The sequence below is a fragment of the Sphingobacterium shayense genome, from assembly GCF_013179575.1.
In the GTDB taxonomy this organism is placed as follows: domain Bacteria; phylum Bacteroidota; class Bacteroidia; order Sphingobacteriales; family Sphingobacteriaceae; genus Sphingobacterium; species Sphingobacterium shayense.
In genome coordinates, this window is the sequence record NZ_JABMCQ010000004.1 from 1 (window position 1) to 57,671 (window position 57,671).

Here is a 57,671-nt window from a genome sequence, read left to right on the forward strand (position 1 = left end):
AACTACTGATATTATCACCGATAAAACGAACACCTTCGCCTTTGATGAGATAATGAAGTTCAATCTCGGGGTGATAATGCCATACAGTACCAAAACTCGGTAGAACATCGTGCCGTATACTAAAGGCGTTGTCTAGTGGTTTGGGTACATGGTGATATTTTGCTTTCATGGATGCGCTCGTTAATGGTCTCACTAATTTAATAAAAAGTTGCATTGGAAAGGGAAACTATGTCAATATGTTGGACTTTTTGGAAAAATTATGCAGCAAAACGCGTTTTTATCCTTTGCATATTTGTAGTACCGAATATAAATCAAACGACAATGGAAGATAAAACAGCTTACTTGGTATGTAGCGGCGATTTAAGACCTTCAGCAAATATTAGCTGCTGGCCTGCGCAACAAGCTATGGAGGAAAAATTAACGTATGCTTTCGATCGGCAGGGATGGAAGATAGTACGTGCACATGGTGTAGATCCCAACAAAGGGCACGGCTTTATTGACTATCAGCGTTATGGTATTGAGGTTTTTAAGAATATTAATCCTGATGTTCCGTTAATTCTTGCGGAGAGCGTATGGCAATACAGTCACCATGTGCTTGCCGGATTACTTAGTCATCGCGGGCCTATATTACTAGTCGCTAATTGGGACGGAACATACCCTGGTTTAGTCGGCGCGTTAAACTTGGCGGGCTCAATGACCAAAGCTGGTATTGAATATAGCTTTCTATGGAGCGTAGACTTTGAAGATGATTTCTTTAGAAAGGGTCTTCACGAATGGTTGACAACGGGTCATGTTACGCATGATCACTCTCACGTTCGAAATTTCTTAAGGGAAGAAATGTCCGTTGAGGAAGCTAAAGTAGTGTCCGATTTTGTGCATAATATCGCCAGAAACAAGGTTGTAATGGGTGTGTTTGATGAAGGCTGTATGGGAATGTTTAACGCCATTTTTCCAGACCATTTACTTCATCCATTATTCTTTTTTAAGGAACGTCTAAGTCAGTCTACCTTATATGCAAAAATGCTAACGGTTTCTACCGAGGAGGCCGAACAAGTTCTGCAGTGGCTACTCGACCAGGGAATGAAATTCCAATGGGGCGAGAAGGAGGATACAACGCTTACTCGAAGACAGACGTTAGAGCAGTGCAAGATGTATATTGCGGTACTTCGCCTGGCGGATGAATTCGGCTGCAATACTATAGGCATTCAATACCAACAAGGATTAAAAGAGTTGGTCCCAGCCAGTGACCTAGTGGAAGGCTTGTTGAATAATACACAGCGCCCACCGGTATTTGACGAACAGGGAAAAGAACTTTACGCAGGTCAAGCTTTACCACATTTCAACGAAGTGGATGAATGTGCAGGTGTAGATGGATATATTACATACCATCTGTGGAAACAGCTCGGGTTGCAGGGAGATAACACCTTACATGATTTACGGTATGGCGAAGACTATATCGTTGACGGTGTCAAAGAGTTCGTTTGGGTATTTCTAATTTCGGGTGCGGCGCCGGCGTCACATTTTATAGACGGCTACAAGGGCGCTGATAGCTTACGACAGCCGCCAATGTTTTTTCGACAGGGTGGCGGGACCCTTCGGGGTGTGAGTAAACCCGGAAAGATCGTGTGGAGTCGGATATACATTCAGGACGATCAGGTCCACTGTGATTTAGGGACAGGAAAAGTGGTAGAGCTGCCAAGAGCGGAAACCGAGCGAAGATGGCAAATGACCAATCCGGAATGGCCGGTTATGCACGGCGTATTGGATGGCGTTTCTCGCGATCAGATGATGGCTCAACATAAAGCAAATCACATACAGGTCGTGTATGTTGAAGATACATTTGATATTCAATCTGCTTTACGAATCAAAGCGGGCGTGATGTCTGACTTGGGAATCAATGTACACATATGTGGTGAACAAACTGGAAAAGGACGATGAATAAGCTGGTTATAGGAATGGATTTTGGGACCGATTCTGTTCGGGGGCTAGTGGTCGATCCAATAGAAAATGTGGTGCTGGCCAAGAGCGTCGTGCCTTTTAAACGGTGGGCGGAAGGTCTGTACTGTGAGCCGGATAAGGATCAATATCGGCAACATCCTCGAGACTATGTGGAGGCAATTGATGATTTATTAACAGAACTTTTAGTTGATATTGCTGTTGAAGACAGGTCTCGTATAGTGGCTATTGGAACCAATACAACGGGATCCAGTCCTGTAGCAATCGGGAAAGATTGCGTCCCTTTGTCGCTGCAGGAATCATTTCAGGATGATCCGGACGCTATGTTTATACTTTGGAAAGACCATACTTCTGTTGGCGAAGCCGATCGTATAAACGAATTTTCAAAAAAATGGCGAATCAATTTTACAAAATATTGCGGAGAATCATATTCCTCAGAGTGGTTCTGGGCGAAAATATGGCACGTAAACAATCGGAATCGACGTGTTCTTCATGAGGCCTATACCTGGGTGGAACAGTCCGACTGGATTCCGATGTATTTGGCTGGAGTTAATAGTGTGGAGCAGATTAAACGAAACCGTTGTGCGGCGGGGCACAAGGCTATGTGGAACCAGGAACACGGAGGATTGCCCTCGCAGGAATTTCTCTGTTCGCTGGATCCGACATTTTATCATTTAGTTAACAAGATGTATCATGAAACCTATACCTCGGATAAGGTAATGGGACGGATATCGTCATATTTCGTGCAACGGTTCGGTTTGTCCGATGATGTGCTGGTTACCGTGGGAGGAATCGACGCACATCATGGTGCTGTAGGCGCAGGAATTACACCTTACACGTTGGTAAAGGTGATTGGAACGTCAACCTGCGATATGTTGGTACTGCCAAAAGAAAATCAACCACCGTTGGTTAAAGGAATCTGCGGGCAGGTTGATGGCTCCATATTACCTGAAATGATAGGCTATGAAGCAGGGCAATCTGCATTTGGGGATATTTACCGGTGGTTCAGGAATATGATCGTCGATGCTGTGTTAGATGCCAGCCCCTCTATTTCGGAAAGCCAACGGGAGGAGCTGGAAAACAATTTGTTAGTGCACTTATCAGCCAAAGCGGCGAAGCTTCCTGTGTCGGAGGATGATCTTGTTTTTACCGATTATCATAACGGAAGGCGTACGCCAGACGTTGATTTCAGTACCAGGGGAGCAGCCTATGGTTTTAGTCTAGCTACCACGGCAGCCCATATGTTTAAGGCATTGGTCGAGGCAACTGCGTTTGGTTCTCGCGCAATATTAGAGCGTTTTAAAGAGAACGATATTTCTATACAGTCTATAGTTGCTACAGGTGGAATTACTTCTAAATCGTCTTTCGTATTACAGGTACTGGCTGACGTATTACAAGATGAGATTCACATCGTAGACAGCGATCAAACATGCGCGCTGGGAGCAGTGATATTTGCCGCTGTAGCTGCAGGGATATTCCCAGATGTTCTGACGGCGCAACAGCATATTAGCGCTAAGATTAGCCACAGGGTTAAACCTCGTGAAGGATACTTGGATGTATATAATCTGTTATATTTAAAATATCGTAACCTAACTTGTGTAAAACCTTAAATGATGACGAACTTACCCATAATTGATTTAGTAATTATTTTAGCTTATTTGGTAGGAATGGTCTTGGTCGGTGTTTATTTTTCGCGGCGTAATACGTCGGCAGATGAATATACAACGGCTGCCGGGCGCATTCCAGGCTGGGCGATAGGTGTTTCTATATACGCAACCTTTTTAAGTTCAAACACCTTCCTTGGGGTACCGGGGAAAGCGTATGGGGGGGATTGGAACGCTTTTGTGTTTAGTTTGTCAATGCCCTTTGCGGCCTGGATTGCTATAAAGTATTTTGTGCCTTTTTACCGGAGTACAGGTGAAGTGTCGGCTTATACTAATCTGGAAAGGCGGTTTGGAACATGGGCGAGGACTTACGCCGTGGTCTGCTTTCTTTTGACTCAATTGGCCAGGATAGGTTCTATTTTCTTCGGTATTTCACTCACGCTACAGGCTCTGACGGGCTATGGTATGGAAGTCATCATGATTGTGATGGGTATATGTATTGTTATTTATACCGTAATGGGTGGGATAGAGGCTGTTATCTGGACTGAGGTGGTTCAAGGAGTGCTTAAAACATTGGGTGCTATAATCATAATATTTCTAGTTGTTCGAGAAATTCCAGGGGGAATTCCGGAGATTATTACAAAAGCTAGCGAACATAACAAATTTAGCTTGGGAACTTTCAATCTGGATTTCGTTAACTCTAGTTTTTGGGTGGTATTGCTATATGGCTTTTTTATAAACCTCAATAATTTCGGTATGGACCAAAATTATGTCCAACGTTACCACGCTGCAACTTCAGCTAAAGAAGCAAACAAGTCAGTATGGCTCTGTGTCTGGATCTATGTCCCCGTTTCCCTTTTGTTCTTTTTTATCGGGACTTGTCTTTTTGTGTATTATCAAGGGCATCCCGAAATTATAGAGAGTCTGAAAATTCAGGCCGCAGCGGAAAGATTGGGTTTATCGGAATCGAATCCGCAGGTTGTTAGCCTAGCAAGCAAAATGACAACGGCTGATTACGGGGATAAGGTAATGCCAAATTTTATGGTGAACATGATACCGACAGGCCTTTTAGGATTGATTGTTTCAGCAATATTATCCGCTGCAATGAGTACTATCAGTTCTGGAATGAATGCGTCTGCCACGGTATTTACGGTGGATATCTATGAGCGTTATATCAATCCAAAAATAACGGCTAAAAATAGTTTAAAGGTGCTTTACAGTTCAACCGTGTTAGTTGGTATTCTGGGGATGTGTTGCGGCATTGCAATGATCGGCGTGGGAAGCCTGTTGGATATCTGGTGGACCTTGTCGGGAATTTTTGCCGGTGGTATGTTGGGATTGTTTCTACTGGGAATTATATCTAAAAAAGTAACAAACAACGCTGCAGTTCTGGGTGTGATTATAGGGGTGTTTGTCATCTTGTGGATGTCTCTTTCGTCGTTAATACCCGCAGATCTAGCTTATCTCAAATATCCGCTACATGCTAACATGATTATTGTGATAGGAACGTTGACCATTTGCTTGGTTGGTCTAGCGGCAACGCAATTTAGAACGTATAAAACAAAAAAAACTAATTAAATTTAAAATTATAAAATGAAAAACAACAAGAAATTTATTCCAGTGATGCTCATGCCTTTCAGAGAGGATAAATCTATTGATTATGTGGCATTGGACAGTTTGGTTGATTTCTATTTGGAAAGTGGAGCAGGAGGACTTTTTGCAAATTGTTTATCGAGTGAAATGTTCGATTTATCTATTGAGGAGATGCTGCAATCTGTCACGCATATTGTTAAAAGAGTGAATGGTCGGGTTCCGATTGTGGCAACGGGGTCATTTGGCGTGACTTTAGCGGAACAGGCATCGGCTGTACAAAAGATTTATAGCACCGGGGTGTCCGCCGTTATACTGATTACCGGTTTACTTGCAAAGGAGTCGGAAAGCGAAGAAGTTTTCAGAACGAACGTGTTGGAATTGTTAGCTTTGACAGGAGATGTCCCGGTCGGATTTTATGAATGTCCAGTACCGTATAAACGTGTTATTTCTGCGGAGATGCTCGGCGAATTTGTGAAAACAGGTCGCGTCAAGTATCATAAAGATACCTGTTTAGATATTGAGCTCGTGAGTGCTAAAATAGCTGCCACAAGTGATGAACCATCCTTTGGCCTATATGACGCGTATATGGCACATGCTACAGAGTCTCTGAAAGCAGGCTCTGCTGGGCTTTCTTGTATTCAGGGGAATTATTTCCCAGAGCTCGTGGTTTGGCTATGCAACCATTATGACGACGCGCAGTTGTCTTCGAAGATTACCACAGTACAATCGTTCTTTCAAAAGAACATGGATGTGATGCATGCGACGTACCCTGCGAGTGCCAAATATATTTTGCAACAACGGGGGTTAAAAATCGGCTCGACCTGTAGAAACGGAAGTGTTGTGCCGGATCAAACTGCTTTCGCAGAGCTGAATATTTTGCTTGAGCAGGCGGAAAATCTTATTGCGGAATTGTCTTAAAACAATCCCAAAAGATCATAAGTCCTAGTATTAACAGTTGACAAGTTATAAATCCAGAGCTATGAACCTGAAGATCTTAATTTATTGTATGTGTATTTGTATACCTGTAAAGTTATTCTCTCAGGACGTACCTGGCAGCGTGGTGACATATGAAGCGGCCACGAGTAAGAAATATATAGGATCTCCTAGCCTAGCAATTTTGCCCAATGGTGATTATGTGGCTTCGCACGATTTCTTTGGTCCGGGAAGTTCAGAGTGGCAACAAGCGATAACTCGAGTTTTCGTTTCAACGGACAAGGGAAAAAAATGGAAGCTGGTGAGTACCCTCGAGGGGGCTTTTTGGAGTTCGCTGTTTGTGCATAGAGAAGAACTGTATCTATTGGGGCCTGATAGACATCATGGAACGGTCATGATCCGTAAATCAAAAGATGGTGGCGAGACCTGGACACAGCCTACCAATAAAGACAATGGTGTTATCCTCACTGGAGAATTTCATTGTGCTCCTATGCCGGTTGTGGAATATAATGGTCGGTTGTGGCGTCCTATGGAAACCGCTCATGGACCTATTTTGCAATGGGGAAAGAGGTATGGTGCCATGGTAATGAGCGCTGATATTAACGCAAATTTGTTAAAATCGGACTCTTGGCAGGTATCTAGCTCTTTACCTTATGATTCGACCTATTTGAGCGGTAAGTTTGGAGGGTGGCTTGAAGGTAATTTTGTGGTCGATCGAGATCAGCGAATGTGGGATATCTTGCGTGTGGACGATAAGTCGTCGCTGGACGAAAAGGTGGCTTTTGTTGAAATATCGGCCGATGGGAAAAATATGAGTTTTGATAAGGACGCAGGGTTTGTGGATTTTGATGGAGGTAGTAAGAAGTTTGTTATTAAGTATGATAAGACATCGGATTATTACTATTCGTTGGTGAATTCGATTCCTGAGAAATATAGGTTAAAGCACCCTAAAAGAAATCCAGCTTCTTTCCGAAATGTCTTGACACTTCGAAGATCTAAGGATCTAAGACAGTGGGAAGATGTTAAGGTTATCCTGGAGCATGAAGATGTTCTGAACCATGGGTTTCAATATGTCGACTGGTTATTTGAAGGGAATGATATTATTGTCCTATCTCGCACCGCATACTTCGATGGAACTGCTAACGCTCATAATAACCATGATGCAAACTTTTTGACCTTTCATCGAATAGCCGATTTCCGCACGTTAAACAAATAATAATGGCTTTTGCTAGCCAACATAGATTCTCGTTTAGAACACCGCTTAGTGTTGGATGTTCGATTTTATTTTATCTCGTAAGTTGTATGAATAGTAAAACTAATACGTTAAGTGAAGAAACAGTAGTGACATTAACAACCTCCGCGCAGGGACATACTCTGCATCATAACGGTGTTTTTTCGAAAGACGGACGCTGGGTTGTCTTTGACGGACGTAACGACGAGACCAAGATTGGCGAAACCTCGTTAATAGGAATGGTCAACGTGGAAACAGGTGAGGAGCGCGTTTTATATGAAACTTCTAACCCATCGATATATGGTCCGGGTGTAGGCGCCGCCTCATTTAACCCCGTAACGGATCGGGTGGTATTTATCCATGGTCTTTGCGATGCAGACGAATCAAAACCGTATGCTATGACAAGAAGAACCGGTGTGGCGGTTGACCCCGTGAGACCGCAAGAGCCAATTTTTTTAGATGCAAGAGACGTCTCCGTCCCTTATACTGCGGGATCATTGCGTGGAGGCACCCATGGCCATTGTTGGAGCGCCGATGGGCAGATGCTTAGTTATACATATAACGATGAAATGGTGGAACCGGATTTGCGAACGGTCGGGGTGATGCTTCCAAGCAATTCTGTCGTCCGAGTCGGTGCTGGAGAAGGAAATAACGACGGACACATGTATGCTGCTATAATCGCCGAGGTAATGGCTCATCCTGAACCTGGGAGCGATGAAATTAATAAAGCATTTGACGAATGCTGGATTGGAAAAAATGGTTATGTTAACGCTTACGGGGACCGTGTTCCTTACGCAATCGCTTTTCAAGGAAATACGCTCGATGAGGAAGGAAACGTGGTTACCGAAATATTTGTTGTTGATATTGATGCCGGTAAAATAGCAGATGATACCAAGGCGATAGGTAAAGAAGGCGAGCGTCCTCAGGTTCCTACCGGCGTGAAGCCACGTAGATTAACAAAGGGGAAAGGTTTTTCGGATTTGCGATACTGGTTACGCTCTAGTTCGGATGGGAAATATATTTATGCGCTGGCCAAAGATGTGAATCAACGCAATCAAATTGTTCAATGCGATGTTTTAACAGGAGAAGTGACGTTCGTCACTGCTTATAGAATTTCGATTAATTCTCCCTTTAATTTGAATCCGGATGGTACGAAATTCATTTTTGTCGCGGAGAATGATGTGATTATGTACGATCGCGTGAAGAATGAATATCTAAAACTCACTGCCAACGGACCGGATAGTCTAAAGATTGTTGGTACACCATCTTTTTCACCGACAGATGGTTATGTGGTCTTCACTCAATATGTCGAGCATACGAATGGAGGTCAGTATCTTCAGGTGCACAAGCAATCTCTAGATTTAGCATCGAACACCGTTTTTTAGTAATAGAAAACCAATGGGAAAACAACATGATTTATCGCAAAATTCACGTTGTTTTTCCTTAATTATTCCGTCCACGAGGAATGTAGAATACAATCACAGAAATTTTTTCGCTAAAAATTCAGAATCATGAAAGCACAATAATTCAGTTATTATTAACTGTTATGTCTTTGAAAGACTTCAAATGAATTTCTCTCCACCCAATTGTGCTAACTTACCATTCCTAATTTGCCATATAAATGAGAATTTTGCATCGAACTTAAAAAGAGGACAACCCACTTTTTAAATTCCGTTCGTCCACGTAATAATTTCCCTGCGGTAGTTATTTCGAAATCTTCCACCATGAGTAGATCGATCAGATCAGTATTATATGGTGAACTCCATACGTTATCTTAACCATTTGCGATTATAATCCAAGACGATAATGAACACTTGCCATGCCCGATACTGGATTTTGAAGAAATGTTTGGTTTTTCTAGCGTTCTGCCGCCACCATGGTCGTAAAAGTAGTATAGCATTTCTTTTCTTATGGCAAGCCATATAATTTATTATTGTTCTAACTTGCTTATCATTAATAGCTGCCTAGGCGTAGCAAGTTGACAACTATTTTAGTTCAACTAAAATTATATTACTAAATAAATTTAAATAAAATGACAAAGCAAGTTTTTATCAATTTAGCAGTAAAAGACCTTCAAAAATCAATGGATTTTTATACGGCATTAGGTTTTAGTAACAACCCTCAGTTCTCGGATGATACCGGGAAGTGTATGGTTTGGAGTGAAAATATTTTTGTAATGCTTTTGACACACGAAAAGTTTGCAAGCTTTGCTACCAAACCGATAGCGGACACTAAAGGTAGCCTTGCGGGACTGTTTGCATTGTCGTTCGATAATATTGATGAAGTTAATAGTACTGTGGAGAGTGGTCTGAAGGCGGGAGGAATTGAACCAGTCGAAATGAAAGACTATGGTTTTATGCAGCAACGAACGATTGAAGACTATGATGGACATACTTGGGAGATTTTCTGTATGGATATGTCAAAAGTTCCTGCTGAGTAGTCACAATATGAGAATTGGGTAAAGTAAACAATGTGAATGAGCCTTCTGATATAATAAATCTATGTAAGGAGTTTTTTACGTTCAACGCCCGATAACATGAACAGCAATGAAAAAAAATGAAAAATTGAAAATGCACAATGTCGGCATTGTAGTTGAATCCCTCGATGCAGTGATTCCTTTTTTTATAGAGATTGGGCTTAAATTAGAAGGAAGAGCCATTGTTGAAGGTGAATGGGCAGGCCGTGTCACAGGTTTGGGCACTCAACGTGTAGAAATAGCGATGATGGTTACACCAGATGGGCATAGTAGGATAGAACTATCACAGTTTCTCTCCCCTTCTATAAGCTCCGACCATAGAGATGCGCCTGTGAACGCGCTAGGGTATTTGCGTGTTATGTTTACTGTTGAAGACATCGATGAGCTATTAACAAGATTAGATAAATATGGAGCTCAGGTGGTTGGCGAAATCGTTCGGTATGAAGATTCGTACCGGCTTTGTTATGTCCGGGGAGCAGAAGGCATTCTAATTGGATTGGCAGAAGAGCTTGAATAAGAAATAGTGTATTTTGAGTTTAAAAATTGGCATAGGTTGATAAGTAGATACTGTGCCTTTTTTTTTCATTCAAGATAATGACGTTTCGATGTTTTTGCGTATACTAGTTTTTGTGAAAATACTATTGTGTGTTCCGCAGGGGATGCCTATTCAAAAATGAGTGTAACTATGAACTATACGTTTAAACAGGCGAAAATTTCTGATCTGAACGCGATTTGGAAAATTCTTCAGCAGGCTATCATCCGCAGAAAAGAGGAAGGTAGTAGCCAGTGGCAAGATGGTTACCCCAATCCCGATGTTATTGAAAAAGATATCGAGCGTGGCGCTGGGTTTGTGCTGATGGATCAAGATGTTATTGTCGGTTACGTTGCGATACACGTAAATGATGAACCGGCTTATGAAAATATTGAAGGCCAGTGGTTAACTGACGGGGACTTTGTCGTCTTTCATCGCGTAGCTCTTTCACAAGACTATGTTGGAAAGGGCTTAGCACGGAGAATAATGGGCTTCGTGGAGGACTATGCGGTCAAAAACGCGATCAATAGCGTTAAAGCAGATACGAATTTTGACAATATAGCGATGATGAAAACCTTCGAAAAATTAGGATACCTCTACTGTGGTGAGGTGTATTTCAGAGGGAGTCCAAGGCGGGCATATGAAAAAATATTGACGTAAGTACTCTCTTTTTTATCCGGCTTGTCCGAACATGTACATAGCGGCGATCACTATAACTATAATGAAAAGCCATTGAATAGTGGTTTTAATTGTTGGAAGTGAGTCAGATCTCATCATTTTGTTTCCAAGGGGTAAAAAAGCTATGCAAAGTCCGCTTGTAGCAATAATTGATGTGAATGTAGCCCCTTTTAACACACCGAGCATCAATATGGACATTAAACCCAGCGCAATCGATCCTACCAGATTTAGGGTTCGTGAGCGATAAGCCCCAATGGCTAAAATGATCCATCCGAACATTATGGCGGCGGATAACGTTGAAACGATATGGAATGCACCATATGAATCACCGACAGCTTTAGTAGCGGACGCAACATTTTGAACCTTTGTTAATTGGAATGCTAAATGATTTATTCCATAATGGAACGTTCGAGCAAATAGTCCGAGCATGACAAAAGTCCCACCCCAAAGTGCCCATGCTGGCTGACTCTTACCAATTAAATTGGACAAGGCGACAATGGCTGGCCACAGTAAGATATTTCCTGCCAAAAAAAGACTGTACGATGCTGTCAATCGCGTGGGATGATCGATAAACGCCTGTAATTGTTCTGGATAAAAAAACTCGAATTCAATACGTAATATTTCGGATAATAACAGCAATAGGGGTGCTATTAACATGGATATTCCACTGATCCAACGTCCGGGAAACCAAAAGCTAACAGGCTCTGGTGATTCGAGTTTTAACGGCATGATTTACTGTGTTTATTTTGGTTTATTAAAATAAAGATAGCTAATTATGTATTAATTGGCTACCTTAAATTCAAGATATAATTTATCAATAACGCATAGATTAGTGACGATTTAGGAAAAAGGTGAGTGTTGATTCAGTTAATTTAATGAAGAATTTCCGGCGGATGGTAGGTCATAGTAATAACCATTTGCTGTCAAAGTTAATTACAAAATGGACGCCACATTTGATAAGATAGATGTAACACCAAACGTAGTATTAAAATGGAAACTAAACCGAAGAAAGTAAATGACCACCTCGCAAATGAACGCACCTTTTTAGCCTGGATACGGACCAGTATAGCTATAATGGGATTTGGGTTTATCGTTTTTAAATTTTCGCTTTTCGTTAGGCAAATTTCATTGATGATTGGGGAACATACGTCGCTGCCTCCCACGGGATATTCCTCAGCCATCGGTATTGTGCTAGTGATCTTGGGCATGATGGTCACGCTGTTGGCCTTTTTCACTTATCTAAAGACAAAAAAGCAAATAGAAACTGAAGAGTACGATGGCGACAGCACCTCGGTGTTGATCATTACCGTTTTCATCGTTTTAATCAGTGTCGTTTTGATCGGTTATCTTCTAAAAAGCGTATAGTATATCGGCTGCTGCTACTAAAATAAAATTATTGGCTGTGAAGTTTTTTTAATGAAGTATACGAAATGTATGCTTCTTGATTGTAACAGTTTTCTATCATTGTAATCTAGTCGAAACGACTTTCTTTTTTTTTCGTATTTTGGGTATGTTTATAAATCTAGTGTGCCCCAATGTACTCGTATGACCAAAAAAGCAAGACAAAGGTTTGACGGTGAAATGTTCTTTATAGCGTCAAAAGAACCAGATAGTTACTTTGATCTTGTTTTTCACTACTATATCACCGATATAGGATATTTTCCCCGTGCTCGAAACCACTTTCGCAGTCGCAGCAGGGGTTGTGACCAGCATATTTGGATTCACTGTGTGGATGGGCAGGGAACCGTATGGCTAGGAGATACGGAATATAAATTGTGTCGGAACGAATATATCGTTATCCCTATAAATATGCCACACGCCTACCAAGCGGATCCAAATGATCCATGGACGATTTATTGGATGCACTTCAAGGGTCTACAGGCAGATTATATTGTGCCAGATTTGGCGAAACTTGTAGAGCGTACCCAAAATAAAGTCGAATTTACGGAAGAAATGCGATTATTGTTTGAAAAAATGTACCAGGCAATGCAACAGAGTGATGGCTTGGAAACTTACAAAGCAATCGAGGTTATCCTTCCTTATTTTTTTAGCTTCTATCTCTATCGGCAATTTTGGAAAGAGGTCACTTTTTCCGAAGATGACCATGTCGTGGGTGGAACAATTGCGTATCTTCAAAAAAATTTGGAAGGGAAAGTCACGTTGCGGGATTTGGCCTATCGATGCCATCTATCAGTTTCGCATTTCTCTAAACTATTCAAAAGTAAAACGGGTTATTCACCGATTGACTACGCCAATCATATTAAAATTCAAAAAGCGTGTTATTTGTTGCGGTATTCGTCTAGACGGATTAGTGACATAGCCGTCGGATTAGGGTTCACCGACCCATTCTATTTCTCACGGGTGTTTAAAGATCAAATGGGGATGTCACCGACCGAATTTCGGTCGAAAGATATTAGCGATGCAGAATGATCAAACCGATTATTAGTTTGATTGTGGCCGTTAATTTTGTTTATAACCGATAAATAGGAATCGCTAGCGACTCCTATTTATCGGTTATAAACGCCGCGTAGGCTAATAGCAAGTCTTTTTTAAATAGCGGCCTGCCAGACTCGGCGACGCCATTAGTATCGACAAAAAGAAATCATTCACATTCTCGGGGTATTTTCGTTTATGCATAGAGGGAGGCTACACTTTTTTCAGCGTATCCAGCGCTTGCAGTCATACCTTTACCACCGATACCCGTTCGAATGTGAATGCGAGCATCTATATCGTGTTCCACTATATGATGTTTATGCTGCGAGTAGAATCCCGACCAAGTTGTTGCGATTGAATGGCTAGGCAAAGAAAGAATGCGATTGGCTTCTGCTAACATCAATTCGTTTATGAACTGTTGTGACGTAAATCCCAATTCTTCAAAACGATTTGCAGGCGCGTACTCGTGGGAATCACCGATGATGATACTGCCATCCAGTGCCTGTTTAAATAATATATGAATTCCCCATTGTTTTAGTTCGCCGTAATGAGTAGGAGTAGGGATATTGTGGAAAGAGGGACAATATGCCTCAAAGCTCTCGTATCTTCGTATCGTTAACCCGGTTAAGATATTTCCCGGTAAGTTAATTTCCTTCAACGGTATGGTACGGAGCATTTGTAGCTTGCTGATCTCCAGATCGCTATCATTAAATAATTCTCGAAAAAGTATCTTAAACTCGTAGCCGTTACAGATAATTGCCTTTTCCCCCTCGAAGACTTGTTTGTCTGTGGCTGTAACCTTAACGCCTTGCGAAGGCGATTCGCACTCCAGAACAGTGGTATTGTAATGGAGGGTATAGCGCTCAAATTTTTGTTTAAGATAAATGTGCAGTCGATGAATCATCGTCTCCGGTTCCACACTAAGTTCCTGTTTAAATACAATCGATTCCCGTACATAATCGCTTTTTAAATGCGGAAACGCAGATAAAATCTGTTTTTTACCCCACATCTCATGCGAGTATCCTTTCGTGTTATAGTGCGCTGCTAGTTCGTGGATGATCTTAACTTCATCGTCATCGGAGGCGATATAAAAGCTGCCATTGTTCCGTACCGAAATATCGAATTCGGACTGGATAGTATTGTAAATTTCTAATCCGCGTGCGCCATAATCAAACCAATCTCCAGCCATTCCGGAAGGAACAACCTGTCCGAAATTTCGAACGGTTGACCCTGTTGGAAAACAGTCTTTTTCCAACTGTAATACGCTCAAACCTTTCTTTAAAGCATGATAAGCATGGAACGTTCCTAATATTCCACCACCAACAATTATCAGATCATATTTTTTTGTGTGCATGTGTTCGTATGTGTTTTTTATAAAGATGTTTTAATTGAGCATTGTCTATCAGCCATTGCATTGTCAGTCGACCATTGCATTGTATCTGCTAAAGTAGCACGTTTCTTTTTCCAAGTAAAATAATAATAGGACAGTGCGCAGAGTATAGCGCCGATAAAAGATGTCCAGAATACCATTTGGATGAAGTAATCTCCCCAGCTTACCGAATCCGGCAATAGTTCTTTGTTAACTAGGACCATAAAACTTCCTAAATAACCGATAGAGTCTGCGATGTACATGACAAAGCCTATATTACCACGAATCTGAAAAGTCGCGATCATCCGTTCGAAAAAGATTGCATTATACGGAATGTATGCCATATAGAGTCCTAATCCTACCAAAAGCATCCAATTCGTTCCTTCAAGCTTTCCTTGATGGAAGAGGTAGGTCGAAAAACCCGCGATAAGAAAACCTACCATTATTTTCAGATGAATGATTTTAAATGCCTTTTGATTGTCTTTTACAAGGATAAGCAAACCCATACAGATCAAAACGACAACGGAAATTATTCCGTCTACTTTTGCGTAGATGCTAGGCCCGCTGAGGTTTAGCTTTTCCCAGATTTCAATTTCAAAGTTGTCACGAATATCGCGAACGATAGTCAGTAGGGTATAGATTGTTACTGTCAGGACGATGCCGGGAAAAAATTGTTTCAACAGCCTTCTGCGCATTAGTTTGTTCATTGGGACGCGTTCTGTCCGTAATGATTTATCCTCAGAGGTTGGAGGCGGAATTTTTTCCAATATGGCTACGCAAGCGATAAATGGTAAAAAAAATAGAAGACCGGTGCAAAAAGGCATCCAGTATTCGTTTACAGGAAACGAATCCATCAACCAACGACCGACTGTCTTCACTAATCCGGAGGCGAAAATCAGGCTTACAGCCATAACCGCTCCCATGAATTCTGTATATTTTCGGCCTTCTAGGTAGCTAAATACCAATCCCCATATCATGCCTAAAGGAAAGCCATTTATGAGAAGAAAGAAAGCGTTCCAAGGGTGTGGGCAAACAGCGAAGCCGAATAAACCAAGCCAAGAAATAAGAATGAGTGTAACGAGGGATTTGCCGCGTTTGGATTTTTTGATTTCAGCGATGAACCGGATACCATAAAATTTACTCACCATATAGCCTAACATTTGTATGATCACCAAACCGATTTTATAGTCCATGCCGAACAGAATCTGATCATCGAATGGTGCAGCAGTAAATGATTTTCGAAAGGCGTACATACTTGTATAACACATAAACGCCGCAAGAGCCGTTACCAGTACGATCACTTTTTCGCTCCTTTTTGACGCTTTGCTAGTTAAGTTCTTTATATATGGCATAGCTACTTATTGATTCGGGCTCTCACGAGCCACCAATCAAAAGTATAAATTCCATATTACCTATTTACTAAACAAATGTTAAGTATTTGTAAACACACTACCATTATCTTTTGGTTTTGGCTACCTAAAGGTAAACGCAACTACTTAAGGAGCAAGTAGGGGCAAAATCTCTAGTAAATTGTTAGCAATAAATTCGGGCTCTGCCGCTTTTAATTGTTCTCTTGTGTGTGCACCAGTGGTTACACCAATACTTAGGCTACATCCCGCATTTTTACCTTCTTGAATATCAATCGTGGAGTCACCTATTTTTGCAACCTGTGCACCGGACTTGATCCCAAATTGATGCATAGCATGCAAGATCATGTCGGGGTGGGGCCGATTGTTTGGTACATCATCGGCGGTTACCAGTCCATCAATCGTGGTGCCGATTGTCCATCCTAATTTAGCTATTAAAGCCTCTGCGGTGGCACGGTTGTAGCCGGTGTTCAATACCACACGTATTCCTCGCTGTCTTAGATCGGAAAAAAAGTCTTCGGCATTCGGCTGGGCACTGATGTTTGCCGTCCGGTAGGTTTGGTCTAATGAGCCGAGGAAATCTTCAAAAATTGTATCTATTAGATTTTGGGGAGCAGGTTCACCATATGCTGCAATGATCGATTCGATAGCCTGCCTCTTTTCCTTCCCCGCACCTTGCGCCAAAACTTCCTCCAAGCTAAAGTTGTATCCCGCTTTGTTTATTACGTTCTGAAGTGTCTTGTAAACCAGATTGTCCTCTTCAATTGTTGTTCCGGCCATATCACAGACCACCATCTCAATGGTAAATTTGTTTTTTAAGGTTTCCATAAATGAATGCATAAACGCTAAACTTGTCTCGCAAAAATAGACATTAGTTTAGTAATTATAAAACAATGTTCTTTATATTTTTTAAAAAGTGATTTTAAATTCATTTTAAATTACTTTTTAAAAAATATTTGTTTATTTTAGCTAAACATTAAGTAGGCTGTGCAACAGGAACAATGGCGCTAGATCGCAGGGTTTCAGGTAGAGATTTAAAAGACAAATAACAAGAAAATACAGTTTTTTAATCAAATAGTGCATGTAGCTGGGCCGCCTACTGCTTAACTTTGTATAGTAGACCTGCTAGCTGAGATATTTTTAGACCATTATCAAACTATGAAAAGAAAAATATTGGTAATTGTCGTGCTAAGTGTTGTCATCGTTGTTCTAAGTCTATTTCTATTTAGAAAAAGTGAACCGGTAGACTTTAGCGCAGACGTCAAGCCCATCTTAAATAAACATTGTATTACATGCCATGGTGGCGTGAAAAAGAATGGCGGATTTAGTCTTCTTTTTGAAGATGAAGCTTTCGCGAAAACCGAGTCGGGTAAGCCTGCTATTGTGCGAGGTGTTGCAGACCACAGTGAATTTATCCGTAGGTTGACATCGGAAGATCCAGAATTACGGATGCCTTATAATGCACCTATGCTAACCGACTCTGAAATCGAGATCCTGAAGCGTTGGGTCAATGAAGGAGCGAAATGGGGCGAGCATTGGGCGTATACTTTACCGACTGATGTTCAAGTTCCAAAACCATTCTCCTTTTCTCGGTTTTTCGGATTGACTGAGGGAGATTTAAGGAGTGATATTGACTATTTTGTGCAAGATAAACTAACGGAAAAAGGATTATCCTTTTCGGCTGAGGCCGATAAGGAAACATTGTTACGTCGAGTTTATCTCGATCTGCTCGGAGTGCCTCCAACTCTAGCCGATGTGCGTTCTTTTTTAAACGATGATCGGGATGATGCTTATGAACGCCGCGTCGATAGCTTGTTATTGCAACCTCAATACGGTGAAAAATGGGCATCGTGGTGGTTGGATATGGCGCGCTATGCAGATACAAAGGGCTATGAAAAAGATGGATCTCGCCAGATTTGGGCTTATCGAGATTGGGTGATTAAAGCGTTTAACAACGACATGCCTTTCGATCAATTCACGATCGAACAATTGGCCGGCGATCTACTTCCAGATCCCACTAAAGATCAGTTGATTGCAACAGCGTTTCATCGAAATACAATGAACAACGATGAAGGTGGGACAGATAGTGAAGAATTTCGCGTGGCAGCAGTTTTAGACCGGGTTAACACTACTTATCAGGTTTGGTTAAGCACGACCTTTGAATGTGTGCAGTGTCACAGCCACACGTATGATCCATTTAAATTCGAGGAATACTATCAATCAGTAGCTTTCTTTAATAATACGCGCGACGAAGACACGCAGGGTGATCATCCTAAACTGCGGTTTTACACCGCTCAAGATGAGCTGCGCATCGACAGTATTAAACATTGGCTCGCCAGTCGCGGGGGGGCAGGCTTGGTAAAATCAGCCGATCTCTTTTTGCACACCTTGGAGCCAAAGATTCATGCACATTATAGCGACCGGTTGGTAAACGGAGCGTTATACGATACGAAATGGTTAGGAGTACGGAATGGTGGGAGTGCCCGGTTGCGCGCCGTAAACTTGTCTGATAAAAAACAATTTTACATGAACTTTTGGACTGGTTCAAGTGGAGGGGAGCTGGAAATACGGAAGGATAAAATTGATGGTGAATTATTGGCCGCTATAGCTATACCGGCGACCAGCGGCCGACAGGTCATGGTCTCGACTTTAGCCGAGCAGTCGGGCGTACATGATTTATACCTTGTTTTTAACAACTCATCCATTCCTGCTGACCAACCGGTTTGCATGATTGAGTGGTTTGCATTCCGAGAAGGATTTGCTATACCTAGCGAAGACCCGATCAAAGAGAAGATACAAAACGAATTTCTGCAGCTTGTCAATTCCCAGCCACAGACTGTTCCTATTATGATTGAAAATCCAAAAGAGATGCATCGGAAGACCTTCGTGTTTGAACGTGGAAATAGGTTGACACCAGGTGTTGAAGTTCAGCCGATGGTGCCGGAATCTCTGAACGACTTTCCAGAGAATGCACAAAAAAATCGGCTGGGATTTGCGCAGTGGATTGTCAGTAAAGACAACCCTCTGACGGCACGTACATTGGTAAACCGTGTATGGGCACAATTATTTGGTCGTGGATTGGTAGAACCTTTAGGTGATATGGGAACCCAAAGCACCCCGCCAATTCACAAGGAATTATTGGACTATCTGTCTCTTAAGATGATGGACGAGAACTGGAGTATAAAGAGCCTGATACGTGAAATCGTTGCATCGTCCACCTACAGGCAGTCGTCTAGCTTAAATAACCAGGACGCTGGCAAAGATCCGGAGAATTTTTATTTGGCACGCGGTCCGCGATTTCGCTTATCGGCGGAACAGATTCGAGATCAGGCACTGACGGTTAGCGGATTGTTAAGCAAAAAGATGTACGGCCCGAGTGTGATGCCTTATCAACCCGATGGCGTGTGGATGACCGTATATAGCGGCGAATCTTGGGCAACAAGTACGGGTGAAGATCAGTATAGACGCGGGGTGTATACATTTCTTAAACGTACAAGCCCCTATCCGTCGTTCATCTCGTTTGATGCTTCCAGTCGTGAAGTTTGTTTGGTCGATCGTATACGGACAAACACGCCGTTACAGGCGTTGACCACGTTGAACGACCCGGTCTACTTGGAAGCGGCTAAAAATTTGGCGGGTATGATGGAAAAAGACGGAAAAGGCGACGTAGAATCCTGTATAAAGGTAGGATATAGAAGAATTATGTTAAAGGAACCAATTCCGGAAAAAACAGTGGCATTACAAAAGCTGTATGTCGAGGCATTTGACAATTTCTCGAAGAAACCGGCTGAAGCGGCAAAGTTCATGGGTGTGGATCCGAGAACATTCAAAGGAGAAGAATTAGCGTCGAAGGCTGCCTTTATGGTTGTCGCTAATGCATTATTGAACTTAGATGAGTTTTTAACGAAATCGTAACCTCATGAAAGATTTAAATAAATTGATAAAAGAGGTACAGCAGCAACAACTGCAGGCTGTCACCAGACGCCATTTCTTGAAAGAGTGTGTAGCTGGGATAGGAGGGATCGCATTGGGCGGTTTACTAGCTAATTGCGCAGGGGGTATGAAAGGAGGAGATGGCGCGTTTGATTTAAACGCTTTAAATCCTCTCGTCCCTAAGTCACCACATTTTCCAGGTAAGGCAAAGAGCGTAATCTATTTACACATGGCTGGGGCCCCTTCTCAACTCGAACTATTTGATTACAAACCGGCCTTGCACAAATTGCATAATCAACCATGCCCGCAGTCGCTTTTAGAGGGGAAGAAATTTGCGTTTATACGCGGTGTTCCTAAGATGTTGGGTCCTCAAGCTACCTTTGCACAATATGGCCAAAGCGGTGCCTGGGTTTCCGATCATCTACCACATTTTAGTAAAGTTGTAGATGAGGTGAGCTTTTTAAAGGCGGTGCATACTGACCAGTTTAATCATGGACCTGCACAGCTTTTTATGCAGACAGGAAGCGCCCGGTTAGGACGGCCCAGCATCGGCGCATGGGTAACCTATGGTCTAGGTTCTGAGAACAGTAATCTACCTGGATTTGTCGTGCTCACATCAGGGGGAAAAACCCCGGACGCGGGTAAAAGTGTTTGGGGAAGCGGATTTCTTCCGTCGGTCTATCAAGGGGTACAGTGCCGGTCCAAAGGAGATCCAGTTCTGTATATTGCAGACCCAGAAGGAATGAGCCGTGATCTGAAAAGAAATGCTATTGATGCTATTAATAATGTCAACAAAGAAGAGTACAATACGTTTAAAGATCCTGAAACATTATCGCGAATTGCCCAGTATGAAATGGCGTATAAAATGCAAGTTGCTGTTCCTGAAGTGATGGATATCTCTAAAGAACCAGAGTATATTCATGAATTATATGGTACTCAACCGGGCAAAGAGTCTTTTGCAAACAATTGCTTGCTTGCGCGGAAGTTGGTCGAACAAGGGGTTCGTTTTGTTCAGCTTTTTGATTGGGGCTGGGATAGCCACGGTACGAATCCTGCAGACTCTATTGATCTTGGATTCCGGAACAAGTGTCGAGAAATAGACCGGCCGATGTCAGCCTTGATTATGGATTTAAAGCAACGTGGCTTGTTAGAAGAAACGTTGGTTGTATGGGGGGGAGAATTCGGTCGTACGCCGATGCAAGAGAACCGAGATAATAGCGATATGCCTTTTTTGGGACGCGATCACCACACCGATGCATACACGATATGGATGGCTGGAGGCGGAATTCGAAATGGCATTAGCTATGGAGAGACTGATGAAATAGGCTTTAGTGGCATCAGTGGACGTACATCAGTGCATGATGTCCATGCCACCATGCTCCACCTTCTTGGTTTTGACCATGAAAAATTTACCTATGAATTCCAAGGACGTCCTTTTCGTTTAACCGATGTAGAAGGTAGTCTTATCCAAGCAATTGTTTAATGATTATTTAATGAAATATATCTATTTGTTACTGTGTTGTGTTTTGGCCCATACAACACTTTTAAATGCACAAACGACCAAAACAGAGCCAATCAAATATTATTGTACCAATTGGGGCATGCAGGGATCTTGGGATGACTTTTGTTCAAAAGTGAAAAAAGTGGGATATGATGGAGTAGAAACTTGGCTGCCGGCGACCACTAATGAACAGAATGATATGACAGCGGCATTAAAAAAGTATGGATTGTCCTTGGGACTCCTCGCCGGGGGAAATGGTGCTGATTTTAAGCAGTACCTCCAGAGTTTTTCCTCGAATCTGGAAGCCGCTGCAAGTTTTTCGCCCGATTATATTAACTGTCACACGGGCAAAGATTATTATACGTTCGAAGAAAATAAACAGTTAATAGACATCGGTGAGCGTGTCAGCGAGCTTCATCGTATTCCCGTGTATCATGAAACACATCGAGGGCGTTTCAGCTTCGCCGCGCACGTCACAAAAAGCTACTTGGAAAAAATTCCGTACCTGACATTGGCTCTGGATATCTCACATTGGTGTAACGTCCATGAATCGCTGCTCGCAGACCAAAAAGAGACGGTAGGACTTGCTTTGAACCGCACCGGACATATCCATGCGCGGATAGGACATGCTGAGGGGCCTCAGGTAAATGACCCGGCAGCACCGGAGTGGAAGAACACCGTTGAGCAACATCTGGTTTGGTGGGATGAAGTCGTTCGCCGTTTTAAGTCGCAGGACCGCCAACTAACTATCACCACAGAATTCGGTCCTGCTGGTTATTTGCCTACGCTGCCTTATACACAACAACCTGTAGCAGACCAGTGGACGATTAACGTTTACATGTTAAACCTTTTAAAATCCCGCTATAACGACCAATGATGTTTTTAGAAGAGTTATCAACGTTTATCGGGCGATGGCATCCGTTGCTGGTACATTTACCTATTGGGATGTTGGTTTTGGCTTTTGCAATGGCAATAGTTGATCGGTTTGGTAGGAAGCAGCTCTATCCTAATGCGATTCGTTTTTCGCTACTGTTAGGAGCTGTTGCGGCGATAGTAGCCGCAATTACCGGTTACTTGTTATCTCGTAACGGTGGGTATCAGACCGAGGTTCTTCAGTTTCATCAATGGCTAGGGGTTGGGGTCGCTGTAGTAAGTGTTGGTGCTTTTTTGTTGTATTTAGATCGACCAACCTCCTCCAAGTGGGTGCATATACTCCGACAACAACGATTTATGTTCATACTGACAGCCGTTGCACTTTTAGCATTCACAGGGCATTTTGGTGGGACCTTAACCCACGGCGAAGGGTATATGAAAGATGCGCTGCCCACTGCGATAAAAAGCACGTTGGGGATCGCTCCGGAAAAAGAAGAGTTGTTAACTTTGACAAACGCGCAGGAGGCCGTGGTTTACAAAGAAATCGTACAACCCATTCTTAAGCAGCGTTGTCAGAGCTGTCATGGAGAAAAGAAACGTGAGGGTGGACTAGCACTACATAATCCAGAAAGTCTGCTTCAGGGAGGAGAGGGAGGCTTTGTTTTGGTAAATGGAGATACTGCGAAAAGCGAGTTGTACAGCCGTTTGGTATTACCTCCAGGGCATGAAAAACGAATGCCACCAAAAGGACGCACCCCAATTACGTCGGATCAGATAAAACTAATCTCCTGGTGGATCGGATCGGGAGCCGATTTCGAAAAGAAAGCCAAGGAGATTAAACAGCCAAAGGAAATTTTGGCCATTCTGACGAAATTGGAAAGCGGGCAACAAGAAGAAGCGTCTTTATATGCAAGTCTACCAGCGGCGCCGACATTACCTGAAGAAAAGATCCAAGCTTGGCAAGCGAAGGGTATTAAGGTGATGCCAATAGCTGCGGATAACAATATGGTCGTGATCAGTGCTGTAAATTATCCACAGTTCAATGATAAAGATTTAGAAGATCTCTTACAAATAAAGGATAACGTCGTTCAACTTAAGATAGGGCATACAGCTATAACAGACGAAGGAATGAAAACAGCTGCGCAGTTTCCTATTTTGCACCGTTTACATCTCGAATATACGTCAGTAACGGATGAGGGACTATCTTATTTACATAGCTTAGCCCACTTAAGCTACATTAATCTTGTGGGAACAAAAGTTACCACGAGCGCTTCGACTCATCTGGAAAAAATTCCTCAGTTAAAACATGTCTACGCATTTAAAACGGAGTTGCGAGAAGCTAACGGAGGCGGCGAAAAGTTTAAAACGTTCGTGGATACCGGTAATTATGTTTTACCAATTTTAGCCACTGACACAATTATGTATTAAATGTATTTGATCGATCCAATTTTTGGTGCACTTTAATCACGAAGAATATCCGTTTCTCCATCGTGTTTTTAACGTAGTCTTACGTTTTATTAGCGACTCTCATTGCGCAGAAACCGTATGATCTGCGTAAAACAAAGACTTTCGCTCTCAACAATACTTGGTAGCGCTTTTTTCGTTTGTTGTGGAATTTTGTGGTTCTAATGTGTATTTTTATCGGAAAGAAAGATACTGACTTAGTTGTTCAGATTATATTTGATTGAGATAGGTGGGCAGTCGGGAAATGTAAAGTCAATTGGGTTTCGTAGCAGTACAATTTCCACAGCAGACGGGGCGGATTTGATAATGCCAAATGGCGATCTGTTAAATTCTCATGTGATTAATTGGACATTAGGTGGATACCGGAAAAGATTATATCTACGATTGGATATTCAATACGGCACTGATTTAAAGAGAATGAAAGAGCTGCTATTGCAAATTGTTGAGGAAAACGACCAGATTTTAGGTTCGCCAATTCCAGTGGTACAATTTGCAGAAGTTACAGCACAAGCGGTGTCGGTCGACCTGTATTTTTGGGTACGGACGTTGAAAGACACGGGACAGGTAAAGAGCGATGTTGTTTATGGAATTCATGAGGTTTTTCAGCGAGAAAATATACCTTTCTCTATACCGATGCAAAAAGTTTGCGTGGATAGTGAAACAAAGCCGGATATACCCGGTAGCACATCAAGCGAGTAAATAAAAACATGATACAAATTATGAAAAGGACTGTGCGAAATATCAGCCTATGGATACTGGTGGTCTTTCTGTTAACCGGATGCATCAAAGAAGCGCCATTAAATCCCGAAGCGGATATTGAAACATTTGTGGTGGATCGGAGCGATTTGACCGGTAATGTATTTATCGACCAGATCAACAGAACCATTACGCTTAATTTGACAACGGATGCGTTCGATAATGGCGTTACGCCAACGTTGTCCTTATCTACAGGAGCTACGGTGAAGCCAGAGTCAGGTACCTTAATTACTTTCGATGGCGATGACGTTGTCTATGAGGTTATATCTGCATCCGGCGAAAATAAAAAGCAATATACTGTAAAAATAGTCAATGTGGGTAAATGGGATTTTAACTTTGAAACCTGGTTAGCTCATGCATCGGATAAGTATGAATATCCCGTCGAAGATGGCAATGTGCAGCTATGGTCTTCGGGAAATCCCGGTGTAGCATTATCCGGTGTGCCCAAGCGTCGGGACGCCTATCCTACGCGTGCTGGAGAAGGCTATGAAGGTACGGTTGGAGCGGAGCTAGTCACTATAAAAGGCACATTTTTGTCAGAGTTGATAGGTATTCGCCTTTTTGCAGGTTCGTTTTTTCTCGGGGTCTTCGATCCTTCGCAGGCTCTTTTGAATCCATTAGCTGCCACTGAATTTGGACAGCCGTATGTTGGGTTGCCAGACCGATTCACAGGATACTATAAATACGCCGCGGGTCCGAAATTTATCAATAGCGAAGGGCAGGTGCAGGAAGGGGTCAAGGATAAATGTGATATTTATGCTGTTTTATTTAATGGGCCCGACCGCTTGAATGCGACCAACATACTGACATCCGATAAGGTTATTGCTCGCGCCCAACTACCGGACGGAAGCGACCGTGCAGATTTTACGAAATTTGACATCCCTTTTGTTTATGACCAAGAGGCGGTTATAAGTGACAATTTGATGATGGCCATTGTCGCGTCTTCTAGTAAAGAAGGCAATCTGTATAAAGGAGCAATTGGATCAAAATTAATTGTTGATAGTTTACAAATTGTTCCGAAGTTATGAGAGATTTTTTAATTCAAGTTTTGATATTAGCCAGCGTTTTAGTTGATTCGACCTCCTTGTTTGGGCAGTCATCAAACAGCGGCTTTAGATGGCAAAACATACAGCATGAAGTTTCAGTAGGCTATAATATTGGTGCTACAGCCCCTTTCTCTCTTCCGAATACTATCCGAGAAATCAATAGCTATTCTCCGCTTTTTACGCCATCGATCGGTTACGGCGTAAGCTATGCGTTAAATGAGAAATGGCGTGTCGGGACAGGGGTGCGTTTTGAAAGTAAGGGAATGCGCGTGAAGGATAGTGTCCAATATTTCCATACGATAATAACGGTCAACAATGGTGAGGGTGAGGATGGAGGTTCCTTTGAAGGCGATTTCACAGGGACAAATGAAACAAAATCGCAACAGACTTACGTTACTATGCCGTTATTCGCGGAATATCGCCTGGACAAGTGGAGTATCAAAACTGGCGCGTATGTGTCTCGACTGCTGTCATCAACATTTGAAGGTTCCGTTTCGGATGGCTATATACGAAATGGTAACTCCTTAGGTGAAAAAGTATTTATCGATAGAGCGACATTTGATTTCGCGGATCAGGTTCGAAAGTGGGACTGGGGCGTATTACTGGGCGGATCCCGCATTGTTGATAAGCATTGGAAAGTCACTGCTTTGGGGCAATTGGGATTGCAACCGCTGTTCCCGAGTGACTTCCGTGGAGTAGGCTACAAGCTCCGTCATATGTACATTAATGTCGGGGGAGCCTATCGGTTTTAATGTCCTCACCTTACGATACGAAATCAAGACGGTGTCAAGAATTTATACTAGGGCTTGATTTCTACAAACCTACCAATTGCGTTGAATTTAATGGTTGTGTAAGTTTATCGTAGGTGCCAGCTATTGTGGCTCCGCCTGAGCAATAATACGAGAGGCTTTGCTCCGTTTTCGCATTAGTGCCTTGGATACGAACGTATTGGTTCTGAAAAATGAAGGCAATTTCTCCTTGGTCGTTCCGACTAACATAAGTACTATCATTTTCTTGTCCGGCCGAAATAGAAAGGGAGCAGCTCGACCTCTTCTTATCCGCGCGTGACCGAATTGTTACGGCGATAGTATCGATGGACACTTGCTTCACCTGTACGGTGATCCAATCGTATCCTTGATCGCGATTCGCGTAATCAGCTGTCACATAATCTCTCGCAACCGACCGGCTAAATTGCTTATCCATGGTTTGCGTCGTGTCTGCATTGTCGTTTTGCTGCTGATTACGATTAGGGGGTTTGGCAACTAAGTAAGCTAAAAATCAATCTGCCATATAAACTAATTCTAATAAGTGAGATACGCATTTTTTCGTGTTTTTAATATAACAGTCTTTACATCGATAAGTTTGACCCTCTTTTTACCATTTCGAATTTATGTATTTTATTAGTTAAACTAAACATTTTAACCTTATTATTCGTTTTTGAATATTAAAGTTTATATATAGTAAATTTTTAATAGTATATTTACATGGAATTATAAGCTATCTGTGCCAAAATTGGTAGCTAATAAATGGTACTCTAATCAATAATAAATAAAGACAACAATGAAAAAATCAAGTATCGTCCTATGTGTTTTATTCTTTTGCATACAGACGGTTTGGGCAAAGAACTCTAAAAGAGTAATTATGATTGCATTAGACGGTATTTCCGTCGCAGGTTTTGAACAGGCCCATACCCCGCATTTAGACGCTTTGTTTGCCGAGGGAGCATTGTCTAAAACTACGCGTGTAGTGATGCCATCTGTTACATTACCCAACTGGACAAGTCATCTAACGGGCAGCGGTCCCGAACAACATGGCGTGGTTAATAATGCCTGGGAAATAAACAAGTTTGTATTGCCTGCTGTTATGACCGATTCCGAAGGCTATTACCCGTCCGTGTTTACAGTACTGAAAGAGGCGGATTCTAATATCAAAACCGCTTTTTACTATAATTGGATAAACCTTTTTTATCCTCATAATAAAAAATACTTTGACGAAGTAAGTTATCTGAAAAATGATGCTTATGTAGAAAATTATGACAAAGCTTTTCAATTTATACAGCAATATCGAAATGATCCGACACTTGTGTTTTTATATTCCGTTCATACCGACCACGCTGGACACAGCCATAAATGGATGTCTCCTGAATATATACGGTCGATTGAAGAGGCCGACGTGCAAATCGGAATTTTCTTACAGAAGCTGAGAGATGCACACTTGTATGAGGAAACTACATTTATGTTCCTGTCGGACCATGGTGGTATTGAGTATGGACATGGTGGTGTGACCGTTGATGAGATGGTGGTGCCCTGGGCAATTACCGGTCCGGGGATAAAAAAGGGATATCGTATTTCTAACCCCAATAACTCTGTCAATACAGCTGCGACAATTCTTAAAATCTTTGATGTAAAGCAACCAAATGCGTGGACAGGGAAGCCGATGCTGGACGTGTTTAGATAGCTTGTTTTAGCATGGGATGAATTGATTAATATCGTATTTAAAGGGGTGCGATAACTGGAGACGATTCAAATTAGTAACTTAAAAATTCATGCTCGTTGGTTACTGTGAATTTATTTTGAATGGGCGGTATATGAGCTTGACGGAGAATAAATGCTGGCTCGATTTAAAGCGACTCGATAAACTGGAGTAATGGGGAAAAGCGTTTAATAACGATATTAAAACGAACATAAAATTTTGTCACCTGTTGGCTCACCTTCCGCTCGTTCAGTTGGGAGCAGTGATAAAACAAGGAGGAACTTACGAAATTAAACTACCAGTGGAGGCTAATGCTGAATTTGTAATGTTTTATTGAGATTCCATTCTAGCCGGAAAAGCAACATAGGGAACTTGTTTTTGCGGCAAAATTCCGCTGGTAATTTTTATAATTTAGACTTTTTAAGAGGTTGACCCTTAAATGCGCGACCGAGGATTCCCTTAAGTTCTTTGCTGTTTTAATAGCGTAGCTTTCTCGAATCTATTTTTGTGGAAATAGGGTAGACGTCTTTATGCAAATCTATTCCACTATTTTTTAAGTTATTACTTTCTAAAGAACTTTCGGATCCGTTTATGATGATATTTTCTACGCTATCAATGGTCACGACGGCCCAGATTGGATCCTCGTACACCAAGGTGTGCCTGAGAATTGGGTGCGCGTTATATATTGGGTCGGGCAGATCTTCTGCTCTATATTCCTCGCCAACCCAGTAGTAAGAAGCACTATTGATCTGGACATAGTGTATCCCATTTATTTCATTGTGATAATTCAGATGATGATGACCGCTAAAGACTAATAACACTTTCTTGAATCCAGCTTCGTGATTTATTTGTTCTAACAGATATCGGATTTCCATGCCGTTATCTAGGCCGTTATTCGAATTATCTAATCCTTGATGACAGAATATAACACAAGGCAGACTGGTTTTTCGTAAGTCTGTTTTCAACCATTCCTGTTGTTCAGACGCGATTGTTCGGGGATAACCATTTATGGTTTTCGTTTCGGATTTTTCATTTCCATCTAGGACGACGAAATGAAATCCATTTTTTTCGAAGGAATAGAAACGGGCGGGCATTCGCCAATAGGAGAGAGTTTGTTCTTTGTTGTACCCTCCATCCGTATCGTGATTTCCCAAAACGTGATAAGATTCCCCGCGAAATTGGTCCCATATTTCTAATAAGCGATCATTTTCTGGTTTAGGTACACAAAAGTCTCCGAGTTGGATGATAAAATCCGGCGACTCATCGTTCATGGTATCGATAAATTGCTGCGCGCGCCTCTCTCCATCATGCATCAGGTCATAATGAAGATCGCTAATAATGCCAAACCGTATTTTATTTCTTCTTTGGGAAGCGCCTTTGGGTGTTATCGGGTGGCTTAGGCCTGTATTAATGAAAAGGCCGGAAGCGCCCCAAGCCGCTAATTTTATGAATTTTTTTCTGTCTACCATTGAATAAAAATTTGTAAAAATGAACTAAGAATGATCTACAATTTTCGGTTGCTTGACAAATGAAATGACGACGGCACACAGTCCGCAAATAATAGCAACTAGAATAAAAATGTTAGCAGTATTATGTGTGAAATCGATAATTTTTCCAAATATGGGTTCCCCTAAGGCGGCGAACACATATGCAAACATGTTCATGATACCGATGCCTGTTCCAACGAGCTTGGTGCCGAGGATGTCAGGGCTAAGTGTCCAGAAATTTGCTTGGGGTCCGTAAACAAAGAAGCCTGCCGCGAACATTAGTGGGGCAGCAATAAAATGATTTGGAACGGGCATAAAGTAGATAAGAAGTGCGACTGCAGAACTACATAACATACCCGCCCGTATAGACTGGCTTCGATTCTTCTTGAACAACCCGTCAGAAATATAACCGAACGATACCGCGCCGATAGCCATGCCAACGGGAATAAGAAGTGTAAGCCAGATATTTCCACTGGAATCTTTATAATTATCTCCTAAAAAGTGAATGGGGACCCAAAAAATTAAACCATAACGTGCCATACTCTGAAAACCAATTGCTAATGAGGCAATCATGAAGTTTTTGTTGCTGAAAACCTGTACATAAGCTTGCTTCCAGTTTAGTTTTTTCTCGGATTTGTCTGCTTCCACTGCTGGGTGCTGTGATGATGTTTGATAACCTTTTAAAGCGGGATGACTATACGCGAACGATAGAAATAAAATTAGAGCAACAATTAAGAAAAGAATTGGATATCGAAATAGTGTCCGCCAGCTCTGATCCTGTTGTACCAAGATGAGCGCCATTAAAAAAGTGAGTACCGATGAACTTCCTGCTGCCATAGTGTAGAAACCAAAAGCTTTACCGCGTTCGTTGCTACTCCACCAATTGGAAATTAGTTTGCTTCCTGACCCCCAAGCCATTGATTGAAAATAACCATTCAACGTCCATAAAATCAAAATGGCGGCGTACGATTGAGAGAAACTTATAGAAAGATTGCATATGACGGAAAGAAAACCTCCCGTTAGGATCATCATTTTGGGGCTCCAACGGTCGGCAAGGTTTCCGTTGACTAGCTGTCCAATAGCGTATCCCATGAGCATCGCAAAACTGATCCAGCCAATTTGTGTAAAGCTGATTTGTAATTCGTTAGCCATACCATGGGCGGCCCAACCAAAATTATGACGACCAGTATAAAAAAATAAGTAGCAAAACATTGTAACCAAGAGCATGCGCCATTGGTCGCGCCTAAACTTTTTAGTAGTCGACATCATAGGGTTAATCGTTATTAATTTTAATGCCGGCTCGAATGGGCTTATTCGTTAATGCGAATGAAAAGGCTTCGTTGATACGATCTAGTGTAAATTCGTTCTCAATGAGTTTGGCAAAAGGATATTTGTTCCCATGGGCAATAATAAAATCGACTGCAAACGAAAAATCTGTATAATTATAATTGTGCAGGCCTTTTATCGTGAGTAGCTTTCGAATAATCTGCTCGGCATCAATTTGCGTTTTTCGCTGTTTAAACACAGCTCCTACAAAAACTGCACATCCATTGACATTCAGTTGTTCGACACCTTGCTCCATGGCATCCGGCGATCCGCTCATGTCGATAAAACGGTCCGGGTTGATATTGCTGTCTGTCAGTATGCTGGTCGTGCTGTTTATTACGGTAGAAGCTCCAAAATCTTTGGCTAAGGCTAATCTTTGCTCGTTTATATCCATCACCACAATATGCGATGCACCTAACTCTTTACACATCGCAACGGTCGCCAACCCCAAAAGCCCCATCCCAGACACGAGCACTGTTTTTCCTGTTATTTCTCCGGCCAGACGGATCGCCCCCGCTGCTGTTGCGATAGCGCAATTGATCGTGGCTGCCACAGCCATCGAGACGTGACTGGGAAGAACGCGGATACAAGTGTGTTCGCGTAAGATAATGTGTGTGGCCAACCCTCCGTGAAATTTATCGGTGCCAGTTAGCTGGCGGTGGCCATATTTATACAAGTTGATGTTTTTTTGCGGTGTATCCGCTGAATAGCTCGCAGTTGTGGGATCGCTAGCAAATACGGTCCACGTAATGATATCGCCAGGGACGATAGGTGCTCCAGCAGCATCTAGGTGAGGGTGTGCTGCCTCGATCTCTTCGACAATCCCGACTATCTCGTGCCCTAATATTGTGGGACAAGGTTCTTGCCTTAACCCCGTAAATGTGTGTAGATCGCTGCCACACAGTGTTGCGTAGGTAATTCTAACGAGTAGTTCACCGCGTTGTAACACCGGTATCGTTGCTGCATGTTTTGTCAGTGGACTATTCGGTTTGTCGAAGATATAATAGGTCCCTTTGCGTTTTTCCATGATTATAAATATACGAATGTTTTGCAATACTAAACAAAAGTTTAGTAACAAAACACAGCTTGAGGTTAATTAATTGTTATTTTTTTCGTTTTTAACGATGAACACAACATTGAGCGCGAATGGGTGCTTAATGAATTAAAACTAAGATTATTTTTAGTACTTTTAAGGCACCAAAAACTATGGAAAATAACACGATATTCAAAATAAGTGCGAAGATCAAAGAGATTCGTAAAGAAAAGGGAATAACTATTCAAGAATTAGCCGATAAAGCCGGGGTTAGTAAAGGACTTATTTCTCAAATCGAGAATAATCGGACGGTACCCTCGCTGCTCGTGCTGATAAACATTGTCAGCGCGTTAGAGGTTGACCTGAATGAATTCTTTCAGGATTTTAAGTCGAACGAGGAGGCGGGGCCTATTATTGTACGAAGGAAAAGTGATTACGAGGCGTTCGAAAAAGAGAAGGCTATAGGCTTTTTATATAAACGGATTCTTGCTAGTTCTATGGATAGTTCGACATTGGATATCGTACTGCTAGAGCTTGCTGTAGACGCTGTTAGACCCATGGTGGAGACAGAGGCTTATGAATACAAGTATATCGTTTCGGGAAAGGTCCAATATGTTTTTTCGGATAAAACAATCGATTTGGAAGCTGGAGATTCAATTTTTTTCGATGGCCGGATTTCTCATACGCCAAGAAACATTGGGTCGGAACCTGCCATCATGCTGATCGTATATTTTTTTGAGGCCAAATAGAATATCCGTCGCCTCTGTTAGTTGAAAATAAGATTGCACCTTAATACCGTCGCTAAATCTCGCGTTTAAGTTTCCATTTTTTTCGTGCGAAAAACGGAGTTACCTTTATACGTCTAGCGCGAGTAGCTTTTGCCTGTCTTTTTCCGCTGGGCGGCTATTAGATGTTGCGATTTTAAACATCATTGCAACCAGTAATAAATACTAGACAAAAATGCGTGCTATATTCTACCGGTTAGTTTCTTAAACTGTTTAATTGAACGAACTTGGAAGCCAGAAGGCTTTGTTTATAATGACTTAAGTTTTTAAACAATCGATTGTCTTTCTCAAAAATTTGCAGCATTTTATTGAATACGGTACTTTAGATAATTAAGTTGAACAAATTTATAGACCGTTTTAGAATGAAATTCAATAAAAAAATAGTTCCGTATATCATTACTTTGGGGGTGATGTTGCGCCTTGATTCTATTCAGGCACAGACACCGGCCTTCGAACTCGTTAACTTTAAAGAAATGGCTGACCCTACGAGCGACACCCTTGCCGATTGGTCTCCCGTTAAAAAAGGGCTCCATAGCTCTTTTGTTACTATAGACAAAAGGTACGCAAAGTCGCTTGTTCCCGATATTGCGATCCAAAAACAACACTCGGTTACCGGATGGAGAGGCGAGCGTGTTTCTGCCCAAATCTTACTATGGACTACGGAAGATAGACCGGACGTAACCGTCCAGGTATCTGATTTTAAAAACAGTAACGGGAGTGCACTTCCTCATGAGGTAGCGACTGCGCGATTTGTACGCTACGTCATGACCGATGAGTTTGGCCCCGGCTGCGGACATCGTAAGCCCGAGGATTTTGCATCGTCCTTGTCACCGGATATGCTCGATAATCTTCAGTCGTTCGACTTGGAAGCAAAGAAGGTAAGACCTGTGTGGGTCACTGTAAATATACCCGCTAATGCCGATGCGGGAGACTATCTGGCCAAAATTCGGATTGAGTCTGGCGGCGTTAAATCTGATGAATTAGATTTGAGGCTTACGGTCATCAATACCGTTTTGCCACGATCTAAAGAATGGACCTATCACTTAGACCAGTGGCAACATCCCTCCGCGGTAGCACGTGTCCATGGTCTTGAAATGTGGAGTGATGCTCACTTTGAGGCTATGAAGCCGGTAATGCAAATGCTCGTGGATGCGGGACAGAAAGTAATTACAGCTACGCTTAATAAGGATCCTTGGAATGTGCAGACTTACGACCCCTATGCAGATATGATCAAATGGTCGAAGGGTTCGGATGGAACATGGAAGTATGATTACAGTGTATTTGACAAGTGGGTACAATTCATGATGGATTTGGGCGTAACCAAGATGATCAATTGTTATTCTATTATCCCATGGAATAACGAGATCCATTATTTAGATGTCGATAAAAATGAAGTGGTTAATGTTGTTGCCAAACCCGGTACACCCGAATTTGAAAAACACTGGACTCCATTTTTAGAAGATTTTGTGCTCCATCTGAAATCAAAAGGATGGTTAGATATTACCAATATCGCTATCGATGAGCGTACAAAAGAGGAGGTTGACGGTGCATTGCAGCTATTGCAGAAAGTTTCACCTGAACTAGGGGTGTCTTATGCCGACAACCAGAATACATATCAACGATATCCGAATAGCGACGATATTAGTATTGCGGTGTCGCATCGATTCTCTGCGGACGATCTACGGGATCGGCAGGCAAGAGGACTGACAACTAGTTTTTATATTTGCTGTAGTGACAGTTTTCCAAACCAATTCACATTTTCGGATCCCGCAGAGTCTACTTATTTAGCGTGGTATGCAGAAGCAGCCAATTTCGATGGAATGTTACGCTGGGCCTTCAATTCTTGGGTAGAGAACCCTTTACTTGATTCCCGGTTTCGGACCTGGCCCGCTGGGGATACATACATTGTATATCCAAATGCACGTAGCTCGATCCGCTATGAAAGAATGTTAGAGGGGCTTCAAGATTATGCAAAAATACAGGTAGTTAAAAAAGTATTAAAAGATAAGGGAGATAAAACGAATTTGAATAGACTGGAGGAAGCGATACAAAAGCTGAAAATAGTAGAACGAACTTCTACATGGAATCAGTACTTGAATGAAGCCAAAGCTCTTTTAAATGAACTTTCCCTCAAAATCGGTAATTAACATCTCAAACGTTTTGGTAACAGAAAAGAGTAAGATATATACACCGGTTGAGAAGCATTTTTCGATCGGTGTGTTGTTTTTTCATAATATTCTTAAACTTTCTTTCTGTTGACACTCGTTTATTGGTTTAAGCGAAGAATTCAACAAAACGCTATGCTGTTTTTTATGTTTAGTGTAGCTAAATTTTTGATCGATATTTTGGATGTTTATTAACTAAATACTATAAAAGTGTATAAATATTAAAAATTATATATTAATTTTATACTGCGCGAACGGCTGGGACATTTACTGATTTGTTAATAGACCAAGGCACGCAAAGAATGATTATTTGTAAACCAATGATGGATCTGAATTGATGTTTAAACAGATCCTTACTTCTTATGTAACAGTGTAATATGCGTAAACCAATTTTATTGATGTTTTTACTGGGGATTTCAGCTAGTTATAGTTTTTCCCAGGAAGGACAGGAATTGCCAGTAAAGAATACTTATCCAATCCAGGAATCAGACAGTAACGAAGAGATACTCTTAAAGGCTGCACACGTGGTACCTACCGCTAACCAATATCAAGCATTAAAAAATGAGTTTATCGCCTTTATTCATTTTGGGCCGAATACATTTACAAAAATGGAGTGGGGCAGTGGCATGGAGGATCCAGCTATCTTCGATCTAAAAACGTTAGATACTGATCAATGGTGTGAAGCTATGAAAGCCGCAGGAATGAAGATGGTGATCTTGACAGTAAAACATCATGACGGTTTTATCCTTTGGCAAAGTCGCTATACTAAACATGGGATTATGTCTACAGGATTTAGCGAAGGTAAGGGTGATATACTCGGTGAGTTGTCAGCATCTTGCCAAAAATATGGCTTGAAGCTGGGTGTATATCTTTCTCCGGCGGATTTATTTCAAATAGAAAACGCGGAAGGTTTATACGGAAATTTAAGTGAATACACTGAACGTACTATTCCGACGCCGGTAAAAGGAAGACCATTTAGAAATAAAACCAAATTTCGATTTAAAGTAGATGACTACAATGCGTATTTCCTGAATCAATTGTTTGAGCTACTTACAGAATACGGACCAATTCACGAGGTTTGGTTTGACGGTGCACATCCCAAAACGAAAGGTGGGCAGAAATACAATTACGCCGCATGGAAAGAGTTGATTCAGACGCTTGCACCAGAGGCTGTGATATTTGGAAAAGGTGATATTAGGTGGTGTGGAAATGAAGCCGGTGATACTCGTGATACTGAATGGAACATTATCCCATTTAATGAAGATCCTGCCAAACTAAACAATTTCGGTGACCTTACGGGAGAAGATTTGGGAAGTCGTGAGAAACTGTGGGGTGCGGAGTACCTCCATTATCAACAAGCAGAAACCAATACATCGATTAGAGAAGGATGGTTTTACAGGGACGACACGCACCAGAGAGTTAGAAGTACAGATGATGTGTTTGACATTTACGAACGGTCTGTTGGGGGAAATTCGACATTTCTATTGAATATTCCGCCCAACAGAGAAGGTAAATTCTCTCCTGAAGATGTGAAGGTCCTCCATGAAGTTGGAGAACGTATAAAAGCAACTTATGAGAAAAATCTATTAAAAGGAGCAACAGGTCCTAAAGAGACATTGGATAATAATCCTGATTCATATTCCATAATAAAAGATGGTCAAAATGAACTATCATTTTCAACGGCTCGACCAATCAAAATCAACCGATTTGTAATCCAGGAAGCGATCAAGACGCACGGAGAGCGTATCGAAAATCATGCATTTGATGTGTGGGTAAACGGGCAGTGGCAAGAAGTCGCAAGAGCAACAAATATAGGCTATAAGCGTATTCTTCGTTTCCCGGAAGTGATATCTGATCGTTTTAGACTGCGAATTTTGAGTTCTAGAGCAACACCAGTAATTAGTAACGTGAGTGCTCATTATGCACCGAGCCGGCCGCCGCAATTGGTGTTTAAACGAGATATCGATGGATTAATTTCCATTGAACCGTTGAAGAATGAATTTGGTTGGAAACCTCATGGACAGGATATTATTAAAAACCTTAACATCGGTTATCAAATTCATTATACCCTGGATGGGAGCCGCCCAACGGAAGAATCTTCGGTATACGAAAAGCCGATATTGTTAGAAGCGGGTTCCATCAATGCGGTTGCGATTGGATCAGACCATACGGTTGGATCAGAGGCAAACCAAACCTTTGGTATTGTGAAAAAAAATTGGAACATCATAGAGTCAAGTAGCGAAACGGAAAATTATCGTGAAAAGGGAGCGATCGATGCGGATGAGAAAAGTTATTGGAAATCAAAAGAGACAGGTCCCATACAATATATCTCCGTAGATCTTGGACAAACATATCACCTACAATCTTTTGCGTATACGCCTCAACTGAAGGATGGGAAAGGAATGATGGAAAAGGGTGTAATAAAAGTAAGCGATGACGGGAAAAATTGGAAGGAAGTGGAAATGTTTGAATTTGGAAATCTAATCAATGATCCTACGACTCGTACACATCGTTTCGCAGAGAAGGTAGCTACACGTTTTATACGTGTCGAATCCAAGGTTATAGCGGGAGGGGGCACATCGCTGGCGATTGCTGAATTAGATTTTTTTGAATAAATTTAATATGCGGCTCGTTGTTTTAGGAAGTTTATTTATGAATTCCGAAAAATGCGATAATATTAAATTGCGACAATTGAAGATTTCAAACTGATAAATTATTATGAACAAATTATTTATTGTGTCAATATTGTGTTTTTTCTGTATTGCAAGCTCTGCACAGAAGAAACAAAACAAGCCTAACGTAATCATTATTTTTATGGATGACTTGGGTTACGGAGATTTAGGAAGTTACGGAGCAACTGGGTATAGTACGCCCAGCTTGAATCAGCTAGCGATGAATGGGATTCGATTTACAAACTTTTATACTCCTCAGGCGGTATGTACCGCATCGCGTGCCGCATTGTTGACAGGCACCTATCCAAATCGCATGAATATATCTGGGGCGCTTGGTCCCAATGAGGGGGTGGGGTTGCATCTTGAGGAAACTACTATTGCTGAAATGTTAAAAACGGTTGGTTACGCTACAGCAATGGTCGGAAAATGGCATCTAGGAAATGAACCCGAGTTTTTACCGACTAATCAGGGATTCGATGAATATTTAGGGCTCCCATATTCGAACGATATGTGGCCAATAGATTATGACGGAAAGCCCGTATCCGAAAGTCATTTTAAATATAAAATCTATCCTACTCTTCCCCTGTTACAGATCAAGACAGGGCAAAGTGTGCCCGATACCGTAATGAAATTAAAAACGCTGGATGATCAGGCCCGACTTACTACACTTTATACGGAGAAAGCTATCTCTTTTATTAAATCAAATAAGAAAAATCCGTTCTTTCTTTATTTAGCACATAGCATGACCCACGTTCCAATTGCTGTATCTTCGAAATTTAAGAATAGGAGCGAGCAGGGTCTATTTGGTGACGTAATGATGGAGATTGACTGGAGTGTTCAACAAATTCTACAGACTCTTGAAGAGCAAGGAATAGATAAAAATACGCTAATTGTTTTTACGAGTGATAACGGACCATGGCTAAATTATGGAAACCACAATGGGTCTACTGCTGGATTACGAGAAGGAAAGGGTACGAGTTGGGAAGGCGGTACCCGTGTTCCCGGTATTATGTCGTGGCCTAATGTGATTCCTAAAGGAAAAGTAATTAACAAATTGAGTAGCACGATTGATATTCTACCCACTTTAGCGGAAATCACAGGCGCTAGGCTACCTGTTCATAGGATTGATGGAACCAGTATCCTTTCTTTGCTTGAGGGAAAGGATACCACCCCTCGAACCACCTTCTACTATTATTACAATAAGAACGATCTTGAAGCTGTCAGGAGCGGGAATTGGAAGCTAGTTTTTCCACATAATTACAGAACATACGAAGGCGTACTACCGGGTAATGACGGTTATCCCGGCCCTTATGGAAAAGGCGTACAGGATTCTATTGCTTTATACGACCTTCGACGAGATCCAGGCGAACGATATAATGTTATTAAGCAAAATCCAGAGGTCGCAAATGTTTTACAAAAACTTGCTGGGGAAGCTAGACGTGATTTAGGAGATAACCTCACGGAGTCGTCTGGAGAAAATCGACGACCTATTGGGAAATTACCAAAGAACGAAAAATGAAACATTCTATCTTCTTAATTACATTGCTTATTGCGGCGTTGGGAGCTCGCGCGCAGGGTGAAACAAAAGTTTCTAAACCGAATATTATTTATATCTATGCGGATGACTTAGGATACGCTGAAATAGAGGCATACGGACAAACGAAAATTAAGACGCCGAATCTCAATAAGCTGCGTGAAGAGGGAATGAAGTTCACCAACCATTACACAAGTGCGCCTGTCTGTGCGCCGGCACGGTGTATGTTGTTGACTGGAAAAAATAGCGGACATAGCTATATACGGGGCAACTATGAACTCGGAGGTTTCCCAGATAGCCTGGAGGGTGGACAGATGCCGCTTCCTGAAGGGACTTATACGGTTCCAAAAATGTTGCAGAAGGCCGGTTATATTACAGGAATGGTAGGGAAATGGGGCTTGGGGATGCATAATACCACTGGGTCTCCTTTAAAGCAGGGATTTGATTTTTACATGGGTATATTGGATCAAAAACAAGCGCATAACTTTTATCCAACACATCTGTGGTTAAACGATAAACCCTTGACACTAAACAATCCGGTAATCAACGTGCATCGGGCGCTGAACCCTTCCACTGCGACGGATGCGGATTTCGAGTATTTTATAGGGAATGAATATTCAGGCGACGTAATGACTAAATTCGCTCTGGAATTTATTGATAAAAACAAGGATCAGTCTTTCTTTTTATACCTTCCGCTTCCCCAGCCACATGTATCTTTGCAGGCTCCTGGGGAATATGTAAACCAATATATTGGTAAATTTAAGGATGAACGGCCTTATCACGGTCAAAACGGTTATGCGTCATCAAAGTATCCACTTTCTACATATGCAGCGATGATCAGCTATTTGGATTCACAGATAGGGGACGTGATGGACAAGGTGAAGGAATTGGGTTTGGACGAAAATACGATAATCATGTTTTCAAGTGATAATGGGACTACGTTTAATGGTGGGGTGAAAGCAGAGTTTTTTAAGAGTGTCGATGGGTTAAGGGGACTAAAAATGGATCTTTTCGAGGGTGGCATTCGTGAACCATTTTTAGTTAGATGGCCTGGTAAAATAAAGCAAGGAAGCACCACTGATCTTGTATCAGCGCAATTCGATCTAATGGCGACGTTGGCGGAGCTTACACACCAGGATGCTGGTAATACAGATGGACTCTCTTTTCTTCCTACGCTGCTAGGAATTGACTCCAAGCAAAAGGTACATAACTATTTATACTGGGAGTATCCTGAAAACGGTGGACAGATCGCGATTCGAATGGGGAAATGGAAAGGCGTGAAAACTGCAGTTCGTAAAAAAGGTTATTCCCATTCTTCGTGGATGGTATTTGATCTGGAAAGCGATGTCAGTGAAAAAATAGATATCGCTAATCAGCATCCCGATTTGGTTAGTCGATTTGATGAAATTGTACAAAAAGAGCATCAACCCTCACACATTAAAGAATGGGAATTCATTAATCCCAAGTTTGAGAAAATGAACTAGAGGAAATGAAAGGCCTTGGTTCGTTCTTGTTCTTGCAAGTTGATGCTCCTATACCATTACTTTCTGAAGCTTGGTTTCTTTGATTAGATATCTTTTTTGGTGATTTCAAAATCTTTAATCACCAAAGACCTCCTACGATTAATGTTCGTTTAAGGGACTTCAATATACTTCTAGAGAACTGTTGACCCGGGCTGAGGGGCACAGGTTCGTACGCCAGGAGAATCTGTACAGCTCGAAAAAGCATACCCAGCTCTCTCGGTCTAGAAATGAATGTGTTTAAGCCACGTTTAAAGAAATGAAAGTATTATGATATTTCTGCGCCAAATAAAGTTTATTATGTCGTAGATTTAAAACATGAAGCTATCCTAATTTTTCAGCGAAAGGAATCATCCCTTGTTTTCCTTTTTATAACACTGGAGAGGGTTATTCCAAAGCAGTGCAGGACATGCATTCATCAAAAGCGAAACAGATGAAAAATATGGAACGAAATAAAGGGTTTGTTTTTAAACGATATGAAAAGCCTTATCAGACACCTTTTGATAAACTGTTTGAAGTTTTCATGGAGCTTATTACTCATACTTCTGGAGATTTCGATGAGGCGATTGATTGGTTGAGGCAGATCGATAGAGAGTATAATTTGACTACTCCGGAATATACCATCGAAGACTTTATAGAGGATCTAAAAAATAAAGGTTATATCGTCGAACGTTTGGATTTTAGTGGTACTGGGAATGTGGAGATCAGTTCTAAGATGGAGAAGGCGTTGAGACAAAACGCGCTAGAGCAGATCTTTGGGAGCATGCGTAAAGGTAAAACCGGAAACCATACGACGAAGTACAACGGGAGAAGTGACGAGAATACAGGCGATTTTCGAAGTTATCAATATGGGGATGCTTTGGATAAAATTTCAGTTACCGAAAGCTTGAAAAATGCTCAAGTTAATCATGGGATAGGGGATTTTAGTTTATCAGAGGATGATTTGGTTGTTGAAGATACCCAATTTAAATCGCAGATGAGCACGGTGTTGATGATTGATATCAGTCACAGCATGATTTTGTACGGAGAAGACCGTATTACTCCCGCCAAGAAAGTGGCCATGGCATTATCAGAGCTAATACTTACGCGTTATCCAAAAGACTCACTCGACGTAATCGTATTTGGAAATGATGCCTGGCCGATAGCCGTAAAGGATCTGCCGTATCTCCAAGTTGGTCCGTTTCATACGAATACGGTCGCGGGTGTACAGCTCGCTCTGGATATACTAAGGCGCAAACGTCACGCAAATAAGCAAATATTCATGATTACCGATGGGAAACCGAGCTGCCTGAATATGCCCGATGGTACATATTATAAGAATCCGATGGGGCTAGACCCTTTGATTACGGGTAAATGCTACAGTATGGCTGCTCAGGCTAGAAAGCTGGGTATCCCGATAACGACTTTTATGATCACCTCGGATCCCTATCTTCAAGAGTTTGTAGATGAATTTACTGCGTCTAATCGGGGTAAGGCATATTATACTGGCCTAGGTGAATTGGGCGAAATGATCTTTACCGATTATGAGAACAACCGGAAGAAGAGGATAGGATAAAATATATTTAATTTAATAATAGTAATACTAGATGGATTATAGGACAATCAAGACTTTTGGAGAACTCAAACTGACGGGCTATGCGCCGAAAGGTATCAAGGAAGAATTACGTCAGAATCTCATTGAGAAAATAAAAAAAGGCGAAACGATATTTCACGGAGTACATGGCTATGAAGAGACCGTTATCCCCGAACTGGAACGCGCCATTCTCTCCAAACATAATATTAATTTATTGGGACTTCGCGGTCAGGCTAAAACGCGATTGGCTAGGCTGATGGTGACGCTGCTGGATGAATATATACCGGTCGTAGAGGGTTCTGAAATTAACGACGACCCGTACGCTCCAATTTCGCGTTTTGCGGTGGAGCTGATAAAGGAAAAAGGGGACAGCACACCTATTAGCTGGCTTCACAGGGACGAGCGCTTTTCTGAAAAACTGGCGACACCAGACGTGACGGTTGCAGATTTGATTGGCGATGTGGATCCAATTAAAGCTGCGAATTTGAGACTCAGTTATGCGGATGATCGGGTAATTCATTTTGGCATGATCCCGCGAGCCAATCGTTCAATATTTGTGATCAACGAATTACCCGATTTGCAAGCTAGAATACAAGTCGCTCTTTTTAATATACTACAGGAAGGTGATATACAGATTCGTGGATTTAAGCTCCGGTTGCCTTTAGATATACAGTTTATCTTCACAGCAAATCCAGAAGACTATACTAACCGGGGAAGTATTGTGACCCCTTTGAAAGATCGTATCGGCTCACAGATTCTAACACATTATCCCAGAAACGTGGCGATAGCGAAAGCGATTACTGAACAGGAAGCTGGCTTGGAATCAGGACAAAAAGAAGGGATTTACGTACCAGAACTCGCCCGTGATATATTGGAACAGATTAGTTTTGAAGCTCGAGAAAGTGAATACATTGACGCAAAAAGTGGCGTTAGTGCAAGAATGGGTATTACGGCGTTTCAAAACCTACTCAGTACGGCCGAATTGCGGATGCTAAAAAACGGGGATACCTCGACCGTAGTGCGACTTAGCGATTTTATGGGGATAGTTCCTGCCATAACGGGAAAAGTAGAATTGGTGTATGAAGGAGAGCAGGAAGGTGCTTCCATTGTCGCGCTTCAGTTAATAGAAGGTGCTATAAAAACGTTGTTTCCAACTCTGTTTCCTAAAATTGAGAAGCTGGAGAAGGAAAATGAGCAGCAGCCTTACGATGGAATTCTAGATTGGTTTTTGGACTCTGACGGAATTCAATTGCCCGATGACATTAAAGATGTAGAATATCAACAAATACTGGACCGGGTCGACCCTATTCGACAGTTGGTTCTGAAACATCAGCCTGAAACTAAAAAGGAAGATATTTATTTTCTAAGCGAATTTGTTTTATGGGGTCTAACTTTACATAATAAACTGAGTAAATACGACATGGGAGCGGGTACGCAATTTCAGGATAACTTTCAGGGATATCTGCGGAATAATATCTGACAGGTACGGCGGCAACCCAGTTCGCTTATTATTTAAGACGAAACAGCACCGGTGGCGTAATTTTATTAATGAACGAACAGCGCTACTACCTATAACAGGAGTAGCGTTAATTATTTTCGAATAGTATATTGATTCGGTTGAAAATTTAGTTTGCCTATTGTGTATATAGATTTTTATTGTCATATTTATAGCAGATAAAATTATATATATAGACCTTGAGTCCTCTATACAATCTTCCAGAAGAAACATTGATTGCCCTGCTGAAAGGAAAGGACCAACGTGCGTTCAATTATCTCTATGACAATTATTCCGGAGCGTTATATGGTGTTATCTTACGTATCGTAATATCTCCGAAATTTGCTGAAGAAGTTATCCAAGATGTTTTTGTTAAAATATGGACTAATTTCTCTTCGTTTGACGCTGAAAAAGCGAGAATTTATACATGGATGCTTAGCATAGCTCGTAATGCAGCGTTAGATTACCGCAAATTGAAGAGTGTAAAAACAGAATTACAAAACCAACCACTTCCAGATTCCGTAAGTACTATAGAAGAACAATATTATACACAGTCCGATCAAGTCGAAAGAATGGATCTTATTGGTGTAAAAAATGTGCTAAACATTTTGAAGCCTGAGTTGCGTATCTTGATCGATATGGCCTATTATGAAGGTCACACGCAGCAAGAGATTTCGGAGATTCTTAACATTCCCTTAGGTACTGTTAAGACACGGACTCGCACTGCGTTTTTACAATTAAAAAGTCAATTAAAGGATCATCGTTAGTTTTGGATATTAAAGCGTACATATCGTCAGGGATTATCGAATCATACGTCTTGGGGCTCGCCTCCGAAGAGGAAGTGAGTATATTGAATTGTATCCGCCAAAATAATACGGAAGTGGAGCAAGCAATTACCGAGGCCTATGAAGTGATGGAAACTTTAGCCCACGCTCAAGCCGTTCCCGCTCCACCGTCACTCAAAGAGTCGATATGGGATAAACTTGCTGCGATCGAAGATATGCAAGAGAAGGAATCGATAAGCTTGCCTGTGGAAAATAAACCACAGGTCGATCCTATTCGTCCGATAGCCAAACGTAACAATGTAAATTGGGCAATTGCGGCAAGCCTTTTGTTGACCGCAAGTGTTGCTGCCAATGTCATCCTCTATAAAAATAGCCAAAAAGAAAAAGCTGAGCTTAACCAAGTTGTTAGCGAGAGTAATATTCACCAAGAATCGCTCGCTGGTCTAGAAGAAAAATGGCGGTTGTTGCTCGACCCTCAAATTAAGGCTGTAAAACTGGCGGGAGCGGAAGATAAAAGTGAGTTTAAAGCTATGGTTTTTTGGAATCAGAAAACCTCAGCAGTATATTTGAGCCTTGAAAATATGCCAGAAGCACCTCGCGGAAAGCAATATCAATTATGGGCAATGGAGGATGGAACTCCTGTTGATGCAGGCGTTTTTCCTTTGAACGCTGACCATATCGATGTGAGTACGATGGCTAAGATCTCCAAAGCGCAGGCCTTTGCTATAACACTCGAAGATGAGGGGGGAAGCGCAGTTCCTACTTTGAGCGAGCTCTACGTTATCGGGAACATCTGATTTATTGGATGTACGAAAAATGCCTCGACTTAAAAGCCGAGGCACCTAAACTATAGAAAATTAAACTTATATTAAGCCTTTATAAATAGTTTTGCAATATTTAACACTGCATCCGCTGTTAATGGTTCATCAAATGATTCTGTTGCTGCATTTGCTGAAATTTTCCCCATCTGTCCGCTTAGTGTGGTAATATCGACACCAGCCTGGGATTTGTTGTCTTCACCGGCATAAATCGGATCTACAACTGCACCTATTCCACTGTCATTCGCACCGGTTATCCATGGCTTTTGGTCTGCCGCACCACCGCCACGCGCTCTGCGCATTTGACGAATATGTGCCGCATGCCGAGCTTCAACGGAATGGATTTGCAGGGCCGCTGTTAAAACAACCTTATTTCCTACAAGGATACCCGCTTGTCCTTTATACGCCCTCACACCGGTATCCTCAAATGCCTGCGCTAGTGCTAAGAAGGTGTCATAATCACTGAAAACATTGGCAAATGTACCTCCTGCAGTGAAATCAAAAGTCGGTTTTGATACCGCTTTAGAACCCAAAACAGTTTTTAAGAATGCAACGTGAGCGACTTCATGGTCACGGATCGTCTGAATAGCGCCTTGAGGTTTTCCTGAAGGCACAAGTCCCGATTTTGCAGCTCCCATTGTATAGTACTCAGCCTCGAGGTACTCCAATGTTAGCGCATAGTTCAAAACGCCATTGACATCTGTTGGCGTTGCGCCATACGCCTTTTTAAAAAGGGCACTAATAAAAAAGGGCGCTGCTGCTAATGAAACTTTCTTTCCAAATGAAGCCATATTTCGGATGGCCTCTCTGCGGGGACTAATGCGATCGTTAAATTCAGGATCGACTTTATTAATTTCTTCAAATATCGTTAATATATTCATGATAGTAATTTTTAAAAGTTAGTAAGTTGGAAGGTCTGACACATCGATTTTTGACTTAATAAATGGGGCTGCAGCTTGAATCACGACTGTAGGACTGTTTGCTACGTCTAGTCCGTTCGCGTCAACCACTTCTGCATTAGCGAAGCTTCCATTATCAATCAAATCCCTGATTAGCGCAGCATGGCGTGCCTCTACAGAAACAATTTTGCCCGCTAATAGTAGATAATTAGGTTCTTTAATAAGCCAGCCGGCGCCGTTATAGGCTGAAACACCGAGATCTTCAAAGGTTTTGGCAGTAGCCAGTACGTTGCTGCGGTCAGAAAACTTAATAGCGGAGAGGTTAAACTCGAGGCTAGCTATTGCGTTGTTACCAAGTGCTTTTTTGAAAAACTCACGGTGTGCAATTTCGTGGTCACGTATATCTGTGAAATAAGACTTCTCCAGAGCAGTAATTCCCGAATATGGGTTATTAACTACTTCGATATAGAAAGCCGCTTCTAGCTGCTCTAATGCATAAGCATAATTTAGAATGGCAATGTCACCACTCCCAAAATAAAACTCGTTGCCGCCCATATCTGGTCCTCTGTCATCATCTTTATCACACCCAAAGGTGCTTAATAAAGCGACAGAACCGAGGCCAGCACCGGCATATTTTAAAAACTCTCTTCTTTTGAGGTCTTGATGACCGTTTACCAACGAGTCATTGTCCAATGTCTTTCTTTTCATGATAGTTTTATTAGTTTAAAATTCTTTATCTATATCTAGATATACGGCAAATGTTGAGGCTTGGATTTCTCTTTAGACAAATTTTTGTCGGATTTTCTAAGAATAGACGTGAAATTGCCTCTGCGTTACATACGCATAGTTTTATCGTTGATTTTATTTCCGGCTTGACGAAGAAAATGTATTTAGCTTTGTATAAACTATACCCAAAAAATCGCAGCTAGTTGAGAAATTGCATATATGCAGTTTTAGTTATGATTATCAATGCTGACACACTGTTGTCAGTGATCGTGTTTTCTTTGTAAGTAAACATAAATTGATATCTAATGAAAAATCTACAGCATTCAACAACGCTTCCGGCACAGAAACTTATTTCCTCGATTGAGCTTTTTAACCATTGGCAAGGCCATCGGCGCGTAACCAGACGTGTTATCGACTCCTTCCCTGAAGATCAATTGTTTGGCTATTCCATTGGAGGAATGCGTCCCTTTGCAGACATGGTTAAGGAAATTATGGGGATGTCTGCCACGGGAGTGAGAGGTATCGCGACCAATAATTGGATACCAATGAAGGAACTAGACTATCATTCGGGAACATCGAATGCCAGTTCTAAGGCAGAACTACTGGCTGCTTGGGACAATGTATCTGATATGATTTTCACAGATTGGCAACGAATTACTGAGCAACGGCTCCAGGAAACTGTACTTGCATTTGGGCAGTACGAGGGAGAATCCTATGGGATCATTTTTTATTTTATTGACAACGAAATTCACCACCGCGCCCAAGGCACAGTCTATCTTCGTAGTCTAGGTATAGAACCTCCAGCGTTTTGGAACAGAGGGTAGAAATTTTCTTTTTGCGCATGTGTAGTCTTCAACATGCTCTGGGTGTCAAATTTTGAACGTCGAAATCGCTAGTGTAGATGGGCTCCAGTTAAAAATACCATAACCGGGGTATTGACAAGGCAGCAGCTCATGGACGTAATTGCAGCGGGGCAGCTCATGCCGGGTCTCGTATTTTCATCCGTTACTTTTATTGGCTATCAGATAGGAGGATGGGTTGGGGCCGTAGTATCGACGATTGCTATCTTCATTCCGTCATTTATTTTTGTGGCATTGCTTAATCCTTTGATAAAAGAGATACGACGCTCTAAAGGATTGTCTGTTTTTTTGGATGCGGCAAATGTAGCATCTATTTCTATCATCGCAGCGGTACGTTTTACAATGGGGAAAGAGGTTTTAGTGAATTGGCGATCAGTGGTTATTATGGTGCTCAGTATGATTATCTTGTTCGCGTTCAAAAACATTAATAGTGAATTCCTTGTGATAGGTGGAACATTTTTTGGCTTCTTGCTATTAAAAATTTAAGATGGTAGTTGATAGATATTATTGAAGATATCTATTTATTTAATAACCTAGGTTGATAACTTAAAAAACATAGAAGGGTTATATCTTCGTCCGCTTGACTAGCTCAAGTTAGGAACTATGTAGAAATTGATCTGAAACTGCTATGTTCTGCAACAAGCAAAGCCTTTTGGAAGTTTACTTGGTGATTAAGGGGATTATATGAAAGAAATTCCTGTTTGGGAATTGGGGATATAGCATACTATCATTTATCTTTGATGTAAGTACACCAAACAGCGATACCTAGTTCGGATCAAAATGAAAAAAATACTCCTGCTATTTCTTTCGGTTATTTTTATATCTAGCTGTGTCTCGTCAGCGGGATCAGTCGATTATTTCGGGCAGGCCTATCCGGATACTATTCCCGTGGTTTTTGCGCCAGATATCATTTCACAGAAGGGAAGACTAGAGCACGGAGTTTCATTTGCACCTGACGGTCAAGAATTAGCTTTTGGGATATTAAGAAAAGGTGATTTGCGTGGAGAAATATTTTATTCCCAGAAGGCCAATGAAAAATGGAGCAACCCGCTGGTTTTTGAGCCTTTGAAGAACAAATCTGTATATCTGCCCTATTTTTCTCCAAACGGCAGATTTTTACTTTACGCACAAAGTAAAACCGACACAGACCATGCCGACACCGATATCTGGATGATTGAAAAGACTAATGATGCTTGGAGTCTTCCAAAATTGTTGCACGGTCCAATACTTTCGGAAGGTAGGGAAGCGAACGCAAGTATGAGCTATGACGGTACTATCTATTTTTCTTCCAATAGAAATTGTGATGGGAGGGAAAATTGCCACACCGCTGATTTATTCTATTCCGAATTAAAAAATAATCGATATCAAGCCGTGAATATTATCCCCGAATTGGCCTCATCGAATGACGAAGAGAGCGTTTTTATATCTCCAAAGGAAGAATATCTAATTTTTTGTAGATATACAGACGAACAAGCAACGGTCGATTTATACATTAGTTATCGCGATACCCATAATAATTGGCTCGAACCTCAGCGCGTTAATTCACCCATAAACTCTAAAGATTGGGAAAGAAGACCGTTCGTAACTCTCGATAATAACTTCCTGTTTTTTACAAGGTTGCAAATAGGTGAAAATCAAGTTATCGAATCGGATATTTTTTGGGTCAATACGTCGAAATTGTTCAAACCCTTTATTTTCCATCCAATTTCTAACAACACTGCTCATGTTGGAACAGCATTCGAAATATCGCTACCGCAAGATTATTTTAGAGACATAGATGACGAAAAATTGACGTACACGATTAACCAAAACCAACCAGATTGGTTGAATTTTGATGCCGAGCAGATGAAACTATCGGGGATACCTACGGTCGAAGGAGAATTTGAATTGATTTTAACCGCTACTGACAATTCATCGAACAGGACAGATAGTAAAATTAGAATTACGGTCAAAGAGTAAACGTTGACAATGCACATCCTGTATTTTCTAGCAGATAACCATCGGATGAAACGCATAATACTTGGATTACGCTATCGATTGATAGAACTGGCCGGACGATTCAGTCTTCTTAAATATACCCTAGAGATAGTTTAACCTTTATCCTAATCTAGCACTATTCATCTCTTAAGCTGGTTACCGGGTTCATTCTAGCTGTTTTAAAGGCATGATAGCAAATAGTGCCTGCGGCAATAAAAAGGCTTATGGCACCTGCCAGAATAAACACCCAATATTTTATTTCAATCCTATTGTTAAAGTCTTCAAGCCAAGCGTGCATTACCCACCAAGCAAATGGCACGGCAATAAGAATAGCCACTAAAACGAGTTTTAGAAAATCGATAGAAAGTAATTTGATTATTTTAGTGACAGTAGCCCCTAAGACTTTTCGAACGCCAATTTCTTTTGTCCTTTGTGCTGTGATAAATGCAGCGAGTCCGAACAAACCTAAACATGCGATAAAAATGGCTACAAAGGCAAACGAAGTAAAAATAGTTTGCGTCTGTTTTACATCGGAGTACAAGGCGGAAAAATTATCATCTAGGAAGCTAAACTGAATTTTTTGATTGGGAGAGAATTCATCCCAGATATCCGTTACTTGCGAAATGGTTCCTGCCATATCCAGTGAGCTAACTTTAATAGATATTAAAGAGGGACTATTACCTAATACGAGACTAACTGGACGTACTGCTTCTGCTTCGCTTCGCATATTATCAAAAATAAAGTCTTCAACAACTCCAACAACCGTTCTTGTTTCGCCATTGAATATCTTCGATCCAATCGGATTTTTGAGACCAAGTTCTTTAACCATTTTCTGGTTGATAATGGTTCCACTAGAATCCGTTGGCATATCAAAACTCAAATTCCGTCCTGCGACTAAATTCAATCCATAGGTTGAAATGTAGTCTTGATCAATTATCCAAAATTGGCCAGGTTTACCATCGTCTTCAGATTGTTTTCCATCTTGCCAGAAGGGATTGCCGTTCCTACGGCTTCCTACCATATCTACCGGGACATAATCTCCTATAGACACGCTGTGGACATTCGATATTGTCTTTAATTGTTCTTTGAAAGATTTAATCTGTTTACCGAGCGTGTGAGTACCATGAAGCATCAAAACCTGATCTTTATTGTATCCTAGGTCTTTGTTCATTAGAAAATTCATTTGTTGATGAATGATTATTGTTCCGATTATCAGCGTAATCGAGGTGACAAATTGAAAAATGACTAGGCTGTTTCTGAAGCCGCCGGAACTTTTCGAATGTAAGACCTTGCCTTTTAAGATTGATATAGGTTTAAATCTTGATAGGAAAAGCGCAGGGTAAATTCCGGATAACGCACCCAAGATAATAGCCCCTAGGAGCATAATGCCAATAAATTGTAAATTGAATAAGGGGATAGAAAGCGACTTACCCGCTATTTGGTTAAACAAAGGCAGTAAAATAATGGTGATGAGAAGCCCTAAAAAGACCGAAATGGCACAATAGAGAAATGATTCTGTGAAAAATTGATAAATTAAGGACTTACGGCTGGATCCGATTGTTTTCCTTATACCAACTTCTTTCGCTCTAACTGCAACATTAGCCGTTGTTAAGTTAATAAAGTTGATGCTAGCAATGAGTAAAATGAATATTGCTATTCCAGCAAAAATCCATACTATTCGAATATCTCCACGATTTTGTACTGAGACTTTATCATCGTGAACGTCCTTCGAATGTAGATGAATTTGATTTACAGGCTGGAGGGAAATAAATGATTCTTTAACCATTGGATTGACGGTCCTTCCTGCCATCTTTATCGAAGGAATGTAATGGTCTTCAATATATGTTTTCGTTAACTGGCCTTCTAGTTGATGTATATCGGTGCCCGATTTTATTTTAAAATATGTGGTATAATTACTGGAAATCCAATTTTGCTGTTCGCCATCATAGAAGTTTATTCCGGATAGGGTTAAGAATATATCGTACCCAAATAAATGGGAGTTATGCGGTATATCGGCTAAGACCGCTGTGATCTCATATGGATTCTGTTTATCGTTATTTAAATAAACTACTTTACCAACAGGGTTTCCTTTAAATAGCAATGCAGCTTTACTTTTGCTAAGGACCACTGTGTTAGGCTTATCTAATGCGTTTTTTAAAGAACCGTAAACAGCAGGTATTGGAAACATATCCAAAATAGATTGATCCGCATACACGAAACCTGACAATGATTGGTTTACAGGATTTTCGTCAGTTGTTACTTGATTATTCCCAGCTCCGAAAAGCGAACTCGGCAAAATTCTTCCCGACTCCAAAATCGTGGGGTAGGTCTCCTTCATAGTCGGGCCTGCAGGAGCCGGAAAGGAAGTGCCACGCTCAATACCAGACTCTTTTTTGAAATTCCCCAGCATCCTAAAGATCTGTTCTTCTTCTGGGTAAAATTTGTCATAGCTTAATTCATGCTGAACAAATAAAACGATCATAATACAGACAGCAATACTAAAAGCAAATCCTCCAATTTTAATGGTCGAAAAGAGTTTTTGTCCCTTGAGGTTGCGCCACGCTAGTTTTATGTAATTTTTGAGCATAAATATTAACTAATTTAAACAAAAAATGCAATCCGTCTGCCATTTTTATAAACACTTGTGTATGAGTCTGTTTTAGTTTATATCAAGCCAAAGTATGTTCATTATTGAACAGTTCTCGTTCATTAATGAACGGTTGTTTTGTATGCCCTAAAGATTATAATCGTCGGGGTAAGCATTTGATCCTATTGCCGAAGTTTGACTTCGCAAATTGTTCATTAATTGTTACGCGAGTTTCGTTTTTTATTCTACTAACCGCGCTGTCTAGCTAGCCTAAGTTTCTCGTAATGATTTGACAGGATTAACTCCCGCGGTCCGGATAGCTTGCCAACCAACCGTAACTATCGCTATTAATAAAGCGGACGATCCTGCGATGGCAAATATCCACCATTGGATACTGATATGATAAGCAAAATCTGCTAACCATTTATTCATTGCTAACCATGCAACCGGTGTTGCTATTACTATGGCGAGAATAACTAATTTGATAAAATCCAACGTCAGTAAATGTACGATACTCAAAGTTGTTGCTCCTAGAACTTTTCTTACTCCAATTTCTTTGGTTCGCTGTTGGGCCGTGTAGGTTGCTAGTCCTAAAAGCCCTAAACAGGCGATGAAAAGAGCTAATCCAGAAAACGCTGTGAATAATCGTTGGAAACGGAAATCCTCTTCATATTGGCGATTAAAACTATCATTTAAAAAACTGTAAGTAAATGGCCTATTGGGTGCAATTTGACTCCACGACTTCTTGATATTAGATACAGTCTCCCCGATATTTTCCGTTTTTACCTTTAAGGTGAAATATCTGCTACTATACGGATCTACCATTAAAGTTAAAGGCTCAACCTGTTGGTGTAGGGAGCGATAGTTGAAGTCTTTGACTACCCCAATAACTTGTCCTTCACGTCCCCATTGTCTATATCGTTTACCTATAATATTTTTCGGGTCCACAAATCCATATGCTTTTGCTGCTGCTTCATTAACAATTAATGAACTTATTGTGTCGACGGGGAAATCCCTTGAGAAAGCCCTTCCGGCTGCTAATTCAATACCAAAATGGTTTATAAAATCAATATCCACCTGGAATATGGATTGTGTTAAATTAAGAAAAGCACCTTCCGAGGTTTCGATATCTGTTCCTGCATCGGGGTAGTAGGCACCAGGCACACTCCGAGAAGCTGAGATCGAGGTCACATTGGGATTACTTAGGAAAAGCTGCTTAATGGTTTCGGTTTTACTATTGATGTTATTATCATAATTAAAATCAAGAACTAGCATTTCTTCTTTGGTAAATCCTAAGTTTTGGTGCTGTAAATGCTTTAATTGTTTAAACACAATCAATGTCCCGGCAATAAGGGTAATAGATAGAAAAAATTGGAATACTACCATTACTCTTCGAATGGTAATTCCTGAAGGGGCTCCCTTAAACGAACCTTTCAATACAGCTGTAGGTTTGAAACTAGATAAGACAAATGCTGGATAGATGCTTGCGAGCAGTGCAGTAGTTGAGATGATCGACAAAAATAAAATAAAAGTTTTCCAGTTAAGGATAGCAGACAGAGAGAACGTTTTACCTGTAAAGTTTTCTGTGATTGGGAGTAATAAAAGTAACATGAGCAGGGCTACCATGGTTGCTAAAAGGACCAGCAGGAGGGATTCCTGGATAAATTGAAATATCAAACTTTTTTTATTTGCTCCCACGACTTTCCTGACCCCGACTTCCTTCGCACGTTCCATAGACCTAGACGTTGCTAAATTCATAAAATTGGCACAAGCTATGCAAAGAATAAATAGGCCAATGATAGCGAAAATATATAGGTTTTGTAAATTTCCCGTCGTGCCGGGTTGTCTTTCAGCTTTGGAATATAAGTATATGTCCTGTAAAGGTTCAAATCGAAATGAATACTGGCCATTTGTTGATGCTTTATGCCGCTCTAGAAAAGCTGGTATTTTAATCTCTAAATCAGCAATATTAGCGTTTTTTGCTAATACGAAGTACGTATAAAAGTCTACATAACCCCATTGATAAAAAGGGTCTTGCCAAGATTGTCTGAAGGAACTCATCGACATTAGGGCATCAAAGGTAAAGTGTGAGTTTGCAGGGACATCCTTTATTATCCCCGTAACTTTATATATCCCCTTTGCAGCACGACCTCCGGTTTCACCTCCCTCGATAGCTTTTCCCATCGGATCTTTCTCACCAAAATACCTTCTCGCAGTTGTTTCTGTCAACACGACAGAAAAGGGAGCTATCAAAGCTGTTTTAGGATCACCCTTAATCATTTCCCAGCTAAAGACATCGAAAGCGGTTGAGTCGATGAAAAAGATTTTGTCTTCTTGAAAAGACTTTTCACCATGTTTTAATAAAACAGAGGATTGGCCAGAGAACTGGACTATTTTTTCGATTTCTGGAAACTCAGTTTTAAGGGCGTTGCCTACAGGAGCGTTCCCCCAAACTTGATCAGGACCAGCTCTTCCTGCCTGATCTTTCCAAGTATGAACCACTCTGTATATTCTCTCCTTACTCGAATGATATTGATCAAAAGATAACTCATCAATGATATAGAGACTGATAATGAAACTACATGCTAAGCCTATAGCTAACCCTACGATATTTACTAGCGTATATCCTTTGTTTTTTGCTAGGTTTCGCCAAGCGATTTTAAAGTTATTTCGAATCATGGTCTCACAGTTAATTTTGCTGATAAAAGCATTAGAGTTCGTTATACACTTGTAGTATTCTGAACTATTCGGCTCTCGCTATTTCGGCGTTCCAATTACATTGCCAGATGCGTAAATAGCTGATTTGTAATTTTTTACTTGGTGCAGGTGTCGATGAGGTGTTCATAATCGAACAAATTTCGTACGAAACCGAACATTGAACCGCCCGTTAGTTTATAAAAATGCTGCCCCGTCCGTAATTAACTATGCAACTTGCCAAAGATTTATCAATAGCTATATGGTGAGTCGCGTTTGAGATAAAAAGCCTTTGATTAAAAGTTGGTTTTAAATTAGTAAGCATCAAAAAGAATAATCAACTTTACACTATTAAAGTGTAATCGGCACGAAGAAAATAATCGACATGCAAATAATGAAACGGAAATCGAGCTAACAACTAAAAAATCAGTAAATGAAAGCATTTGTCATGAATAAGTATGGGACAGGCGATCTCCAATTTGTAGATATCCCGATTCCCAAACTTGGTAATAACGACGTGTTAGTAGAAGTCTACGCTGCAAGCATTAATCAGCTGGATTTAAAAATTAAGGTAGGCGAGTTTAAACTCATCCTGCCGTATAAGTTTCCCCTTATCTTGGGGCATGATGTGACAGGGATAGTGATCGAGGTAGGAGCGAAGGTTTCTAAATTCAAAGCAGGTGATGAAATATATGCACGTCCGGCTGATTTTCGTATCGGTACATTTGCTGAGTATATCGCAATTGATGAAAGCGATGTTGCCTTAAAGCCCAAGAACATCACCTTTGAAGAGGCTGCATCTATTCCATTAGTAGGACTGACTGCGTGGCAGGCATTTGTAGAAAGAGGTTTTCTCAAAAAGGGGCAGAAGGTATTTATACAGGCCGGATCGGGAGGTGCCGGAACAATTGCAATTCAGTTAGCGAAACATTTGGGAGCAATCGTAGCAACGACAACGAGTGCAAAAAACTCGGATCTGGTAAAGACACTTGGAGCCGATGTTGTGATAGATTATCGGAACGAGGATTTTGAGCTGATTTTGAAAGATTACGACTTCGTACTGAACAGTCAGGATAGCAAAACCCTCGAAAAGTCATTGAATATATTGAAATCCGGAGGGAAATTAATTTCCATATCGGGACCGCCGACTCCGTTATTTGCTAAAGAATTTGATCTTCCTTGGTACGTTAGATTGGCGACAAAGCTTCTAAGCGGTAAGGTCAGGGCGAAGACCAAAAAATTGGGTGTTGAGTATGAATTTTTATTTATGAAATCGAATGGAACCCAACTGGGCGAAATTGCAAAGCTCATAGAATCGGAAGCGATTCGTCCGGTAATAGACAGGGTGTTTCCTTTTGAGCAGACAAACGAGGCACTTCAGTACATCGAGCGTGGAAGATCTAAGGGAAAAGTGGTAGTTAAACTGAAATAAAATTTTACTGATGGGGTGAGCTGATTAATAGATTTAGTCATCCAAGACAGGAGTTACGTTATAACAAATAAGCTTCGACGTTGGTGCCGGATAGAACTGTTACCGCTTGCTCAGGGATAATAATAAGACAGTTTGCCTGTGCGTAGGATTGTAAGCGGTAAGAGTCTTGAGCATGTAATTGTATTAACTCCTCGCCGTTATAGCTGCCTTTCAAAAAGTGAGTGAGTCCCTCTTTTTTATGGTAATTGCCCCTAATGGGCGCTATAATTTTTTTTATACGGGGTGGCACCCGCATTAACTTTTCCAGCGCTGGCGCTGCATATAGGTAAAAACAGGTTAAAGTTGACGATGGATTTCCCGGAAGCCCGATAACCAGTTTTTCCCCCTTATTACCAAAAAACAAAGGCTTACCCGGCTTTTGACGGATCTTATGAAACTGTTGCTCAATACCACATTTTTTTGTCGCTGTGGCCACGAAATCATAATCTCCGACACTCACGCCGCCTACCAATAGCAGCATATCAACGCGTGCTAGAGATCTTTCTATTGCAGTTTCTAAGTGCTCTAAATTATCGGGAATATGCAAAACCTCAACGTCATTAATGCCCAATTGGGTTAAAGCGGCACTTAACTGATATGAATTTGACTCGTAGACTTCTCCAAATCCCAATTGTTCGCCTGGCGGTATGAGTTCGTCACCGGTAAGGATAATAGCGACTCGGGGCGTGCTGTATGTATCTACATGAGTGCATCCGATCCCCGCTAGATAGCCAATCGCAGCAGGAGTTAGGAAGGTGCCGTCTTGTAAAGCCAACGCACCCTTTTTGACCTCAGAACCTCTAGCACGAATGTTATCGCCTTGCCGCAGGTTTTGATCTTTTACCCAAACAGATCTATTTTTAGTTACCTGCACCTTTTCTTGCATGACCACGGTGTCAGCTCCGATGGGTAAAGGAGCGCCGGTAAAGATTCTCATGGCGTTACCGCGTGATAAAGTTTTTTGCATGGTCATCCCAGCCGGTATGGTGCCGACAACTTGTAACTCTAGTTCTCGATCTTCGTAATGGATTGCGTAGCCGTCCATGG

At 41.4% G+C, this 57,671-nt stretch carries 45 protein-coding genes (1 of these 45 running past the window's edge); 32 read left to right on the forward strand and 13 right to left on the reverse strand.

Going from position 1 to position 57,671, the window contains the following annotated elements; all coding sequences use genetic code 11:
• The first annotated feature begins 321 nt into the window (after nt 1–321).
• From HP439_RS01130 to HP439_RS01170, 9 genes are all read left to right on the forward strand, one after another.
• Complete coding sequence (locus HP439_RS01130; RefSeq protein ID WP_172388507.1) at nt 322–1,938, forward strand: fucose isomerase; 1,617 nt, start codon at nt 322–324, stop codon at nt 1,936–1,938.
• Nucleotides 1,935–3,566 carry a ribulokinase gene (locus tag HP439_RS01135; protein ID WP_172388508.1) on the forward strand — a complete coding sequence of 544 codons (1,632 nt, stop codon included), beginning with the start codon at nt 1,935–1,937 and terminating at the stop codon, nt 3,564–3,566. The genes HP439_RS01130 and HP439_RS01135 overlap by 4 nt, the downstream gene beginning before the upstream one ends.
• A complete protein-coding gene (locus tag HP439_RS01140; RefSeq protein ID WP_246229150.1) occupies nt 3,567–5,138 on the forward strand; it encodes a sodium:solute symporter family protein in 1,572 nt (523 codons plus the stop codon).
• A 15-nt stretch (nt 5,139–5,153) separates the two neighbouring features.
• Nucleotides 5,154–6,071, forward strand: coding sequence for a dihydrodipicolinate synthase family protein (locus tag HP439_RS01145; protein WP_172388509.1), 918 nt, complete (start codon nt 5,154–5,156; stop codon nt 6,069–6,071).
• Between the two features lie 61 nt (nt 6,072–6,132).
• Entirely contained in the window at nt 6,133–7,302 is a 1,170-nt protein-coding gene (locus HP439_RS01150) for a sialidase family protein (protein WP_172388510.1), read from the forward strand.
• Between the two features lie 86 nt (nt 7,303–7,388).
• Nucleotides 7,389–8,702 carry a DUF3748 domain-containing protein gene (locus HP439_RS01155; protein WP_172388511.1) on the forward strand — a complete coding sequence of 438 codons (1,314 nt, stop codon included), beginning with the start codon at nt 7,389–7,391 and terminating at the stop codon, nt 8,700–8,702.
• A gap of 647 nt (nt 8,703–9,349) precedes the next feature.
• Nucleotides 9,350–9,757, forward strand: a complete 408-nt coding sequence (locus HP439_RS01160) for a VOC family protein (protein WP_172388512.1) — start codon at nt 9,350–9,352, stop codon at nt 9,755–9,757.
• A gap of 130 nt (nt 9,758–9,887) precedes the next feature.
• The gene (locus HP439_RS01165) at nt 9,888–10,310 is read left to right on the forward strand and encodes a VOC family protein (protein ID WP_246229157.1); all 423 of its coding nucleotides are present in this window, start codon (nt 9,888–9,890) and stop codon (nt 10,308–10,310) included.
• A 168-nt stretch (nt 10,311–10,478) separates the two neighbouring features.
• Entirely contained in the window at nt 10,479–10,985 is a 507-nt protein-coding gene (locus HP439_RS01170; protein ID WP_172388514.1) for a GNAT family N-acetyltransferase, read from the forward strand.
• 12 nt (nt 10,986–10,997) lie between these two features.
• Here the strand turns inward: HP439_RS01170 and HP439_RS01175 are convergent, their stop codons facing one another.
• A complete protein-coding gene (locus HP439_RS01175) occupies nt 10,998–11,732 on the reverse strand; it encodes a hypothetical protein (protein ID WP_216657724.1) in 735 nt (244 codons plus the stop codon).
• A gap of 261 nt (nt 11,733–11,993) precedes the next feature.
• Between HP439_RS01175 and HP439_RS01180 the strand changes: the two genes are divergently transcribed.
• Nucleotides 11,994–12,368, forward strand: coding sequence for a YidH family protein (locus tag HP439_RS01180; RefSeq protein ID WP_172388515.1), 375 nt, complete (start codon nt 11,994–11,996; stop codon nt 12,366–12,368).
• A gap of 180 nt (nt 12,369–12,548) precedes the next feature.
• The gene (locus tag HP439_RS01185; protein ID WP_172388516.1) at nt 12,549–13,433 is read left to right on the forward strand and encodes an AraC family transcriptional regulator; all 885 of its coding nucleotides are present in this window, start codon (nt 12,549–12,551) and stop codon (nt 13,431–13,433) included.
• A gap of 199 nt (nt 13,434–13,632) precedes the next feature.
• Here HP439_RS01185 and HP439_RS01190 read toward each other — a convergent pair whose 3' ends face one another.
• The 3 genes from HP439_RS01190 to HP439_RS01200 form a co-directional block, all read right to left on the reverse strand.
• Entirely contained in the window at nt 13,633–14,790 is a 1,158-nt protein-coding gene (locus tag HP439_RS01190; RefSeq protein WP_172388517.1) for a TIGR03364 family FAD-dependent oxidoreductase, read from the reverse strand.
• A gap of 17 nt (nt 14,791–14,807) precedes the next feature.
• Nucleotides 14,808–16,157, reverse strand: a complete 1,350-nt coding sequence (locus HP439_RS01195) for a DUF5690 family protein (protein WP_216657725.1) — start codon at nt 16,155–16,157, stop codon at nt 14,808–14,810.
• A gap of 144 nt (nt 16,158–16,301) precedes the next feature.
• Nucleotides 16,302–17,000: a phosphonatase-like hydrolase gene (locus HP439_RS01200; protein ID WP_216657726.1), complete on the reverse strand. Its 699-nt coding sequence runs from the start codon at nt 16,998–17,000 to the stop codon at nt 16,302–16,304.
• Between the two features lie 330 nt (nt 17,001–17,330).
• Between HP439_RS01200 and HP439_RS01205 the strand changes: the two genes are divergently transcribed.
• The 7 genes from HP439_RS01205 to HP439_RS01235 all read left to right on the forward strand — a co-directional run bounded on the left by HP439_RS01205 (nt 17,331) and on the right by HP439_RS01235 (nt 26,497).
• Nucleotides 17,331–20,087 (forward strand): DUF1553 domain-containing protein, encoded by a 2,757-nt coding sequence (locus HP439_RS01205; RefSeq protein ID WP_172388518.1) that lies wholly within the window; start codon nt 17,331–17,333, stop codon nt 20,085–20,087.
• A 4-nt stretch (nt 20,088–20,091) separates the two neighbouring features.
• Nucleotides 20,092–21,588: a DUF1501 domain-containing protein gene (locus tag HP439_RS01210; RefSeq protein WP_172388519.1), complete on the forward strand. Its 1,497-nt coding sequence runs from the start codon at nt 20,092–20,094 to the stop codon at nt 21,586–21,588.
• A 10-nt stretch (nt 21,589–21,598) separates the two neighbouring features.
• On the forward strand, nt 21,599–22,483 hold the full coding sequence (locus tag HP439_RS01215) for a sugar phosphate isomerase/epimerase family protein (protein ID WP_172388520.1): 885 nt from the start codon (nt 21,599–21,601) through the stop codon (nt 22,481–22,483).
• A complete protein-coding gene (locus HP439_RS01220) occupies nt 22,480–23,907 on the forward strand; it encodes a c-type cytochrome domain-containing protein (RefSeq protein ID WP_172388521.1) in 1,428 nt (475 codons plus the stop codon). Before HP439_RS01215 ends, HP439_RS01220 begins: the two co-directional genes overlap by 4 nt.
• Nucleotides 23,908–24,144: 237 nt before the next feature.
• Entirely contained in the window at nt 24,145–24,642 is a 498-nt protein-coding gene (locus HP439_RS01225; protein WP_172388522.1) for a mechanosensitive ion channel family protein, read from the forward strand.
• A 20-nt stretch (nt 24,643–24,662) separates the two neighbouring features.
• Nucleotides 24,663–25,727, forward strand: coding sequence for a PCMD domain-containing protein (locus HP439_RS01230; RefSeq protein WP_172388523.1), 1,065 nt, complete (start codon nt 24,663–24,665; stop codon nt 25,725–25,727).
• Complete coding sequence (locus HP439_RS01235) at nt 25,724–26,497, forward strand: porin family protein (RefSeq protein ID WP_172388524.1); 774 nt, start codon at nt 25,724–25,726, stop codon at nt 26,495–26,497. The genes HP439_RS01230 and HP439_RS01235 overlap by 4 nt, the downstream gene beginning before the upstream one ends.
• A 61-nt stretch (nt 26,498–26,558) precedes the next feature.
• Here the strand turns inward: HP439_RS01235 and HP439_RS01240 are convergent, their stop codons facing one another.
• Entirely contained in the window at nt 26,559–26,948 is a 390-nt protein-coding gene (locus tag HP439_RS01240) for a hypothetical protein (protein WP_172388525.1), read from the reverse strand.
• 438 nt (nt 26,949–27,386) lie between these two features.
• Here HP439_RS01240 and HP439_RS01245 point away from each other — a divergent pair, with 438 nt between their 5' ends.
• Nucleotides 27,387–28,202: an alkaline phosphatase family protein gene (locus HP439_RS01245; RefSeq protein WP_216657727.1), complete on the forward strand. Its 816-nt coding sequence runs from the start codon at nt 27,387–27,389 to the stop codon at nt 28,200–28,202.
• A gap of 491 nt (nt 28,203–28,693) precedes the next feature.
• Here HP439_RS01245 and HP439_RS01250 read toward each other — a convergent pair whose 3' ends face one another.
• From HP439_RS01250 to HP439_RS01260, 3 genes are read right to left on the reverse strand one after another with little or no spacing between them, the layout of a single operon-like run.
• Nucleotides 28,694–29,686 carry a metallophosphoesterase family protein gene (locus HP439_RS01250; protein ID WP_172388527.1) on the reverse strand — a complete coding sequence of 331 codons (993 nt, stop codon included), beginning with the start codon at nt 29,684–29,686 and terminating at the stop codon, nt 28,694–28,696.
• A 24-nt stretch (nt 29,687–29,710) separates the two neighbouring features.
• A complete protein-coding gene (locus HP439_RS01255) occupies nt 29,711–30,973 on the reverse strand; it encodes an MFS transporter (protein ID WP_246229153.1) in 1,263 nt (420 codons plus the stop codon).
• 4 nt (nt 30,974–30,977) lie between these two features.
• Nucleotides 30,978–32,057 (reverse strand): zinc-binding dehydrogenase, encoded by a 1,080-nt coding sequence (locus HP439_RS01260; protein ID WP_172388528.1) that lies wholly within the window; start codon nt 32,055–32,057, stop codon nt 30,978–30,980.
• 179 nt (nt 32,058–32,236) lie between these two features.
• On the opposite strand from HP439_RS01260, the gene HP439_RS01265 reads away from it, so the two are divergent.
• The 9 genes from HP439_RS01265 to HP439_RS01305 all read left to right on the forward strand — a co-directional run bounded on the left by HP439_RS01265 (nt 32,237) and on the right by HP439_RS01305 (nt 45,389).
• Complete coding sequence (locus HP439_RS01265; RefSeq protein ID WP_172388529.1) at nt 32,237–32,812, forward strand: helix-turn-helix domain-containing protein; 576 nt, start codon at nt 32,237–32,239, stop codon at nt 32,810–32,812.
• 398 nt (nt 32,813–33,210) lie between these two features.
• A complete protein-coding gene (locus HP439_RS01270; RefSeq protein WP_216657728.1) occupies nt 33,211–34,995 on the forward strand; it encodes a DUF4091 domain-containing protein in 1,785 nt (594 codons plus the stop codon).
• A 395-nt stretch (nt 34,996–35,390) separates the two neighbouring features.
• A complete protein-coding gene (locus HP439_RS01275; protein WP_172388530.1) occupies nt 35,391–37,628 on the forward strand; it encodes an alpha-L-fucosidase in 2,238 nt (745 codons plus the stop codon).
• Between the two features lie 103 nt (nt 37,629–37,731).
• Nucleotides 37,732–39,204, forward strand: a complete 1,473-nt coding sequence (locus HP439_RS01280; protein ID WP_172388531.1) for a sulfatase family protein — start codon at nt 37,732–37,734, stop codon at nt 39,202–39,204.
• On the forward strand, nt 39,201–40,703 hold the full coding sequence (locus tag HP439_RS01285) for an arylsulfatase (RefSeq protein ID WP_172388532.1): 1,503 nt from the start codon (nt 39,201–39,203) through the stop codon (nt 40,701–40,703). Before HP439_RS01280 ends, HP439_RS01285 begins: the two co-directional genes overlap by 4 nt.
• 478 nt (nt 40,704–41,181) lie before the next feature.
• Complete coding sequence (locus HP439_RS01290; protein ID WP_216657729.1) at nt 41,182–42,294, forward strand: vWA domain-containing protein; 1,113 nt, start codon at nt 41,182–41,184, stop codon at nt 42,292–42,294.
• Between the two features lie 31 nt (nt 42,295–42,325).
• A complete protein-coding gene (locus HP439_RS01295; RefSeq protein ID WP_172388534.1) occupies nt 42,326–43,792 on the forward strand; it encodes a sigma 54-interacting transcriptional regulator in 1,467 nt (488 codons plus the stop codon).
• A 215-nt stretch (nt 43,793–44,007) separates the two neighbouring features.
• Entirely contained in the window at nt 44,008–44,574 is a 567-nt protein-coding gene (locus HP439_RS01300; RefSeq protein WP_172388535.1) for an RNA polymerase sigma factor, read from the forward strand.
• Between the two features lie 2 nt (nt 44,575–44,576).
• Complete coding sequence (locus HP439_RS01305; protein ID WP_172388536.1) at nt 44,577–45,389, forward strand: anti-sigma factor; 813 nt, start codon at nt 44,577–44,579, stop codon at nt 45,387–45,389.
• A 71-nt stretch (nt 45,390–45,460) separates the two neighbouring features.
• On the opposite strand, the gene HP439_RS01310 is transcribed toward HP439_RS01305, so the two are convergent.
• Together HP439_RS01310 and HP439_RS01315 are read right to left on the reverse strand one after the other, a co-directional pair.
• Nucleotides 45,461–46,291 (reverse strand): ferritin-like domain-containing protein, encoded by an 831-nt coding sequence (locus HP439_RS01310; protein WP_172388537.1) that lies wholly within the window; start codon nt 46,289–46,291, stop codon nt 45,461–45,463.
• Nucleotides 46,292–46,309: 18 nt separating this feature from the next.
• Entirely contained in the window at nt 46,310–47,017 is a 708-nt protein-coding gene (locus HP439_RS01315) for a ferritin-like domain-containing protein (protein ID WP_172388538.1), read from the reverse strand.
• Between the two features lie 323 nt (nt 47,018–47,340).
• Here HP439_RS01315 and HP439_RS01320 point away from each other — a divergent pair, with 323 nt between their 5' ends.
• The 3 genes from HP439_RS01320 to HP439_RS01330 all read left to right on the forward strand — a co-directional run bounded on the left by HP439_RS01320 (nt 47,341) and on the right by HP439_RS01330 (nt 49,854).
• The gene (locus tag HP439_RS01320) at nt 47,341–47,859 is read left to right on the forward strand and encodes a DinB family protein (protein WP_172388539.1); all 519 of its coding nucleotides are present in this window, start codon (nt 47,341–47,343) and stop codon (nt 47,857–47,859) included.
• Nucleotides 47,860–47,970: 111 nt separating this feature from the next.
• Complete coding sequence (locus HP439_RS01325) at nt 47,971–48,381, forward strand: chromate transporter (protein WP_281358164.1); 411 nt, start codon at nt 47,971–47,973, stop codon at nt 48,379–48,381.
• A 294-nt stretch (nt 48,382–48,675) separates the two neighbouring features.
• Complete coding sequence (locus HP439_RS01330) at nt 48,676–49,854, forward strand: putative Ig domain-containing protein (RefSeq protein WP_172388541.1); 1,179 nt, start codon at nt 48,676–48,678, stop codon at nt 49,852–49,854.
• Between the two features lie 154 nt (nt 49,855–50,008).
• Here HP439_RS01330 and HP439_RS01335 read toward each other — a convergent pair whose 3' ends face one another.
• Nucleotides 50,009–52,459 carry an ABC transporter permease gene (locus HP439_RS01335; RefSeq protein WP_172388542.1) on the reverse strand — a complete coding sequence of 817 codons (2,451 nt, stop codon included), beginning with the start codon at nt 52,457–52,459 and terminating at the stop codon, nt 50,009–50,011.
• A 270-nt stretch (nt 52,460–52,729) separates the two neighbouring features.
• Nucleotides 52,730–55,138: an ABC transporter permease gene (locus tag HP439_RS01340; RefSeq protein ID WP_172388543.1), complete on the reverse strand. Its 2,409-nt coding sequence runs from the start codon at nt 55,136–55,138 to the stop codon at nt 52,730–52,732.
• A gap of 448 nt (nt 55,139–55,586) precedes the next feature.
• On the opposite strand from HP439_RS01340, the gene HP439_RS01345 reads away from it, so the two are divergent.
• Nucleotides 55,587–56,585, forward strand: a complete 999-nt coding sequence (locus HP439_RS01345) for an NADP-dependent oxidoreductase (RefSeq protein WP_172388544.1) — start codon at nt 55,587–55,589, stop codon at nt 56,583–56,585.
• Between the two features lie 58 nt (nt 56,586–56,643).
• On the opposite strand, the gene HP439_RS01350 is transcribed toward HP439_RS01345, so the two are convergent.
• A protein-coding gene (locus tag HP439_RS01350; protein ID WP_172388545.1) for a molybdopterin-binding protein crosses the window boundary here: on the reverse strand, nt 56,644–57,671 show its 3' portion. It continues 736 nt past the right edge of the window; only the last 1,028 of its 1,764 coding nucleotides appear in the window; the start codon falls outside the window, past its right edge; the stop codon is at nt 56,644–56,646.

Excerpts from the sequence above, each read along its gene's own strand:
- HP439_RS01130 (WP_172388507.1), top strand. The coding sequence starts at position 322 with ATGGAAGATAAAACAGCTTACTTGGTATGTAGCGGCGATTTAAGACCT.
- HP439_RS01135 (WP_172388508.1), top strand. The coding sequence starts at position 1,935 with ATGAATAAGCTGGTTATAGGAATGGATTTTGGGACCGATTCTGTTCGG.
- HP439_RS01140 (WP_246229150.1), top strand. The coding sequence starts at position 3,567 with ATGATGACGAACTTACCCATAATTGATTTAGTAATTATTTTAGCTTAT.
- HP439_RS01145 (WP_172388509.1), top strand. The coding sequence starts at position 5,154 with ATGAAAAACAACAAGAAATTTATTCCAGTGATGCTCATGCCTTTCAGA.
- HP439_RS01150 (WP_172388510.1), top strand. The coding sequence starts at position 6,133 with ATGAACCTGAAGATCTTAATTTATTGTATGTGTATTTGTATACCTGTA.
- HP439_RS01155 (WP_172388511.1), top strand. The coding sequence starts at position 7,389 with ATGAATAGTAAAACTAATACGTTAAGTGAAGAAACAGTAGTGACATTA.
- HP439_RS01160 (WP_172388512.1), top strand. The coding sequence starts at position 9,350 with ATGACAAAGCAAGTTTTTATCAATTTAGCAGTAAAAGACCTTCAAAAA.
- HP439_RS01165 (WP_246229157.1), top strand. The coding sequence starts at position 9,888 with ATGCACAATGTCGGCATTGTAGTTGAATCCCTCGATGCAGTGATTCCT.
- HP439_RS01170 (WP_172388514.1), top strand. The coding sequence starts at position 10,479 with ATGAACTATACGTTTAAACAGGCGAAAATTTCTGATCTGAACGCGATT.
- HP439_RS01175 (WP_216657724.1), bottom strand. The coding sequence starts at position 11,732 with ATGCCGTTAAAACTCGAATCACCAGAGCCTGTTAGCTTTTGGTTTCCC.
- HP439_RS01180 (WP_172388515.1), top strand. The coding sequence starts at position 11,994 with ATGGAAACTAAACCGAAGAAAGTAAATGACCACCTCGCAAATGAACGC.
- HP439_RS01185 (WP_172388516.1), top strand. The coding sequence starts at position 12,549 with ATGACCAAAAAAGCAAGACAAAGGTTTGACGGTGAAATGTTCTTTATA.
- HP439_RS01190 (WP_172388517.1), bottom strand. The coding sequence starts at position 14,790 with ATGCACACAAAAAAATATGATCTGATAATTGTTGGTGGTGGAATATTA.
- HP439_RS01195 (WP_216657725.1), bottom strand. The coding sequence starts at position 16,157 with ATGCCATATATAAAGAACTTAACTAGCAAAGCGTCAAAAAGGAGCGAA.
- HP439_RS01200 (WP_216657726.1), bottom strand. The coding sequence starts at position 17,000 with ATGGAAACCTTAAAAAACAAATTTACCATTGAGATGGTGGTCTGTGAT.
- HP439_RS01205 (WP_172388518.1), top strand. The coding sequence starts at position 17,331 with ATGAAAAGAAAAATATTGGTAATTGTCGTGCTAAGTGTTGTCATCGTT.
- HP439_RS01210 (WP_172388519.1), top strand. The coding sequence starts at position 20,092 with ATGAAAGATTTAAATAAATTGATAAAAGAGGTACAGCAGCAACAACTG.
- HP439_RS01215 (WP_172388520.1), top strand. The coding sequence starts at position 21,599 with ATGAAATATATCTATTTGTTACTGTGTTGTGTTTTGGCCCATACAACA.
- HP439_RS01220 (WP_172388521.1), top strand. The coding sequence starts at position 22,480 with ATGATGTTTTTAGAAGAGTTATCAACGTTTATCGGGCGATGGCATCCG.
- HP439_RS01230 (WP_172388523.1), top strand. The coding sequence starts at position 24,663 with ATGAAAAGGACTGTGCGAAATATCAGCCTATGGATACTGGTGGTCTTT.
- HP439_RS01235 (WP_172388524.1), top strand. The coding sequence starts at position 25,724 with ATGAGAGATTTTTTAATTCAAGTTTTGATATTAGCCAGCGTTTTAGTT.
- HP439_RS01240 (WP_172388525.1), bottom strand. The coding sequence starts at position 26,948 with ATGGATAAGCAATTTAGCCGGTCGGTTGCGAGAGATTATGTGACAGCT.
- HP439_RS01245 (WP_216657727.1), top strand. The coding sequence starts at position 27,387 with ATGATTGCATTAGACGGTATTTCCGTCGCAGGTTTTGAACAGGCCCAT.
- HP439_RS01250 (WP_172388527.1), bottom strand. The coding sequence starts at position 29,686 with ATGGTAGACAGAAAAAAATTCATAAAATTAGCGGCTTGGGGCGCTTCC.
- HP439_RS01255 (WP_246229153.1), bottom strand. The coding sequence starts at position 30,973 with ATGATGTCGACTACTAAAAAGTTTAGGCGCGACCAATGGCGCATGCTC.
- HP439_RS01260 (WP_172388528.1), bottom strand. The coding sequence starts at position 32,057 with ATGGAAAAACGCAAAGGGACCTATTATATCTTCGACAAACCGAATAGT.
- HP439_RS01265 (WP_172388529.1), top strand. The coding sequence starts at position 32,237 with ATGGAAAATAACACGATATTCAAAATAAGTGCGAAGATCAAAGAGATT.
- HP439_RS01270 (WP_216657728.1), top strand. The coding sequence starts at position 33,211 with ATGAAATTCAATAAAAAAATAGTTCCGTATATCATTACTTTGGGGGTG.
- HP439_RS01275 (WP_172388530.1), top strand. The coding sequence starts at position 35,391 with ATGCGTAAACCAATTTTATTGATGTTTTTACTGGGGATTTCAGCTAGT.
- HP439_RS01280 (WP_172388531.1), top strand. The coding sequence starts at position 37,732 with ATGAACAAATTATTTATTGTGTCAATATTGTGTTTTTTCTGTATTGCA.
- HP439_RS01285 (WP_172388532.1), top strand. The coding sequence starts at position 39,201 with ATGAAACATTCTATCTTCTTAATTACATTGCTTATTGCGGCGTTGGGA.
- HP439_RS01290 (WP_216657729.1), top strand. The coding sequence starts at position 41,182 with ATGGAACGAAATAAAGGGTTTGTTTTTAAACGATATGAAAAGCCTTAT.
- HP439_RS01295 (WP_172388534.1), top strand. The coding sequence starts at position 42,326 with ATGGATTATAGGACAATCAAGACTTTTGGAGAACTCAAACTGACGGGC.
- HP439_RS01310 (WP_172388537.1), bottom strand. The coding sequence starts at position 46,291 with ATGAATATATTAACGATATTTGAAGAAATTAATAAAGTCGATCCTGAA.
- HP439_RS01315 (WP_172388538.1), bottom strand. The coding sequence starts at position 47,017 with ATGAAAAGAAAGACATTGGACAATGACTCGTTGGTAAACGGTCATCAA.
- HP439_RS01320 (WP_172388539.1), top strand. The coding sequence starts at position 47,341 with ATGAAAAATCTACAGCATTCAACAACGCTTCCGGCACAGAAACTTATT.
- HP439_RS01330 (WP_172388541.1), top strand. The coding sequence starts at position 48,676 with ATGAAAAAAATACTCCTGCTATTTCTTTCGGTTATTTTTATATCTAGC.
- HP439_RS01335 (WP_172388542.1), bottom strand. The coding sequence starts at position 52,459 with ATGCTCAAAAATTACATAAAACTAGCGTGGCGCAACCTCAAGGGACAA.
- HP439_RS01340 (WP_172388543.1), bottom strand. The coding sequence starts at position 55,138 with ATGATTCGAAATAACTTTAAAATCGCTTGGCGAAACCTAGCAAAAAAC.
- HP439_RS01345 (WP_172388544.1), top strand. The coding sequence starts at position 55,587 with ATGAAAGCATTTGTCATGAATAAGTATGGGACAGGCGATCTCCAATTT.